This is a genomic window from Geodermatophilus sp. SYSU D00815 (assembly GCF_054050035.1).
On sequence record NZ_JBJGYO010000001.1, the window covers coordinates 450,845 to 505,729 of the forward strand.

At 74.5% G+C, this 54,885-nt stretch carries 60 protein-coding genes (2 of these 60 only partly in view); 21 read left to right on the forward strand and 39 right to left on the reverse strand.

Features of this window, described 5'->3' with window-relative positions; all coding sequences use genetic code 11:
* The 4 genes in view from ACI78S_RS02220 to ACI78S_RS02235 are tightly spaced (at most 59 nt apart) and all read left to right on the forward strand, a layout consistent with a single transcriptional unit that may run on beyond the window.
* A protein-coding gene (locus ACI78S_RS02220) for a thioredoxin domain-containing protein (RefSeq protein WP_456970563.1) crosses the window boundary here: on the forward strand, positions 1-1,288 show its 3' portion. Its footprint begins 707 nt before the window's first position; 1,288 of the gene's 1,995 nt are visible here — the last part of the coding sequence; its start codon lies beyond the left edge, outside the window; it ends in the stop codon at positions 1,286-1,288.
* 59 nt (positions 1,289-1,347) lie between these two features.
* The gene (locus ACI78S_RS02225) at positions 1,348-1,947 is read left to right on the forward strand and encodes a hypothetical protein (RefSeq protein ID WP_456970564.1); all 600 of its coding nucleotides are present in this window, start codon (positions 1,348-1,350) and stop codon (positions 1,945-1,947) included.
* A gap of 19 nt (positions 1,948-1,966) precedes the next feature.
* Positions 1,967-2,626: a maleylpyruvate isomerase N-terminal domain-containing protein gene (locus ACI78S_RS02230; protein ID WP_456970565.1), complete on the forward strand. Its 660-nt coding sequence runs from the start codon at positions 1,967-1,969 to the stop codon at positions 2,624-2,626.
* A 31-nt stretch (positions 2,627-2,657) separates the two neighbouring features.
* Positions 2,658-3,899 carry a geranylgeranyl reductase family protein gene (locus ACI78S_RS02235; protein ID WP_456970566.1) on the forward strand — a complete coding sequence of 414 codons (1,242 nt, stop codon included), beginning with the start codon at positions 2,658-2,660 and terminating at the stop codon, positions 3,897-3,899.
* Between the two features lie 60 nt (positions 3,900-3,959).
* Here the strand turns inward: ACI78S_RS02235 and trhA are convergent, their stop codons facing one another.
* Positions 3,960-4,772, reverse strand: coding sequence for a PAQR family membrane homeostasis protein TrhA (gene trhA / locus ACI78S_RS02240; protein WP_456970567.1), 813 nt, complete (start codon positions 4,770-4,772; stop codon positions 3,960-3,962).
* A gap of 135 nt (positions 4,773-4,907) precedes the next feature.
* Here trhA and ACI78S_RS02245 point away from each other — a divergent pair, with 135 nt between their 5' ends.
* From ACI78S_RS02245 to ACI78S_RS02275, 7 genes are all read left to right on the forward strand, one after another.
* The gene (locus ACI78S_RS02245) at positions 4,908-5,687 is read left to right on the forward strand and encodes an isoprenyl transferase (protein WP_456970568.1); all 780 of its coding nucleotides are present in this window, start codon (positions 4,908-4,910) and stop codon (positions 5,685-5,687) included.
* A 90-nt stretch (positions 5,688-5,777) separates the two neighbouring features.
* Positions 5,778-6,983 carry a DUF885 domain-containing protein gene (locus ACI78S_RS02250; protein WP_456970569.1) on the forward strand — a complete coding sequence of 402 codons (1,206 nt, stop codon included), beginning with the start codon at positions 5,778-5,780 and terminating at the stop codon, positions 6,981-6,983.
* Between the two features lie 6 nt (positions 6,984-6,989).
* Complete coding sequence (locus ACI78S_RS02255) at positions 6,990-7,415, forward strand: hypothetical protein (RefSeq protein ID WP_456970570.1); 426 nt, start codon at positions 6,990-6,992, stop codon at positions 7,413-7,415.
* 42 nt (positions 7,416-7,457) lie between these two features.
* The gene (locus tag ACI78S_RS02260; protein WP_456970571.1) at positions 7,458-8,069 is read left to right on the forward strand and encodes a PadR family transcriptional regulator; all 612 of its coding nucleotides are present in this window, start codon (positions 7,458-7,460) and stop codon (positions 8,067-8,069) included.
* Between the two features lie 33 nt (positions 8,070-8,102).
* On the forward strand, positions 8,103-9,101 hold the full coding sequence (locus tag ACI78S_RS02265; protein ID WP_456970572.1) for an ATP-binding cassette domain-containing protein: 999 nt from the start codon (positions 8,103-8,105) through the stop codon (positions 9,099-9,101).
* On the forward strand, positions 9,098-9,874 hold the full coding sequence (locus tag ACI78S_RS02270; protein WP_456970573.1) for an ABC transporter permease: 777 nt from the start codon (positions 9,098-9,100) through the stop codon (positions 9,872-9,874). Before ACI78S_RS02265 ends, ACI78S_RS02270 begins: the two co-directional genes overlap by 4 nt.
* Positions 9,875-10,107: 233 nt before the next feature.
* A complete protein-coding gene (locus ACI78S_RS02275) occupies positions 10,108-11,403 on the forward strand; it encodes a PhoH family protein (protein ID WP_456970574.1) in 1,296 nt (431 codons plus the stop codon).
* 85 nt (positions 11,404-11,488) lie between these two features.
* On the opposite strand, the gene ACI78S_RS02280 is transcribed toward ACI78S_RS02275, so the two are convergent.
* The 33 genes from ACI78S_RS02280 to ACI78S_RS02440 form a co-directional block, all read right to left on the reverse strand.
* Positions 11,489-12,553, reverse strand: a complete 1,065-nt coding sequence (locus tag ACI78S_RS02280; RefSeq protein ID WP_456970575.1) for a hypothetical protein — start codon at positions 12,551-12,553, stop codon at positions 11,489-11,491.
* Positions 12,554-12,578: 25 nt separating this feature from the next.
* Positions 12,579-12,818, reverse strand: coding sequence for a hypothetical protein (locus ACI78S_RS02285; RefSeq protein ID WP_456970576.1), 240 nt, complete (start codon positions 12,816-12,818; stop codon positions 12,579-12,581).
* Positions 12,815-15,325, reverse strand: a complete 2,511-nt coding sequence (locus tag ACI78S_RS02290; RefSeq protein WP_456970577.1) for a hypothetical protein — start codon at positions 15,323-15,325, stop codon at positions 12,815-12,817. The genes ACI78S_RS02285 and ACI78S_RS02290 overlap by 4 nt, the downstream gene beginning before the upstream one ends.
* Entirely contained in the window at positions 15,312-17,357 is a 2,046-nt protein-coding gene (gene flhA / locus ACI78S_RS02295) for a flagellar biosynthesis protein FlhA (protein ID WP_456970578.1), read from the reverse strand. Before flhA ends, ACI78S_RS02290 begins: the two co-directional genes overlap by 14 nt.
* Positions 17,358-17,414: 57 nt before the next feature.
* Positions 17,415-18,557, reverse strand: coding sequence for an EscU/YscU/HrcU family type III secretion system export apparatus switch protein (locus ACI78S_RS02300; RefSeq protein WP_456970579.1), 1,143 nt, complete (start codon positions 18,555-18,557; stop codon positions 17,415-17,417).
* A 30-nt stretch (positions 18,558-18,587) separates the two neighbouring features.
* A complete protein-coding gene (fliR, locus tag ACI78S_RS02305) occupies positions 18,588-19,355 on the reverse strand; it encodes a flagellar biosynthetic protein FliR (protein ID WP_456970580.1) in 768 nt (255 codons plus the stop codon).
* A gap of 8 nt (positions 19,356-19,363) precedes the next feature.
* A complete protein-coding gene (gene fliQ / locus ACI78S_RS02310; protein WP_456970581.1) occupies positions 19,364-19,639 on the reverse strand; it encodes a flagellar biosynthesis protein FliQ in 276 nt (91 codons plus the stop codon).
* A gap of 2 nt (positions 19,640-19,641) precedes the next feature.
* A complete protein-coding gene (gene fliP / locus ACI78S_RS02315) occupies positions 19,642-20,490 on the reverse strand; it encodes a flagellar type III secretion system pore protein FliP (protein WP_456970582.1) in 849 nt (282 codons plus the stop codon).
* The gene (locus ACI78S_RS02320) at positions 20,487-20,927 is read right to left on the reverse strand and encodes a FliO/MopB family protein (protein ID WP_456970583.1); all 441 of its coding nucleotides are present in this window, start codon (positions 20,925-20,927) and stop codon (positions 20,487-20,489) included. Before ACI78S_RS02320 ends, fliP begins: the two co-directional genes overlap by 4 nt.
* A 15-nt stretch (positions 20,928-20,942) precedes the next feature.
* Positions 20,943-21,683, reverse strand: a complete 741-nt coding sequence (gene fliN / locus ACI78S_RS02325) for a flagellar motor switch protein FliN (RefSeq protein WP_456970584.1) — start codon at positions 21,681-21,683, stop codon at positions 20,943-20,945.
* A complete protein-coding gene (locus ACI78S_RS02330; protein WP_456970585.1) occupies positions 21,680-22,627 on the reverse strand; it encodes a flagellar motor switch protein FliM in 948 nt (315 codons plus the stop codon). The genes fliN and ACI78S_RS02330 overlap by 4 nt, the downstream gene beginning before the upstream one ends.
* 196 nt (positions 22,628-22,823) lie before the next feature.
* On the reverse strand, positions 22,824-23,300 hold the full coding sequence (locus ACI78S_RS02335; protein WP_456970586.1) for a flagellar basal body-associated FliL family protein: 477 nt from the start codon (positions 23,298-23,300) through the stop codon (positions 22,824-22,826).
* Positions 23,301-23,309: 9 nt separating this feature from the next.
* The gene (locus ACI78S_RS02340) at positions 23,310-24,203 is read right to left on the reverse strand and encodes a flagellar motor protein MotB (RefSeq protein WP_456970587.1); all 894 of its coding nucleotides are present in this window, start codon (positions 24,201-24,203) and stop codon (positions 23,310-23,312) included.
* 28 nt (positions 24,204-24,231) lie between these two features.
* Complete coding sequence (locus ACI78S_RS02345) at positions 24,232-25,002, reverse strand: motility protein A (RefSeq protein WP_456970588.1); 771 nt, start codon at positions 25,000-25,002, stop codon at positions 24,232-24,234.
* A 3-nt stretch (positions 25,003-25,005) separates the two neighbouring features.
* On the reverse strand, positions 25,006-25,284 hold the full coding sequence (locus ACI78S_RS02350) for a flagellar FlbD family protein (protein ID WP_456970589.1): 279 nt from the start codon (positions 25,282-25,284) through the stop codon (positions 25,006-25,008).
* 382 nt (positions 25,285-25,666) lie between these two features.
* Entirely contained in the window at positions 25,667-26,881 is a 1,215-nt protein-coding gene (locus ACI78S_RS02355; protein WP_456970590.1) for a flagellar hook protein FlgE, read from the reverse strand.
* Positions 26,882-26,923: 42 nt separating this feature from the next.
* Positions 26,924-27,355 carry a flagellar hook assembly protein FlgD gene (locus tag ACI78S_RS02360; RefSeq protein WP_456970591.1) on the reverse strand — a complete coding sequence of 144 codons (432 nt, stop codon included), beginning with the start codon at positions 27,353-27,355 and terminating at the stop codon, positions 26,924-26,926.
* 12 nt (positions 27,356-27,367) lie between these two features.
* Positions 27,368-28,798, reverse strand: coding sequence for a flagellar hook-length control protein FliK (locus ACI78S_RS02365; RefSeq protein WP_456970592.1), 1,431 nt, complete (start codon positions 28,796-28,798; stop codon positions 27,368-27,370).
* Positions 28,795-29,730, reverse strand: a complete 936-nt coding sequence (locus ACI78S_RS02370) for a transglycosylase SLT domain-containing protein (protein ID WP_456970593.1) — start codon at positions 29,728-29,730, stop codon at positions 28,795-28,797. Before ACI78S_RS02370 ends, ACI78S_RS02365 begins: the two co-directional genes overlap by 4 nt.
* Positions 29,718-30,170: a flagellar export protein FliJ gene (locus ACI78S_RS02375; protein ID WP_456970594.1), complete on the reverse strand. Its 453-nt coding sequence runs from the start codon at positions 30,168-30,170 to the stop codon at positions 29,718-29,720. Before ACI78S_RS02375 ends, ACI78S_RS02370 begins: the two co-directional genes overlap by 13 nt.
* A gap of 52 nt (positions 30,171-30,222) precedes the next feature.
* Positions 30,223-31,542 (reverse strand): FliI/YscN family ATPase, encoded by a 1,320-nt coding sequence (locus ACI78S_RS02380; RefSeq protein ID WP_456970595.1) that lies wholly within the window; start codon positions 31,540-31,542, stop codon positions 30,223-30,225.
* The gene (locus ACI78S_RS02385; RefSeq protein WP_456970596.1) at positions 31,539-32,351 is read right to left on the reverse strand and encodes a FliH/SctL family protein; all 813 of its coding nucleotides are present in this window, start codon (positions 32,349-32,351) and stop codon (positions 31,539-31,541) included. The genes ACI78S_RS02380 and ACI78S_RS02385 overlap by 4 nt, the downstream gene beginning before the upstream one ends.
* The gene (fliG, locus tag ACI78S_RS02390) at positions 32,335-33,423 is read right to left on the reverse strand and encodes a flagellar motor switch protein FliG (RefSeq protein WP_456970597.1); all 1,089 of its coding nucleotides are present in this window, start codon (positions 33,421-33,423) and stop codon (positions 32,335-32,337) included. Before fliG ends, ACI78S_RS02385 begins: the two co-directional genes overlap by 17 nt.
* A gap of 28 nt (positions 33,424-33,451) precedes the next feature.
* On the reverse strand, positions 33,452-35,038 hold the full coding sequence (gene fliF, locus ACI78S_RS02395; protein WP_456970598.1) for a flagellar basal-body MS-ring/collar protein FliF: 1,587 nt from the start codon (positions 35,036-35,038) through the stop codon (positions 33,452-33,454).
* On the reverse strand, positions 35,038-35,355 hold the full coding sequence (fliE, locus tag ACI78S_RS02400) for a flagellar hook-basal body complex protein FliE (RefSeq protein ID WP_456970599.1): 318 nt from the start codon (positions 35,353-35,355) through the stop codon (positions 35,038-35,040). Before fliE ends, fliF begins: the two co-directional genes overlap by 1 nt.
* Before the next feature lie 2 nt (positions 35,356-35,357).
* Positions 35,358-35,756, reverse strand: a complete 399-nt coding sequence (gene flgC / locus ACI78S_RS02405; protein WP_456970600.1) for a flagellar basal body rod protein FlgC — start codon at positions 35,754-35,756, stop codon at positions 35,358-35,360.
* A gap of 7 nt (positions 35,757-35,763) precedes the next feature.
* Entirely contained in the window at positions 35,764-36,114 is a 351-nt protein-coding gene (gene flgB / locus ACI78S_RS02410) for a flagellar basal body rod protein FlgB (protein ID WP_456970601.1), read from the reverse strand.
* Positions 36,115-36,423: 309 nt separating this feature from the next.
* Positions 36,424-37,515: a hypothetical protein gene (locus ACI78S_RS02415; protein WP_456970602.1), complete on the reverse strand. Its 1,092-nt coding sequence runs from the start codon at positions 37,513-37,515 to the stop codon at positions 36,424-36,426.
* A 139-nt stretch (positions 37,516-37,654) separates the two neighbouring features.
* The gene (locus ACI78S_RS02420; protein WP_456970603.1) at positions 37,655-37,993 is read right to left on the reverse strand and encodes a hypothetical protein; all 339 of its coding nucleotides are present in this window, start codon (positions 37,991-37,993) and stop codon (positions 37,655-37,657) included.
* Complete coding sequence (fliS, locus tag ACI78S_RS02425) at positions 37,990-38,376, reverse strand: flagellar export chaperone FliS (protein ID WP_456970604.1); 387 nt, start codon at positions 38,374-38,376, stop codon at positions 37,990-37,992. The genes ACI78S_RS02420 and fliS overlap by 4 nt, the downstream gene beginning before the upstream one ends.
* Positions 38,377-38,401: 25 nt before the next feature.
* On the reverse strand, positions 38,402-39,781 hold the full coding sequence (gene fliD, locus ACI78S_RS02430) for a flagellar filament capping protein FliD (protein WP_456970605.1): 1,380 nt from the start codon (positions 39,779-39,781) through the stop codon (positions 38,402-38,404).
* Positions 39,782-39,887: 106 nt separating this feature from the next.
* Positions 39,888-40,718, reverse strand: coding sequence for a flagellin N-terminal helical domain-containing protein (locus ACI78S_RS02435; RefSeq protein ID WP_456970606.1), 831 nt, complete (start codon positions 40,716-40,718; stop codon positions 39,888-39,890).
* Between the two features lie 148 nt (positions 40,719-40,866).
* Entirely contained in the window at positions 40,867-41,691 is an 825-nt protein-coding gene (locus ACI78S_RS02440) for a sigma-70 family RNA polymerase sigma factor (protein WP_456970607.1), read from the reverse strand.
* 273 nt (positions 41,692-41,964) lie between these two features.
* On the opposite strand from ACI78S_RS02440, the gene ACI78S_RS02445 reads away from it, so the two are divergent.
* The 9 genes from ACI78S_RS02445 to ACI78S_RS02485 all read left to right on the forward strand — a co-directional run bounded on the left by ACI78S_RS02445 (position 41,965) and on the right by ACI78S_RS02485 (position 48,718).
* Positions 41,965-42,459, forward strand: a complete 495-nt coding sequence (locus tag ACI78S_RS02445; RefSeq protein WP_456970608.1) for a flagellar protein FlgN — start codon at positions 41,965-41,967, stop codon at positions 42,457-42,459.
* Positions 42,456-43,880, forward strand: a complete 1,425-nt coding sequence (gene flgK / locus ACI78S_RS02450) for a flagellar hook-associated protein FlgK (protein WP_456970609.1) — start codon at positions 42,456-42,458, stop codon at positions 43,878-43,880. Before ACI78S_RS02445 ends, flgK begins: the two co-directional genes overlap by 4 nt.
* 7 nt (positions 43,881-43,887) lie before the next feature.
* Positions 43,888-44,796, forward strand: coding sequence for a flagellar hook-associated protein FlgL (gene flgL, locus ACI78S_RS02455; protein ID WP_456970610.1), 909 nt, complete (start codon positions 43,888-43,890; stop codon positions 44,794-44,796).
* Between the two features lie 17 nt (positions 44,797-44,813).
* Positions 44,814-45,230: a flagellar assembly protein FliW gene (fliW, locus tag ACI78S_RS02460; RefSeq protein WP_456970611.1), complete on the forward strand. Its 417-nt coding sequence runs from the start codon at positions 44,814-44,816 to the stop codon at positions 45,228-45,230.
* A gap of 76 nt (positions 45,231-45,306) precedes the next feature.
* The gene (csrA, locus tag ACI78S_RS02465) at positions 45,307-45,594 is read left to right on the forward strand and encodes a carbon storage regulator CsrA (protein WP_456970612.1); all 288 of its coding nucleotides are present in this window, start codon (positions 45,307-45,309) and stop codon (positions 45,592-45,594) included.
* 199 nt (positions 45,595-45,793) lie between these two features.
* On the forward strand, positions 45,794-46,228 hold the full coding sequence (locus ACI78S_RS02470) for a hypothetical protein (protein WP_456970614.1): 435 nt from the start codon (positions 45,794-45,796) through the stop codon (positions 46,226-46,228).
* A 41-nt stretch (positions 46,229-46,269) separates the two neighbouring features.
* Positions 46,270-47,343 (forward strand): flagellar biosynthesis protein FliA, encoded by a 1,074-nt coding sequence (locus ACI78S_RS02475; RefSeq protein ID WP_456970615.1) that lies wholly within the window; start codon positions 46,270-46,272, stop codon positions 47,341-47,343.
* A 284-nt stretch (positions 47,344-47,627) separates the two neighbouring features.
* Positions 47,628-47,969, forward strand: a complete 342-nt coding sequence (locus ACI78S_RS02480) for a hypothetical protein (protein ID WP_456970616.1) — start codon at positions 47,628-47,630, stop codon at positions 47,967-47,969.
* Positions 47,969-48,718, forward strand: coding sequence for a hypothetical protein (locus tag ACI78S_RS02485; protein WP_456970617.1), 750 nt, complete (start codon positions 47,969-47,971; stop codon positions 48,716-48,718). Before ACI78S_RS02480 ends, ACI78S_RS02485 begins: the two co-directional genes overlap by 1 nt.
* 30 nt (positions 48,719-48,748) lie before the next feature.
* Here the strand turns inward: ACI78S_RS02485 and ACI78S_RS02490 are convergent, their stop codons facing one another.
* The 5 genes from ACI78S_RS02490 to ACI78S_RS02510 form a co-directional block, all read right to left on the reverse strand.
* Positions 48,749-50,668, reverse strand: a complete 1,920-nt coding sequence (locus tag ACI78S_RS02490) for an NlpC/P60 family protein (protein ID WP_456970618.1) — start codon at positions 50,666-50,668, stop codon at positions 48,749-48,751.
* A gap of 174 nt (positions 50,669-50,842) precedes the next feature.
* Positions 50,843-51,034 carry a hypothetical protein gene (locus ACI78S_RS02495; RefSeq protein ID WP_456970619.1) on the reverse strand — a complete coding sequence of 64 codons (192 nt, stop codon included), beginning with the start codon at positions 51,032-51,034 and terminating at the stop codon, positions 50,843-50,845.
* A gap of 120 nt (positions 51,035-51,154) precedes the next feature.
* Positions 51,155-52,444, reverse strand: coding sequence for a citrate synthase (locus ACI78S_RS02500; protein WP_456970620.1), 1,290 nt, complete (start codon positions 52,442-52,444; stop codon positions 51,155-51,157).
* A 71-nt stretch (positions 52,445-52,515) separates the two neighbouring features.
* On the reverse strand, positions 52,516-53,040 hold the full coding sequence (locus tag ACI78S_RS02505) for a sugar 3,4-ketoisomerase (protein ID WP_456970621.1): 525 nt from the start codon (positions 53,038-53,040) through the stop codon (positions 52,516-52,518).
* A gap of 108 nt (positions 53,041-53,148) precedes the next feature.
* Positions 53,149-54,237: a DegT/DnrJ/EryC1/StrS family aminotransferase gene (locus ACI78S_RS02510; RefSeq protein WP_456970622.1), complete on the reverse strand. Its 1,089-nt coding sequence runs from the start codon at positions 54,235-54,237 to the stop codon at positions 53,149-53,151.
* 291 nt (positions 54,238-54,528) lie between these two features.
* On the opposite strand from ACI78S_RS02510, the gene ACI78S_RS02515 reads away from it, so the two are divergent.
* Positions 54,529-54,885, forward strand: partial view of a hypothetical protein gene (locus ACI78S_RS02515; protein ID WP_456970623.1) — the 5' end (the start) only. Its footprint extends 1,515 nt past the window's final position; only the first 357 of its 1,872 coding nucleotides appear in the window; its start codon is at positions 54,529-54,531; its stop codon lies off the right edge, out of view.

Here is a 54,885-nt window from a genome sequence, read left to right on the forward strand (position 1 = left end):
CCGCGGCGGCATCCACGACCAGCTCGCCGGCGGGTTCGCCCGCTACTCGGTCGACGCCCGGTGGGTGGTGCCGCACTTCGAGAAGATGCTGTACGACAACGCGCTCCTGCTGCGCGTCTACCTGCACCTGTGGCGGGCGACGGGGGAGGAGTGGGCGCGGCGCGTCGCCGACGACACCGCGGGCTTCCTGCTCCGCGACCTGGCCACGACCGAGGGCGGGTTCGCCTCGGCGCTGGACGCCGACACCGACGGGGTGGAGGGGCTCACCTACGTCTGGACGCCGGCCCAGCTGGTCGAGGTGCTCGGCGAGGACGACGGCCGGTGGGCCGCCGAGGTCTTCGCGGTGACCGCGGCCGGCACCTTCGAGCACGGCGCGTCGACCCTGCAGCTGCTCCGCGACCCCGACGACGCGGCCCGGCTGGCCGACGTCCGGCGCCGGCTGACCGGGGCGCGGGCCCGGCGGCCGCAACCCGCTCGCGACGACAAGGTGGTGACCGCCTGGAACGGCCTGGCGATCGCCGCGCTCGCCGAGCACGGCGTGCTCACCGGTGCGGGCGCGTCGGTCGAGGCCGCCCGCCGCGCGGCCGAGCTGCTGGCCGGCGTGCACTGGGTCGACGGCCGGCTGCGCAGGGTGTCCCGGGGCGGCGTCGCGGGCGCCCCCGCCGGCGTGCTGGAGGACTACGGCGATCTCGCCGAGGGGCTGCTCGCCCTGCACCAGGCGACGGCCGAGGGCCGCTGGCTCGAGCTCGCCGGGGACCTGCTCGACGTCGTCGCCGGGCAGTTCGTGGACGCCGACGGCTGGCACGACACCGCCGCCGACGCCGAGGCGCTGGTGCACCGGCCGTTCGACCCCGCCGACGGACCCACCCCCGCGGGCGTCGCGGCCGCCGCGGGCGCGGCCGTGACCTACGGCGCCCTGGCCGGTTCGCCGCGGCACCGCGAGCTGGGCGAGGCGGCGCTCGCCCTGCTCGCCCGGCTGGTCGAGCGGGCGCCCCGGGCGGCCGGCTGGGCGGCGGCGGTCGGCGAGGCCCTGCTCGCCGGACCGCTCGAGGTGGCGGTGAGCGGTCCGGCGGGCCCGGAGCGCGACGCCCTCGCGTCGGCCGCCCGCGCGTCGACCAGCCCGGGCGCGGTCGTGGTGGTGGGGGAGCCCGACGCCCCCGGTGTCCCGCTGCTCGCCGGCCGGCCGCTCGTGGCCGGCCGGCCGGCGGCCTACGTCTGCCGGGGCTTCGTGTGCTCGGCGCCGGTCACCGACGTGTCCGCTCTCGGCGCAGCGATGGCACCTTCCTGAGGCCTCCGATCCGGCTTACGGTGCAACGGTGTAATCACCACGGACGCCGGGAGGGTGTCATGCACGCACATCGATTCGGCGGCGACCGCTTCGCCCGCGAGTTCGCCCGCGCCTGGGCCGGCAAGGGGCGGGGCCGCGCCGCCGAGGCGGGGCCGCCGGTGGACCGCGCCGAGGTGGCCGGCTGGTTCGCCGGGCGGCTGCCCGACGGCTGGTTCACCGCGCCGGTGGAGCTGGTGGTCGACCGCGACGAGATCACCGTCATCGGCACGCTGGCCGAGCCGGAACCCGGCGAGGGCGATCCGGGGGCGGCGCGGGCCGGGCGCATCGCGCGGTTCCGCGAGGAGACCCGCGAGCAGCGGATGGCGATCGCCGACGCGGCCCAGGAGCGGTACGGGCGGTCGGTCGCCTGGGGCGCGGTGTGCGGCGACGTGCGCGAGGTCTTCACCAACCTGTCGGTGCCGGTGATGACGCGTCTCCGGCAGCCCGAGCGGCTGGTCCTCGACACCCTCGTCGACGCCGGCGTCGCCCGGTCCCGGTCCGAGGCGCTCGCCTGGGCCGTCCGGCTGGTGGGCCGGCACACCGACGAGTGGCTCACCGAGCTGCGGGAGGCCATGGCGACGGTCGAGGAGGTCCGGGCCCGCGGGCCGGAGGTCGGCTGAGCGTGCCACGCTCAGGGGCATGGCCGAGCTCTGGGTGCTGCGGGCGGCCTACGGCGAGCTCGCCGGCGTCCTGGCCTCGCTGACCGCCGAGGAGCAGTGGCGGCCGACCGGGTGCACCGGCTGGTCGGTGCTCGACCTGGCGCTGCACCTGGTCGACGACGCGCACCGCGCGCTGGTCGCGCTCGCGACGCCGGCGGAGGGGCCGCCCGTGGTCGACGCGGTGGACTACTGGCGGCCCGACGCGCCGCCCTCCGGGGAGGACGCCGACGGACTGGTCGCCGTCCGCGTCGCCGCCGCGGTGCAGGGCGGGGTCGAGGTGCTGGCCCGGCGGTTCACCGCCGCCTCGGCGGCCGTGCTCGTGGCGGCCGGCCGGGTGCCGGCCGGCGAGCTGGTCGGCAACCAGGGGGCGCCGATGACCCTGCCCGACCTGGTCTCGACCCTCGTGGTCGAGGCGACCGTGCACCACCTGGACCTTGTCCGGCACCTCGACCGGCCGGGTCCGGTGGCCGGCCCGCTCGCCGAGGTGCGCCGGGTCTTCGAGGCGTTGTTCGGCGGGGCGTTCCCCGCCGGGTGGGACGACGCCACCGCCGCTCTGCGGGGGGCCGGCCGGGAGCCGCTGACCGAGGCCGACCGCGCGGCGCTCGGCGCCGCCGCCGAGCGCCTGCCGGTCCTCGGCTGATCCGCGCCGCCGAGCAGGGACACTGGTGGGCGTGACCGCCGCCGAGCCGACCTCGACCGACGTCCTCGTGGTCGGCGCGGGCCCGGCCGGGTCCGCCGCCGCGGCGTGGGCGGCCCGCGCGGGACGCGACGTCGTCCTGGCCGACGCGGCGGTGTTCCCGCGGGACAAGGCGTGCGGTGACGGGCTGACCCCGCGGGCGGTCGCCGAGCTCGAGCTGCTCGGCCTCGGGGAGTGGGTGCGCAAGCACGGGCGCAACCGCGGCCTGCGCGCCGCCGGCTTCGGCCAGGAGCTGCTGCTGCCCTGGCCGGGGGGCTCGCTGCCCGACCACGGCGGAGCCGTGCCGCGGACGGTGCTCGACGCGCGGATCCGCGAGGTCGCCCTCGCCGACGGCGCGCTGCCGGTCGAGCGGGCGCGGGCGGTCGACGTCGAGCGGGACGGGGACCGGGTCACCGGCGTCGTGTTCGACCGCGGCGACGGCGTGCGGACGACGATCCGCTGCTCCCACCTGGTGGTGGCCGACGGCGCCCGCTCCCCGCTGGGGCGGCTGCTCGGCCGCGAGTGGCACCGCGACACCGCCTACGGGGTCGCGGCGCGCGCCTACGTGCGCTCCGGCCGCAGCGACGACGAGTGGATCTCCTCGCACCTGGAGCTGCGCGGCGGCGACGGGGAGCTGCTGTCGGGCTACGGCTGGGTGTTCCCGCTCGGCGACGGCGAGGTCAACATCGGCGTCGGAACCCTCGCGACGGCGAAGCGGCCCGCCGGCGTGCAGCTGAAGGCGCTGCTGGACCTCTACGCCGACCGCCGGCGCGAGGACTGGCAGCTCGACGGGGACCTGCGCGCGCCGGCGTCGGCCCTGCTGCCGATGGGCGGGGCGGTCTCGGGGGTCGCGGGGCGCAACTGGGCGCTGGTCGGCGACGCCGCCGGCTGCGTCAACCCGCTCAACGGCGAGGGCATCGACTACGGCCTGGAGACCGGCCGCGACCTCGCCGGGCTGCTCGACGAGCCCGACTGGTCGGCCGCGTGGCCGGCGACGCTGCGCCGCAACTACGGCACCGCGTTCTCCATCGCCCGGCGGCTGGCCGGGCTGCTCACCGTGCCGCGGTTGCTCCCGGCGGCGGGCCCGGTCGGCATGCGCTCGCGGGCCCTGATGACCCTGGCGCTGCGCGTCATGGGCAACCTGGTCACCGACGAGGACACCGACGCCGTTGCCCGCCTCTGGCGCACCGCCGGCCGCTGGTCGCAGCGCCGCGACCCGCGCCCGCCCTGGACCTGACGGCCCTCCTGCAGGGGCCCGCCGCGAGCGCGCGAGCGGGAGGGGCAGGAGGGCGCTCCCTCAGATGAACGGGGAGTTGTACATCGCGAAGTAGACGGCGATGTAGTGGCAGATCGCCGCCACGACGGTCATCGCGTGGAAGACCTCGTGGTAGCCGAACACGCCGGGCCACGGGTTCGGCTTCTTGATCGCGTAGGCGATCCCGCCCAGCGTGTACAGCACCCCGCCCACGGCCAGCAGCACCAGCGAGGTCACCCCGGCGATGTGCAGGATGTCGGTGAGCACGAAGACGGCGACCCAGCCCAGCGCGACGTACAGCGGTACGCCGACCCAGCGCGGCGCCGTCGGCCAGGTGAGCTTGAGCGTGACGCCGGCCAGCGCACCGGCCCACACGACACCGAGCACCCAGTACCCGGTGGGGTCGTCGACGGCGAGCAGCGAGAACGGCGTGTAGGTGCCGGCGATGAACAGGAAGATCATCGAGTGGTCGAGCCGCTTCATGATCTTCCAGCCGCGCGGTGACCAGCGACGACGGTGGTAGAGGGCGCTGATGCCGAACAGCCCGCAGATGGTCAGCGAGTAGACGGCCACCGAGAACCCCGCCCGCGCCCCGAGGACCGAGGCCAGCGGGACGAGGACGGCGCCGGCGACGATCGCGCCGAAGAACGAGAACAGGTGCAGCCAGCCGCGCATCCGGGGGCGGGTGTCGGGGTGGTCCCAGTCGTCGTCGGCGAAGTCGGCGGCGGTCCACGCCTGCTCGACCCGCGCGCCCTCCTCGAGGACGGCGGTGACGGCCTGGTCGCGCGGGGCCTCGAGTTCCGCCCCGTCGGCCTCCACCCGGACGGGCTCGCGGTGATCGGGGAGAGCGCTCATGACCCGAGGTTACGGTCCCGTAGGTAGCGCGGCACCCGGAGGCCGCTGTGACCTTGCCGCCAGCGGCCGGGACGTGTCGCCGCAGGTGCGGGACGGGATGCGTGCGTAGCCGGACGGGGGCTTAGGGTGACCCCCGTGGGGGCGCGCCGGAGGGTCCGCGAGGTACTGACCCGGGTGTACGAACGGCGGCTGGCGCGAGCCCTGGAGGGCGCCGACGTCCCCCGCCACGTCGGCGTGATCATCGACGGCAACCGGCGGTGGGCCCGCGAGATGGGGCTCGAGGACGTCAGCGAGGGGCACCGCCGCGGCGCGGACACGATCGCCGACTTCCTCGACTGGTGCGACGAGGCCGGCGTCGAGGTCGTCACGATCTTCATGCTGTCCACCGACAACCTCTCCCGCCCGGAGCCCGAGCTGCTCCCCCTGCTGCGGATCATCGAGGGCGTCGTCACCGACCTCTCCGCCGTCCACCGGCGCTGGCACCTGCGCGCGGTGGGGGCGCTGGAGCTGCTGCCGGCCGAGACGGTCGCCGTCCTCAAGGAGGCCGAGGAGCTCACCTGCGACCGGCCCGGCGCCACGGTCAACCTCGCCGTCGGCTACGGGGGACGGCGCGAGATCGCCGACGCCGTCCGCTCCCTGCTGGCCGAGCACAGCGAGCGCGGCACGTCCCTCGACGAGCTGGTCGAGGTCCTCGACGTCGAGCACATCGCCGAACACCTCTACACCCGCGGTCAGCCCGACCCCGACCTGATCATCCGCACCAGCGGGGAGCAGCGCCTGTCGGGCTTCCTGCTCTGGCAGACCGCGCACTCGGAGTTCTACTTCACCGACGTGTACTGGCCCGACTTCCGCCGGGTCGACTTCCTGCGTGCGCTGCGCGACTACTCCGCACGGCATCGTCGTTTCGGCGGCTGACGGCGCCCGGGCGGAGCCTCGGGCGGACGCGCGCGGGACGCGAGGGCACCGCGAGGCGCCGTCGCTCCTGCTCCTGACAGACTCCCCGGCATGGTCGACGTCCCCCTGGAGTACGTGCGTCTGGGCCTGCGCTTCGACCGGCTCGAGTCCGGCTTCGTCGACGCCTACACCGGCGACCCCCGCATCCGCGCGGAGGTGCTGGACGAGCCGGCGCCCACCCCGCAGCAGCTCCGCGACCAGGCCCGCGGCCTGATGCGCGAGCTCGACTCCACCGGCCTGACCGCCGAGCGGACGGCGTTCCTGCGCGGCCAGCTGACCGGCCTGGAGTGCACCGCCCGCAAGATGAGCGGCGAGCCGGTCGGCTTCGTCGACGAGGTGGCGGCCTACTTCCAGGTCGACGTCGAGCTCGGCGATCCCGCGGTGTACGCGGCCGCGCACGCCGAGCTGGACACGCTGCTGCCCGGCTCGGGCCCGCTGGCCGAGCGCTACGCCGTCCACCGCCGGCGGGAGGAGTGCCCGCCGGCCCGGCTGGAGGAGGCGGTGCTCGCGCTGTCCAGCGCGCTGCGCGACCGGGTCCGCCGCGACTACGGCCTGCCCGAGGCCGAGACGGTCACCTACGAGGTCGTCACCGACCAGCCGTGGTCGGGCTTCAACTACTACGAGGGCGACTTCCGCTCCCGCGTGGCCATCAACGCCGACCTGCCGCACCGGCTCGGCCAGCTGCCGCGCCTGGTCGCGCACGAGTCCTACCCCGGCCACCACACCGAGCACTGCCGCAAGGAGCAGGGCCTGGTCGAGAAGGCCGGCCGGGTCGAGCACACCGTCTTCCTGGTCAACACCCCGGAGTGCCTCATGGCCGAGGGCCTGGCCGACCTCGGCGTCGAGGCGTCGATCGGCGACGGGTGGGGCCCGTGGGCGGCGGAGATCCTGGGGGACCTCGGCCTGCGGCTGGACGGCGAGCTCGCCGAGCGGGTCGCCATCGCGGCGGCGCCGCTGAACCGGGTCCGCCAGGACGCCGCGATCCTGCTGCACGACCGCGGGGCCGACGCCGCCGAGGTGACCGCGTACCTGCAGCGCTGGTCGCTGGTCAGCGCCGAGCGGGCCGCCCAGCAGCTGCGGTTCCTCACCCACCCGCTGTGGCGCGCCTACATCTCCACCTACGTCGAGGGCTTCGACCTGCTCTCGCGCTGGCTGGCCGACCGGCCGGACGGGCAGCCCGTCGCCGACCGCTTCCTCCGGCTGCTCGACGAGCCGCTCACCCCGGCCGGGATCGCCGGCGAGCTGCGGACCGTTTGAACCGGCATGGCACGGCGCACCCCGCGGCAGTCCCGCGCCCTGGGTCTGTGGACGGCGGCGTGGCTGTTCGGGCTGCTGCTGGTGCTGCTGCTGTGGCTGGGCGATCCGGCGCTGCAGTGGCCGGTCCTGCTCGTGCCCGCGCTGTGGGCCGTCGTCGCCGCCCGTCCCCGGCGGGGGAGCGCCGCCGTCCGGCGCCGTCCGGCCGAGCGGTGGGACGACGACCCCGACGACTGGCCGCCCGTCGACGACGACTGGCCGCCGGCCGCGGACGACCGCCCACGGGCCCGCGACGCGTGGCCGCGGGCCGACGACCGGGCGCGGCCGCCGTCGCCGCGCGAGCCGCGGCGGCAGCCGCGCGAGCCGCGGCGGCAGCCGCCCACCCGTGAGCTGCCGTGGCTGCCCGAGGTGCCCCGGGATCGCCGGGAGGAGTGAGCCCGCTGTCCGCGACGGCCGCCCGCGCGGCACAGTGAGCGCATGTCCACCACGCGGCTGCTGCTGCTCGGGGCGGTCCGGATCTTCCAGCCGGTCCACGGCTACCTGCTGCGCCGGGAGCTGCTGAGCTGGCAGGTGGAGGACTGGGCGCACGTCAAGCCGGGCTCGATCTACTCCGGGCTGCGCACCCTGGCCGGGCGCGGCCTCGTCGAGGAGCTGCCCGGCGACCCGGTCTCCTACCGGCTCACCGCCGACGGCGAGGTCGAGTACCGCCGGCTCCTCGACGCCGCACTGCGCCGGCCCGAGCCGGGAGACCCGAGCCGGCTGCTGGCCGGCCTCTGCTTCTTCACGACGCTGCCGCGCGCCGAGGTGCGGGAGGCGCTGCGCGCTCGCGACCTGGTGCTGGAGGCGACGGCCTCGCGGATGGGGGCCGCCGTGCGCGACGTCGAGGCCTCGCGGCTGGCCCCGGCGAGCACGGTCGAGCTGTTCCACGTCACCCGCGCGTGGGTCGACGGCGAGCGGGCCTGGGTGCGCGAGGTCTGCGCGCGCCTGGACGCCGGGCACTACCGCTTCGCCGGCGAGGAGCCCGGCCCGGACCTCCCGGTCGAGGGGGTCTGGCCGCCCGCCGTCCTCGCCCCGCCGAAAAGCGCTTGACCGCCGGGTAGTCAAACTTGAATACTCCGCGGCGTGATCCACGCCCGCGGGCTCGCCCGCACGTTCCGGAGGAAGAAGCAGGAGATCCACGCCGTCGCCGGGGTGGACCTCGACGTCGAGGCCGGCGAGATCGTCGGCTTCCTCGGCCCCAACGGGGCCGGGAAGACCACCACCCTGCGCATGCTCACCACGCTGCTGGTGCCCACGGCGGGCACCGCCACCGTCGCCGGCTGCGACCTGCTCGCCGACCCGGTGGGCGTCCGCCGCCGGATCGGCTACGTGTCGCAGAGCGGCTCGACCCAGCCCGAGGCCCTCGCCGGGGAGGAGGTCGTCGACCACGCCCGGCTGTACGGCATGAGCACCGCCGACGCCACCGCCCGCGGCCAGCGGCTGTTCCGCGAGCTCGACCTCGACGGGCTGTGGGACCGCAAGCCCAAGGCGATGTCCGGCGGCCAGCGACGCCGCCTCGACATCGCGATGGGGCTGGTGCACGAGCCCGGCCTCGTGTTCCTCGACGAGCCGACCACCGGCCTGGACCCGCAGGCGCGGGCCAACCTGTGGCAGCACATCCGCGGCCTGCGGGAGGAGCGGGGGACGACGGTCTTCCTCACCACCCACTACCTCGACGAGGCCGACGCGCTCTGCGACCGCATCCTCGTCATCGACCACGGCGCGATCGTCGCCTCCGGGACGCCGGACGCGCTGAAGTCCGGGGTCGGCGGGGACGTCGTCACCGTGACCGCCGCCCGCGCCGAGCAGGCCGGCGAGGTGGCCCGGCTGGTCGCCGGCCTGCCCGGCGCCGAGCCGCCGCAGGTGCACGACGACCGGGTGGTCGGCCGGGTGCCCAATGGCGGCGCCGCGCTGGTGCGCCTGGTCCGCGAGCTGGACGCCGCCGGCATCGAGGTGGCCGGGATCGAGAGCCGCCGGCCGAGCCTGGACGACGTCTTCCTCGGCCTGACCGGCCGGTCCCTGCGCGAGGAGGGCGCCGCGCCCGGCGCCGACGTCCCCGAACCGGAAGGAGCCCTGCGATGACCGCGCCCGCCGCGACCAGCAGCATCGCCCGGGACACCTGGACGATCTTCGCCCGGGCCATGCGGCTGTCGCTGCGCAACCCGGCGTGGGTGGTCATCGGCCTCACCCAGCCGGTGCTCTACATCCTGCTGTTCGGGCCGCTGCTCGAGCCGCTGTCCGGGCAGCTCGGCTCGGGCAACGCCTACCAGATCTTCGTGCCGGGGATCCTGGTCCAGCTGGGCATCTTCGGCGCGCTGTTCGTCGGCTTCGGGCTGATCGCCGAGTGGCGGGCCGGCGTCGTCGAGAGCCAGCGGGTCACCCCGGCCAGCCGGACGGCGCTGCTGCTCGGCCGCGTGCTGCGCGACGTCGTCGTCCTGCTGGTGCAGGGCACCCTGCTCGTGGTGGTGTCGATCCCGCTGGGCCTGCGGGCCCCGCTCGTGGGCGTCCTGCTGACGCTGCTGGTGATCGCGCTGCTCGGCGCGGCCTTCTCGGCCGTGTCCTACGCGCTGGCGCTGACGCTCAAGAGCGAGGACGCGTTCGCCCCGCTGCTCAACGCGGTCGTGCTCCCGGTGCTGCTGCTGTCGGGGATCCTGCTCCCCATGAGCCTCGCCCCCGGGTGGCTGCAGGGCATCAGCGACGTCGTCCCGCTCAAGCACGTCGTCGAGGGCGCGCGGTCGCTGTTCCTCGGCGACTACACCAGCGGCACGGTGTGGTGGGGGCTCGGGCTCACCGCGGCGATGGCGGCGCTCGGCTGGTGGTTCGGCGTCCGGAGGTTCCGCCGCGAGTCCAGTTGATGCGACTGGGGCGGGTGGTTCCCTCGCAGGGGGGACACGCCGCCTGCTCGTCACGCAGTTGTCACCGGGCAGTCCTACCGTCCCCCGTGGAGGGCGAGCTCACCTCGTCCTCCACGGGAGGCCCGGTTGGTGCTGACGAGTTCGTCGACCAGGGGGGCCGGTGCCCGGCCCCTGCGCCGGGGCCCGGTTCCCTTCGAGCCGGGGCGCAGCACGCGCCCCTCGGGAGTCGACTCGTGAGTACTCGCCGCACGTACGTCCTCGACACCTCCGTCCTCCTCTCCGACCCGGGCGCCCTCACGCGCTTCGGCGACTCCGACGTGGTGCTCCCGCTCGTCGTGATCGGGGAGCTGGAGGACAAGCGCAACCACCCCGAGCTGGGCTGGTTCGCCCGTCAGGCGCTGCGGATCCTCGACGACCTGCGGGTCGCCCACGGCCGGCTCGACGCCCCGGTGCCGGTCGGCGACGCCGGCGGCACCCTGCACGTCGAGCTCAACCACAGCGACGCCTCGGCGCTGCCGGCCGGGTTCCGCAACGACAGCAACGACTCGCGGATCATGGTCGTGGCGCTCAACCTGCGGGCCGAGGGCCGCGACGTCTGCCTGATCACCAAGGACGTGCCGCTGCGGGTCAAGGCCGCCGCCGTCGGCCTGGACACCGACGAGTACCGGGCGCTGGACGCCGTCGACGCCGGCTGGACCGGCATGGCCGAGCTGTCGCTCGACGACGCCGAGCTCGACACCCTCTACGACGACGGCGAGGTCTTCGTGGCCGGCGCCGCCGAGCTGCCCACGCACACCGGCCTGGTGCTGCTGTCCTCCCGCGGCTCGGCGCTGGGGCGGGTCACCCCCGACAAGCAGGTGCGGCTGGTGCGCGGCGACCGCGAGGCGTTCGGGCTGCACGGGCGCTCGGCCGAGCAGCGGGTGGCGCTGGACCTGCTGCTCGACCCCGAGATCGGCATCGTCTCCCTGGGCGGGCGGGCCGGCACCGGCAAGTCCGCGCTGGCGCTGTGCGCCGGCCTGGAGTCGGTGATGGAGCGGCGGGCGCACAAGAAGGTGGTCATCTTCCGGCCGCTGTACGCCGTGGGCGGTCAGGAGCTGGGCTACCTGCCCGGCAGCGAGGGCGAGAAGATGTCGCCCTGGGCGCAGGCGGTCTACGACACCCTCGGCGCGCTGGTCTCCACGGACGTGCTCGACGAGATCGCCGCGCGCGACCTCATCGAGGTGCTGCCGCTGACCCACATCCGCGGCCGCTCGCTGCACGACTCCTTCGTGATCGTCGACGAGGCGCAGTCGCTCGAGCGCGGCGTGCTGCTCACCGTGCTCTCCCGGCTCGGCAGCGGCTCGCGCGTGGTGCTCACCCACGACGTGGCGCAGCGCGACAACCTCCGCGTCGGCCGGCACGACGGCGTCACCGCCGTGGTCGAGAGCCTCAAGGGCCACCCGCTGTTCGCCCACGTGACCCTGACCCGCTCCGAGCGCTCCGCGATCGCCGCGCTGGTCACCGAGATGCTGGAGGACCTCCCCCTGTAGGGCGCTGCGGCCCGCTCCTGGGGTCGATCTCGCGCTCCTGGGGTCCTGCAGGACCCCGCCGGCGCGAGTCCGACCCCAGGAGCGCTCACCGTGCGGCACGTCGCAGCGCGCGCTCCACGCGTGCACCGAGCACCTGCGGGCGTTGCAGCTCGCCCCAGGTCCACCGCACGACGGGGTGGCCCTCCGCGCGGATCGCGTCCTCGCGCCGCTTCTCCTCGAAGACGGCGTCGCCGGGTTCCTGGCCCGGGCGCAGGGCGCGGCCGTACTTGACCCGGCCGTCGAACTCGCCGACCAGCCCGTGCTCCTCCCACACGAAGTCGGTCCGGGCCACGAACCGGCCCTCCGGCGTGTGGATGCGGAACTGGAGGCCGGAGGGCGCCAGCCCGAGGCGGGCGAGCAGGACCCGGCTGCGGCTCTCGCCGACGCTCTCGCTGCGGCCGTCGGCGAACCGCACCGCGCGGGCGGCGGCCCGGCTACCGGGCGCACCCACGGCGTCCAGCAACCGTGTCCGCAGCTCTTCGGCGGCGAGCCGCTGCGCGTGCAGCGCGGCGTCCAGGACGACGACGGCGGCCTCGTGGGGCAGGCTGCGCGCAAGGTCGAGGGCGGTCCGGACCACGCTCGTCACCGCCACGCCGTCGACCTCCCGCACCTCGTCGTCGCGCAGGCGGGCGACGTGGGCGACGAGGACCGGGCTGGTGTCGTTCCACGCCGGAGGCCGGCGCGTGACGTGGACGCGGTCCAGCCGCACGCCCCACAGCGGCAGCCCGTGCAGGACCGCGGCGGACTGGTGGCTGACGACGGCCGGACGGCGCAGCTGGCTCAGCGTGGCGTGGACGAGCAGCCGGTGCCGGCCGGCGACGTCGCCGGGGAGGAGGCCGTCGACGTAGGCGCCGCGACGCAGCTTCGCCAGGGACGAGTTGCGGACCAGCCGGGCCAGCTCGTCGTCGGAGTAGCCGGCGGACAGCGCGGTCCGGCGCAGGACCAGGGGTGGAGGTCGGCCATGGCGCGACCGTGCCGGTCCCGCGGGCCTCCCGGCGCCGCGGGCACGAGGTCGTGGACGAGCGCTGCGCCTGTGGACGAGCCACGTGAGCCGCGGTCGGTCCTGGAGTCGACCTCGTGCCGGTGGGGTCCTGCAGCGCCCCGGCAGCACGAGTGGGACCCCCGGAGGGGGCCGACTACGCGCCGGGCGAGGTCTCGACGACGGCGTCGGGCTCGCCCTCGGCCCGGGCGGTCGGCGTGGCGCGGGGCCTGCTCGCCCAGCGCAGCAGGGCGACGACGACGTAGCCGGCCAGCAGGCACCAGGGGAGGCGGGCGGTCATCTCCTCGACGGTGAGGTCGCCGCGCAGGTACATCGCCAGCAGCGGCAGGGCCAGCAGGCCGCCGACCCCGAGGACGTCCCAGCGCAGCGGGCTCATGCCTCGAGCGTCTCCAGCCGCTCGCAGAGCAGGGACGCCCAGCGGTGCGGCGTCGCCGGGACGCCGTCGAGGAGGGCCACGGGGGTGTCGATGCGGGCCAGCACGGCCGCCGGGTCGGCGGACAGGTCGCTGTCCTGCACCACGAGCGCGTCGACCCGCGGCAGCCCGTCGAGCCACTGCTCGAGGTCCTCGGGCTTGCGGGTGGCCTCGACGACCGCCCAGACCGCCGAGGGCGCCCAGATCGCCAGCATCTGCGACATCCAGTAGGTGTCGCTGCGCAGCGGCGCGTCGACCGCGACGATCGTCATGGTGCCGGCGCGGGCGGCGTCCGAGCGGCGGTCGATGGCGGCGTCGATGGTGGTCATCCGGCTGCTCTTGGGCGCCAGCGCGGCCAGGTCGCCGCGGGTCGCCCACTGCACGCGCTCGGGGTCCAGCCGCAGCGTGGCCGCGAGCGACCGCGCCGCGCGCAGCGTCTCCACCCCGGGACCGACCAGGAACAGCACCTCGCCGGGGCCGGTCGGCATCGCCGGCGCCACCGGCAGCCCACCGGCCAGCGCCTGCGTCAGCGCGGCGTAGGTGCCGGTCGTGGCGGCCGCCGCGGCGAACCGGTCGCCGAGCAGCTCGGCGGGGACGCCCAGGGCGGTGAGGCGCGCCGTCACGTCGTCGGCCGGGACGGCGGGAGCGGCCACCGGGGCCGCCGGGGCCGGGGCGGGCGCGGCGGTCCGGACCGGCGCGGGCGCCTCCTCCTCGACGCGGACGGCGGCGGTGGACTCGCGCACGGGGGTCTCCTCGACGGTGGGCTCGGCCGGCTCGACGTACTCGGCGTCGTGGAGCGGCGCGAAGGGCAGGCGCACCACCGTGGCCAGGGGAGCGGCCTTGGCGGCGGCCGGCATCGGCGCCGTCGTCGGCCCGGCCGGGCGCGCCGACGCCGAGGCGGCAGCCGGCGACGGCGCGGGGCGCGCCGGCGGCGGGACCGGGGGGAGTCCGCCGCGCCGGCCGGACAGCGGCGGCAGCAGCGACAGCGGCGACATGACGGTGGTGGCGTCCAGCGGCAGCGGGGCCGGGTCGCTGGCCGTGCGGGCGAGCGGGGGCATCGGCAGCTCCGCCGGCGCCTCCACGACCGGCGCCTCGACGACCGGCGCCTCCACGACCGGTGCCTCCACGACCGGCGCCTGGACGACGGGCTCCTCGACGACCGGAGCGGCCGCGGCGACGGGGGACGCGGCGGCCGGGCGGGCCGGCTCGTGCAGCACGACCTCGGCGAAGACGGGCTCCTCCGCGACGACGTCCGCGACGTCCTCCACGGCGTCCTCCGGCACGTCGACGGCGACGGTCGGCTCGTCGGCCGGATCGGTGGCCGGGTCGGTGGTCACGTCCTCGGCGATCGGGCCGAGGCCGGCGACGGCGGCGACCTCGGCGAAGAGCGGCTCGGCCGGCGTCGGCTCGCTCCGGACGGGGCGCTCGACGGCCGGGGCCGCGGGCTCGGCGGCCAGCGCGGCGGTGGGGGAGGAGCCAGCGAGCACGGTGCGCAGGAGGTCGGCCAGCGCCTCGTCGGACTGCCCCTGGGCCAGGGCCGCCCGCAGGACGTCGGCGATCGCCTCCTCGCGCGGCGACGTCGACGCAGGGGCCACCTCGACCGCGGGCTCCGGCGCGGGCGCGGGCTCGGCGGCCTCGGCCGCCCACGCCGGGAAGACCATCGGGCGCACCCCGGGGGACTGCTCCTCGTGCTGGTCCACCGGTTCCTCCTCCTGGTGCTGCGCACCCGGCTCCGGGTGCTCGGCACCCGACTGTGCTGTCTTCTCGGCCGCGCGGACGATCGCCGCCCAGTTCGGCCGGGCTGGTTCTCCGGCCCGCTCCTCGGCCGGCTCGGCGAGGGCGTCCTGCACCGCCTGGCGGACCTCGCGGTCCCCTGACACCATGCGCGCCAGCGCGGCCGTGAAGGGGGAGGGCGCCGGTGACTCGCCGGACGCGGGGACCACCGGTCCCTCACCGTCCGTCTCCACCCCGGGCCACTCCCGAACCTTGGACACCGGCTGGGGCGTGAACGTGCGGGTGGCCTTCGCGCCGGCCCGGGCCGCCGGCTCCACGGCGGCCTTCCTCGCGCTGTCGGCGGCCGCCCGCTGGAAGGTGCTGCGGGTGTACACGGGCACCGGCTCGGCCGGGGTGTCGCCGCCCAGCAGGCCGGCGAGCTCGTCGACCCGGTCGTCGTCGGTGGCGCCGCCGTCCTCGGTGGCCAGGCCCATCCGGGCGATGGAAGCCGCGGCGGCACGGGCCCGCTCCTCGAGCGAGGCGGCGGTCGCCGACGGCGCCGGACGGGTCGCCGGCCGGTCGGCGCGCGCCGGGGCCGACTCCGGGTCCACCTCGGCGATGTAGCGCTCGGTCGCGAAGAAGCCGAGCACGCCCCCCGAGCGCACCCGGCGCACGCCGACGACCCGCGCCGTCGGCCCGAACTGCTCCCGGGCAGCGGCGATGGCGTCGTCCCGCGACGCGGCCTCAACGGATCGCAACGGCACCGCTCACAACCCCCAGCGACTCGATCTGCGCTGTCCGGGACACCTCGGTGTAGGAGATCACCGGCAGCCTGGGCAGGACCTGGCGGATCAGCCGGGCCAGCGCGGCCCGGACCTGCGGGGAGCACACCAGGACGGGGGAGAGGCCCGACCGCTCGGCCTCCTCCAGCATCCCGGAGCAGCCGTGGACGAGGGCGTCCACGGTCCCGGCGTCGAGGGCGAGCACCTGGCCGCCGTCGGTCTGCCGGATCGACTCCAGCAGGCGCTGCTCGAAGGCCGGCTCGAGGGTCATCACGTGCAGCCGCTCGTCGGCGGTGACGTAGGGCTGGCTGATCGCCGAGCCGAGGGCCGCGCGCGCGGACTCGACCAGGCCGTCGAGGTCGGTGGAGGTCTTGGCCCGCAGGGAGAGCGCCTCGAAGATGCGCACCAGGTCGCGGATCGAGACGTTCTCCTCGAGCAGCGCGTGCAGCACCCGCTGGATCTCGCCCAGCGTGAGCAGGGTCGGGGTGAGCTCCTCGACGACGATCGGGTGTGACCGGCGGATCATCTCCACCAGCAGCTTGACGTCCTCGCGGCCGAGCAGGTCGGCGGCGTTCTGGCGGACCACCTCGGCCAGGTGGGTGGTGATGACCGAGGAGCGGTCGACGACGGTGGCGCCGGCCATCTCCGCCTGCCGCTGCAGCTCGATGGGCACCCACTTGGCCGGCAGCCCGAACACCGGCTCGCGGGTGGCCTTGCCGGGCAGCCCGTCGAGGTTGTCGCCGATCGCCAGCACGGTGCCGGCCGGGGAGATGCCCTTGGCCGCCGGCACGCCGTTGAGCCAGATGACGTACTGCGAGGCCGGCAGGTCGAGGTTGTCGCGGGTGCGCACCAGTGGGATGACCAGGCCGGTGTCCATGGCGACCTTCCGGCGCAGCGCCTTGACCCGGTCGAGCAGGTCGCCGCCGCGGGCGGAGTCGACCAGGTCGACCAGGTCGAAGGCCACCTCGAGCTCGAGCGGGTCGACCCGCATCTTCTCGGCGATGGCCTCGGGGGAGTCGGGCTTGGGCTCGTCCTCGATCGCGCGCGCCCGCGCCTCCTCCTCCGGGTCGACGACCGGGGCCTCCTTGATCCGCGCGGCCAGCACGAGGAAGACCGCGCCGATGACGAGGAACGGCAACTTCGGCAGGCCGGGGATCAGGCACAGCGCGACGGCGGCGCCGCCGGCGATGCGCAGCGGCTGCTTGGACCGGCCGAGCTGGCCGAGCAGGTCGGTGCCCATGTCGGCCTCGGAGGCCGAGCGGGTGACGATGATGCCGGTCGCGGTGGAGATGAGCAGGGCCGGGATCTGCGAGACCAGGCCGTCGCCCACGGTCAGCAGCGAGTAGGTGGTGACGGCGTCGCCCGGCGCCATGCCCAGCTGCATGACGCCGATCGCGAAGCCGCCGAGCAGGTTGATCAGCGTGATGATGATCGCCGCGATCGCGTCGCCCTTGACGAACTTCGACGCGCCGTCCATCGAGCCGTAGAAGTCGGCCTCGGAGGTGATCTCCTTCCGCCGCTTGCGGGCGGTCGCCTCGTCGATGAGGCCGGCGTTGAGGTCGGCGTCGATCGCCATCTGCTTGCCGGGCATGGCGTCGAGGGTGAAGCGGGCGCCCACCTCGGCGACGCGGCCGGCACCGTTGGTGATCACGATGAACTGGATGATCGTCAGGATCACGAAGATCACGAGGCCGACGATCAGCGAGCCGCCGATGACGAAGTGGCCGAACGCCTCGATCACCTGACCGGCGTAGCCGTCGGTGAGGACGAGGCGGGTGGAGGAGACGTTCAGCGCCAGCCGGAAGAGCGTGGCGATGAGGATCAGCGACGGGAAGACCGCGAAGTCCAGCGGCCGCTTGATCTGCATCGCGACGAGCAGGATCAGCAGCGACGCGGTGATGTTCAGCCCGATGAGCAGGTCGATCACCATCGCGGGCAGCGGGACGACCAGCATGAGCACGATCGCCACGACGCCGATCGGGACGGCGGCCTTGGACACCTTGCTCACGCCGTCCTACATCGGCAGGTCGGCGGGGGAGTGGTACCGGCCCCGGTGGGGCCGATCTCAGGCGGCGGTGCGGCGGCGGCCGGCCTTGGGCAGCCCCTCGACGTCCGGCGCCTCGAAGCCGGGCCGGTGGAAGCCGCCGACGACGCCGCGCGCGGACAGGTGCATGACGAAGGCGAGCACCCGGGCCACCGCGGTGAACAGCTGGGCCGGCACCTCCTGCCCGATGTCGCACGAGGCGTGCAGCGCCCGGGCCAGCGGGACGTCCTGGACCAGCGGCACCCGCGCGTCGGCGGCGATCTCGCGCAGCTTCGCGGCGATCACGTCGGCGCCCTTGGCGACCACCCGGGGCGCGCCCTTGTCGGGCTCGTACTTCAGCGCGACGGCGACGTGGGTGGGGTTGACCAGCAGGACGTCGGCCTCGCGGACGTCGCTCATCATGCGGTTGCGCGAGATCGCCATCTGCACCGAGCGGCGGTGCGCCTTCACGTGCGGGTCACCCTCGGACTGCTTGTGCTCCTGCTCGATCTCGTACCGGCTCATCCTGAGCTGCTTCATCGTGCGCATCCGCACGATGGCGTAGTCGGCCGCCGCGATGACCAGGCCGGTGACGGCGACGGCGCGCATCAGCAGGACGGCGGCGTCGGCGAACGTGGCCACGACCGTGGACAGCGGCATGGCGCCCGAGGCCGCGACCAGCCCCTCGACCCGGTCGCTGAGGGCGTAGACGACCGCACCGAGGACCCCGGTCTTGATCAGCGCCTTCGCCGACTCCCACAGGCCCTGCGCGCCGAACATCCGCTTGATGCCCTGGAGCGGGTTCATCTTCTTGAAGCTGGGCTTGAGCGCCTTGGTTGCGAAGAAGATGCCGCCCTGCGCGGCCGAGGAGGCGACGCCGACCAGCAGCAGGCTCAGGGCCAGCGGCAGCACCGTGGTGAGGAAGACGCCCAGCGCCTCGCCGAGCAGCGCGTCGACCGCCTCCACCCGCGGGCTGTCGGCCACCGACCGCACGTGGACGAACAGCGCCCGCACCTCGGTGAAGCCGTTCTCCACCAGCATGGGCAGCAGCACGCTGGCGGCCGCGACGCCCGCCCACGTCCCCAGCTCCGGGGTGCGCGCGACCTGCCCCTCCTTGCGCGACTCCTTGAGCCGCTTGGGAGTGGGCTTCTCGGTCTTCTCACCACCCGGTCCGTCCTTGGCCATCAGACGCTCCGCTCACGAAGGGGCACGTGATCACCCGCTCCGCAGCGAGACGATCGCGCGGGTGGCGTGCTCGAGGAGGGAGTCCACGGCCGCGGGCAGCAGCGGGAAGGCCAGGGCCAGCATCAGCAGGGTCAGGAAGATCTTCAGCGGGAAGTTGAGCGCGAAGATGTTCAGCGCGGGCGCGGCGCGGTTGAGCAGGGCGAGGGCGACGTCGGCGAGGAGCAGGACGGCCACCATGGGCCCGGCGATCTGCAGCGCGGCCAGGAACATCATCGAGAAGGCGGTGATCAGCACCTGACCCAGCTGCTCGGTGGGCACGTCGCCCCCGACCGGCAGGCCCTCGTACGAGGTGGCGAAGCCGCGGACCAGCAGCAGGTGGCCGCCGCTGGTGAACAGCAGGGCGGTGGCCAGCATGTGGTGCAGCCGGCCGATCGTGCTGTTCATCGACAGCGAGAGCGGGTCGTAGGCCGGCTGCAGCGAGAAGCCGCCGGTCATGTCGATGACGTTGCCGGCCAGCTGCACCGCGGAGAACAGCAGCTGCACGACGAAGCCGAGGCCCGCGCCGATGGCCACCTCCGTGACGGCGGCGACGACCAGGAACCCCGGGGTGATCGTGGCCGGCAGGCCCGGCGTGACCAGGTGCAGCAGGGCGACCGACAGGGCGAGCGCGAGCGCGCCCTTGACCGCCGCCGGCACGCCGCTGGAGTTGAACGGCGGGGCGAGCAGCACGAAGCCTGCCGCGCGGGCCGTGGCCAGCAGCAGGCCGGCCAGGGTGACCGCGGGGACCGTCAGGTCCATCGCCGTCCTCAGGTCTGCCCGAGCAGGCTCGGGAGCATGTCGAAGAGGTGCTCGGTGAACGAGACCATCTCCGAGAGCACCCAGTTCCCCGTGACCAGCAGGGCGATGGACACCGCGAGGACCTTGGGCACGAACGACAGCGTCTGCTCCTGGATCTGCGTCGCGGCCTGGAACAGCGAGATCGCGAAGCCGACCAGCAGCGCGGTCAGCAGCACGGGAGCGGAGACCTTGGCCGCCATCGTCATCGTCGCGACGGCGATCTCGGTCACCTGGGCGTCGCTCATCGCTACCCCGATCCGTAGGAGTGGACGAGGGCGGTGGTGATCAGCGCCCAGCCGTCGACGACGACGAACAGCAGGAGCTTGAACGGCAGCGACACGATCGACGGCGGGACCATCATCATGCCCATCGACATGAGCGCGGCGCTGACCAGCATGTCCAGCACCAGGAACGGGATGAAGACGACCAGCCCGATGATGAACGCGCTCTTGAGCTCCGAGAGGACGAACGCGGGGATCAGCGTGGTCATGCTGACCGCCTCCGGGGAGGCCGGGGCCTCCTCGCCGGAGAGCCCGACCATCAGCTGCAGCTCGTCCTCGCGGGTGTTGGCGAGCAGGAACTCCCGCAGGGGGACGACGCCGGCGTCGTAGGCCTGGCCGACGGTCATCTGCCCGTCCAGGTAGGGCTGCACGGCCACCTCGTTGATGTCCGAGAAGACCGGGCCCATCACGAACAGCGTGAGGAACAGCGCGATCCCGGTCATCACCTGGTTGGGCGGCGACTGGGCGAGGCCCAGCGCGTTGCGCACCAGCGACAGGACGATGACGATCTTGGTGAACGAGGTGCACAGCAGCAGCACCGACGGCGCCACCGACAGCACCGTGATCGCGAGGATCAGCGTGATCGAGGTGCTCGGGCTGCCGCCGCCGACGGAGATGTCGACGCCGCCGTCGACCGCCGGCGCCGTGGGGTCGACCGGCGCGGTGGGCGCGGTCGGTGCGGCCGGCGCCGCGTGCGCCGGGCCGGCCACCAGCAGCGCGATCCCGACGGCGACCAGCGTCAGCAGGAGGACCAGCGCCAGCCGGCGCCGCGCGGACAGCGGGCGCCGGGCAGCGAGCGTGCCCGGGGTGCTCACGAGCGCCGGACCGTCTTCTCGCGGAGCTCGTGGACGAACGACCCCCAGCCGTTGCGGTCGAACACCGTGCCGGCCAGCGCGCCGGAGGAGGCCCGTGCCGCCGGGACCGGGGCGGGCGCGAGCTCCTCGCCGCCGTCCTCGGTCGCCGGGGCGGCGTGCCGCGGCGCCTGCCGGGCGCGCACGGCGGCGTCCACGGTCTCGGGGTCGACCTCGGCGAGCAGGGTGACCTGCTCCTCCGTCGCCCCCACCACCAGGCAGGTGTCGCCGATGCGGACGACGTTGACCGTGCTGGCGCGGCCCATCCGCTGGCGGGCGACGACCTCGATGATGCCGTTGCTCGAGCCCAGGCCGCGCTTGCGGGCCAGGCGGGCGGCGAACCACAGGACGAGGCCGACGAAGGCCAGCGACAGGACCAGCCGCAGGACCATCCACGTCATGTCAGCGGGCCCTTCTCAGAGCGCTTCGGCCGCGTCGGTGACGATCTCGCTGATGCGCAGGCCGAAGTCCTCGTCGACGACGACGACCTCGCCGCGGGCGATGAGCGTCCCGTTGACCAGCAGGTCGGCCGGCGCGCTGGCGGCGCGGTCGAGCTCGACCACCTCGCCGGGGTGCAGCGAGAGCAGCTCCTGCACGGTCATGCGGGTGCGGCCGATCTCGACGGTGACCTCCATGGCCACGTGGCGCAGCAGGTCGAGGCTGCGCGAGCCGCCCGGCGCGGCGGCCGGCCGGGGCAGGTCGACCTGCAGCGCGAAGGTGGCCTGGTGCTCGCCGTCGGCGAGCAGCGGGACGGCGACGAACATGCCCTTGTCGCGCAGCCCGTCGAGGGCGGCGACCGGCTCCTCCACCCGCTCGGAGGCGATGCGGACGCGGCCGAGCGTCGCGGCCGCGGCCTCCAGCGCCGGGCGCAGCGCGGCGGCGACGTCCATCCTGCCCACGGGGGAGTTGGACAGCGCCTCGACGACGTCGGCGGAGACGACCAGGACGACGTCGCCGCTGACCTCGCCGGAGAGCCCGGCGGCGACCGCCGACGCGGCGGCCGCGGGGAGCGGGACGGTGTCGGGGTCGCTGACCGGGGAGCCGGGGACCAGCTCGCTGGTCGCGGGCACCAGCGCGGCCGCGGCACGCGCGGCCGCCGAGACCACCGCGGTGACGGTCTCGGTGTCGGAGTGCTCGGCGGTGCGGGGCGCGCTCATGCGGAGTCCTTCACGGATGCAGCGGGGGTGGGGACGATCGCGGCGGCCAGCCGGCGGCGGTGGTTGCTGGCGATCGCGTAGGCGAAGACGGCGTCGTTGGTGGTGACCTCGAGGGGGCTGTCGCGGGGGTGCCGCAGCAGCAGCACGTCCCCGACGGCCAGCGACAGCAGGTCCTCGGAGGAGACGCTCAGCGGCGCGAAGCGGACGCTGACGTCGACGGGGACGAGGTTCAGCCGGGCGGCGAGGGCCTCGGTGGCGCGCCGGCGCTTGCGCAGCGCCGACTCCGACAGCTGCGGCGAGGCGGCGTTGTTGAGCGCAGGCGCGAACGAGGAGAACGGCAGCACCAGGGTGGCCGTGCCCTCGCGCTGGCCGATGGCCATGGAGAACGAGGCCACCATGACGGTGTCCGAGCCCGCCGCGGCCTGCGCCAGCTGCGGGTTGTACTCGATGCTGTCGACCTCGGGGTGCACGGGGCTGATCGGCGCGAACGCGGCGGCGAACTCGTGCAGCAGCCGGCCGAGCAGGTGGCCGTGGATCGCGCTCTCCATGCCGGTCATCGGCCGGTTCGGCTGCTCCGCCGTCCCGGAGCCGCCGAGCATGTGGTCGACGGTGGCCATGGCCATGTCGAGGGGGTAGGCGAGCATCCCCTTGCCGGCCAGCGGCTCGATGGTGAAGGTCGCGATGAAGGTCGGCTCGGGCAGCGTCGCGACGTAGTCGTCGTACGAGAACTGCTCGATGCCGGCGAGCTCCATGCGGGCGCCGGCGCGCAGCATCGACGTGAGGTGGGTCGTCGCCTGGCGGGCGAACGCCTCCTGCGCGATCTGCAGGACCCGGACGTGCTCGCGGGAGAGCTTCGTCGGCCGGCGGAAGTCGTACGTGCGGGGCTCGTGCCGCTTGGTGCGTGAGCCCAGGGCCTGCGACGTGGGGCCCGTCCCGGGGGTCACGGCCCCGGGGGCGGCTCCGGTCTCGGGTGGGGTCACGTCCCCCGTCATCGGCGGGGGTGCCGGGCACCCTGACGGCTGGCGGGAGTTGCCGTCGACCCGCGTGAGTGCTGTGACGAGTGGGGTCACGATGTGCGCGAAGTGCCAGTCCCGGCGTCCGGAACTGGCACTTCGCGCACGAGGGGGAGCGGGGGCGTCGTTACTGGGTGACGTACTCCGTGAAGTAGATGCCCATGACCATCTCGACGCCGTCCTCGGTGTAGGCCTCGACGATCTTCTGCTCGAGGGCCTCCTTGAGCGCGTCCCGGGCCCCGGTCACGTCCGCCGGGTCGGCCTGGCTGTAGGTGGAGATGATCAGGTCGTAGGCCTTGGAGCCGTCGACGCCGCCGCTGCCGTGACCGCCGCTGGCGGCGTCCGCGGTGTACTCCAGCGTGATCCCGATCTTGAGGTAGCCGCCGCCGGCCAGGTTGACGGCGATCGGCTCCAGCGCCGTGTACCCGCCGTGCACCGGCTCGGCGGCCTCGGCCTCGCCGCTGCCCGAGAACAGGAAGAAGTACGCCGCGGCACCGGCGGCCACGAGCGCGGCCACCGCGACGAGCAGCAGCTTCTTGCCGCCGCCCTTCTCCTCGGTCTCCTTGTCGCCGGCGGCGCCGTCGGTCTTCGGCTTGTCTGCCATGTCTTGCTCCTAGTTGCCGTTCGCGGCGTCGAGTGGGGCCAGCTGCGCGTTGGCCTCGGCCGAGGCGGTGGACACCACGACGATGTCCACGCGGCGGTTGACGGTGACCGCCGTCGGGTCGGTGTCCGGCACCAGCGGGCGGGTGTCGGCGTACCCGGTGGCCGAGACCTTGCCGGCGGGCAGCCCGCGGCTGAGCAGGTGGCGCACCACGGCGGTCGCCCGGTCGGTGGAGAGCTCCCAGTTCGACGGGTACGGCCCGCCGGGGGTGACCGGGATCGAGTTGGTGTGCCCCTCGACGCGGACCTGGTTGGGCAGACCGGTCAGCGTGGGGGCGAGGGCGTTGAGCACCCGGATGCCGTCGGCCCGCAGGGCCGCCGACTCCGCGTCGTACAGGACGCCGTCGGAGATCACGTGCACGACCAGCCCGCGCTCGTCGATCTCGTACTGGGCGGCACCGGCGTAGCCGGCCGCGGTCAGCGCCGCGTCGATCGCGTCGCGGGCGGCGGCGAGCTCGTCGTAGGCGGCGGCCGCCTCGGCCTGGACCTGCTCGGAGCGCTCGAGGGCGGCCTGGGCGGCCGCGGCGTCCACCTCGGCGTCGGAGACCGTCGGGTCGGGCGGGATGGCGGAGGCGATGTCGATCGCCCCGGGCAGCCCGTCGAGCACCGAGCCCTCCGGCGTGGGACCGGGCTGCACGGTGATCGGCCCGCCGAACGCATCGGCCATGCCCTTGGCCAGCGCGGCGAACTTCTGCTCGTCCACCTTGCTCATCGCGAAGAGCACCACGAAGAGCACGAACAGCAGCGTCATCATGTCGAAGCCGGACACCAGCCACCGCTCGTGGTTCTCGTGCTCCTCGTGCTCCTCGTGCTTCTTGCCTCGGCGGCGGCCGTGACCGCTGCTCACGAGGCGCCGCGGACGGTCATGGACGGGGTCATGCCGCCTCCTTGGCGACGGCGCTCGGCGGCACGAGCGAGGTCAGCTTGAGCCGGACGGCCCGGGGGCTGGTGCCCGCCTGGATCTCGGTGATGCCCTCGACGAGCAGCTCCATCTGCGCGGCCTGCAGCTCGCTGACCCGGAGGATCTTGGCGCCCATCGGCAGGAACCAGAAGTTGGCCGCCATGACACCCCACAGCGTGGCGATGAACGCCGCGGAGACCATCGGGCCGAGCGTCTCCGGGTCGTTCAGGTTGCCCATGACGTTCATCAGGCCGACGATGCAGCCCAGGATGCCGATGGTCGGCGCGTAGCCGCCCATGCTGTTCATGAACTTGGCGGCGACCTTGTCCTCGGCCTTCTTGGCAGCGATCTCGCTTTCCAGGACCGTTCGGAGCTCCTCCGGATCGGTGCCGTCGATGCCCATCTGCAGGCCCTTGCGCAGGAACTCGTCATCGATCTGCTTGACCTGGGCCTCCAGCGCGAGCAGGCCCTCCTTGCGGGCCTTCTCGGCGAGGGTGACCAGCGTCTGGATCTGCTCGGTCGGCGGCGGCACCTTCGCCGGCAGCACGGCCATCTTGAACCAGCTGCCGACCTTCTTCAGATCGTCCAACGTCTGGCTGGCCGCCGCCGCACCGAAGGTCGCGATGATGACCAGGACGATCGCCGGCAGGAAGATCAGCGCTGTCGGGGAGACGCCCTCGAGGATCATGAAGACGATCAGCGCGACGACGGAGATGCCGAACCCGATCAAGGTGGCGGGATCCATGGGTCAGCGCTCCTCTCGGTTCGGGAAGGGCACGACCGAGCCGGCGTCCCCGGCCTCGGGAGCGGGCGCGCGGTAGACGCCGCGGTCCATCTCGTACGAGGTGGCGAGGATGCTCGCCCGGTACTCGCGGATCTCCTGCAGCACTTCGTCCACGCTCTCCCGCACGACGTACTTGGTGCCGTCGACCAGGAACGCCACCGTGTCGGGGTGTGCCTCGACCCGCTCGATCAGGTCGGGGTTGAGCGCGAAACCCTCGCCGTTGAGGCGCGTCACACGGATCACGGTGGGTCCTCTGCTCTCCGGACAGCCCCTCTCCGGGGCACGAATGGCACTCTCCGTATCGGCTCGCGAACGCTCAGTCTTGAGCCGAACGGGCTGCTCACCCCGTCGGGGTGGCCCCGGCGGGGGGCGCCCGCCGGACGCCGGACGGCCCGGTCGCCGTGGGGACGACCGGGCCGTCGGGTCACGCGCGGCCGGGGGGTGCCGCGCCTGAGGGACGGCGCCGACGGGGGGATCGGCGCCGGTGGCTCCGCTGCCGCGAGCCGGGTGTCGTGCTCGAGCGGCCCCGCTGGAGGAGCCCGCGCCGAGCCGGCGACGTGCTGGAGCGGCCCCGCTGCAGGGTCCCCCCGCGAGCCTGCGAGCGGCGGGGGGCAGCGGGGTCCTCCTACTTCATGTTGACCAGCGTCTGGAGGATCTCGTCCGAGGTCGTGATCACCTTGCTGTTCGCCTGGAAGCCGCGCTGGGCGACGATCAGCCCGGTGAACTCCTCGGAGAGGTCGACGTTCGACATCTCCAGCGCGCCGGCGGAGAGCGTGCCGCGGCCGCCCGTCCCGGCGGTGCCGACCAGCGGGTTGCCGGAGTTGTCGCCGACCCGGTAGGAGCTGTTGCCGGCCTTGGTCAGGCCGCTCGGGTTCGCGAAGGTCGCCAGGGCGAGCTGCCCGATGGGCTTGCGCAGGCCGTTGGAGAAGATGCCGGTGATCGTGCCGTCGTTGCCGAGGGCGAACGACTCCAGCGTGCCCAGGGCCGAGCCGCTGTTCACCGTGGTGGTCGCGGTCACCGTCGCCTTGCCGCCGAACTGGGTCACCTTGGACAGGTCGATGTTCAGCGGGCCCCAGCCCGCCGTGGCCGGGAGGACCTGGTCGGCGACCGGGGTGATGTAGCCGGTGCTGCCGAAGGTGACGGTGGGCAGCGGCGCGGACACCAGCGACGTCGCGCCGTCGAGCACGTCGACGCTCCACTCGTTGGCCACGGCGGTCTTGGTGAAGACGTAGCTGACCTCGTGGGCGTTGCCCAGGGCGTCGTACATGGTGATCTGGGTCTGGAAGGCGTCGCCGTCGACCGCGTCGGCGGGGAGGTTGCCGGCGGCCGCGCCCCCGGTCGTCGCGACGGGGGCGACCACCTGCCCGTACGGGATGGACAGGTTGCCGATCGGGCCGTTGGGGTTGATCGTGCCGTCGGCCTCGGCCATCCAGCCCTGCAGGATGCCGCCGTCGGGGGTGACGAGGTTGCCCACGCCGTCGAAGTCGAACGACCCCGCCCGGGTGTAGAGCGTCTCGTTGCCCACGGCGGTCATGAAGAAGCCGTCGCCGCTGATCATGAAGTCGGTCGAGCGGCCGGTGTTCTGGGTGGAGCCCTGGCCGAAGTTGGTGGTGATGCCGGCGACCTTGACGCCGAGCCCGACCTGGGCGGGGTTGGTGCCGGCGGTGTCCTGGGTCGGCGCCGACCCGTTGCGCAGGACCTGCGAGAGCGTGTCCTCGAAGACGGTCGAGCTGCTCTTGAAGCCGACGGTGTTGACGTTGGCGATGTTGTTGCCGACGACGTCCATCTTCGTCTGGTGGGCGCGCAGGCCGGAGATGGCGGAGAACATCGAACGGAGCATGGGGAGGAACTCCTCGCTGGGGGTCGGTGCTGGGGGGAGGGGTCAGGAGGTGGCGGGCTGCTTGATCTCGGTGATGCGGCCGACCGGGACGGCCACGCCGCCCACTACGACCTGCGCCTCGCTGTCGTCGCCGGACAGGCGGACGGACGTCACCACGCCGGTCTTGGTCGTGCCGTCGGCGTCGGTGTAGCCGACCGTGCGCCCGACCATCGCGCCGGCGCTGAGCGTGCGCTGCATGGCCAGCGCCGACGCGTTCTGGGTGGTCAGCTCCTCGAGCTTCTCCACCTGGGTGAACGCGGCGGTCTGGGACATGAACTGGGTCGGGTCCGTGGGGTTGCTCGGGTCCTGGTAGCGCATCTGGGCGACCAGGAGCTTGAGGAACGTGTCCTTGTCCATCTGGTCGCCGCGGTCGACCGAGGTCGTGGCGGTGTAGGTCGCCTGCGTGCCGGTCGTCCCGCTCACCGGGGTGGTCATCGTGCCTCCGTCTCAGACGCGCACGTCCACGCCCTGCAGCGCGGACGACGAGGTGGGGGCCGGGCCGGGGCGGTCCGGGCCGAGGTCGGGGGAGCGCAGCCACGAGGCCGTGCGGGGCTCGCCGCGGTGCTGCGGCTGCTGCTGGGAACCCTGCTGGCCCTGCTGCTGCGCGGTCCACGCCCCGCCGGTGTCGCGGGAGACGTCGAGCCGCGCCGGGGTGACGCCGGCGCCCTGCAGGTCGCGGCGCAGGTCGGGCAGCGCCTCGAGCAGCGCCGCGCGGCCGTGCTCGTGCGCACCGGTCAGGGTCAGGTCGACGGCGTCGCCGCGCACGGTCACCTGCACCTGCACCGGGCCGAGGTTCTCCGGCGTCAGCACCACGGTCATGGTGTGCACGCCGTCCGGCCGGCTGGCCAGGACGGCGACCGGCTGGCTGAGCTGGGCGCTCACCGGGGGCTGGCCGCCCGGGGCCGGGGCGGTGGAGGGGGCCGCGGGGGCGGCCGACGCCGTCGGCTGCGCGGCGGCCGGGCCGGTCACGACCGGCGACGGCTGCGGGACCCCCGCGTCGCCGGGGGTGGGCCGGCCGGAGCCGCCGGTGCCCGCGGCGAGCGAGCCGCCGTCGGTGGTCGCCGCGGGGAGCTCGGCGCCCGGGACCGCCCCGGCCGTCGGGGCGGCGGCCGCGTCCGTGGTGGCGGTGCCCGGGACGTCGACGGGCGGGAGCCCGGTGGGCGGTGCGGCCGGTGCGGGTGCGGCGCCCGCCGGAGCAGTCACCACGGTCAGCGCGTCGAGCACCGCGGCGGTCGCCGGCGGCAGCGCGGTCCCCGCCGGCACCGGTGCGCCGGCGGGAGCCGTCGGCGGGGTCGGCGCGGGGGGTGCCGGTGCGGGCGTCGCCGCGGGGGCGGCGAGGTCGGGGAGGGCCGCGGGGTCGGCGGGGGCGCTCGCCGGGAGCGACTGGCCGGCGGTGGGCGCCGGGGGGACGGGGAGCGAGGGCCCGGCCGCGGCGGGGCCGTCGCCGAGCGCCGGCACGGCGGTCGGGGTGCCGGTCGCCGGCGCCGCGGTGCCGACGGCCCCCTGGAGGAGCAGCGCCCACGCGGCGGCCGCGGGGACGGTCGCGGCGGCCTGGTCGGCGGCGCCCGCCTCCGCCGCGGCGACGGCGGCGTCGTCGGCCGGCTCGCGGGGGCCGTCGGCGCGACCGGGCCCGTCGGCGCGGCCGGGCTCGCCGGCGTCGTCCGGCTCGGGGGCGGGACGGGCGTCGGCCCGGTCCTGGCCGCGCCCGCCGTCGCGCTCCACGCCGCGGTCGGCGGCCGGCGCGCGCTCCGGGCGCCCGGCGGAGAGCGCGCCGTCCAGCGCCGAGGCGAAGGCGGCGCCGTCGCCGGACGAGCGGTCGCCGCCCGCGGAGGGCGTGGACCGGGGCGCCGGCGCGGTCGGCATCACCGGGGTGGTCATCGGTAGGCCTCCGCCTTGGTCATGACGGCGCGGACGTAGTTCTGGGTCTCGCTGAACGGCGGGATGCCGCCGTACCTGCGCACGTTGCCGGGGCCGGCGTTGTACGCGGCCAGCGCGAGCTCGGTGGAGCCGAACTGCGCGGTGAGGCTCGACAGGTAACGGGCCGCGCCGTCGACCGCGGACGCCGGGTCGAAGGCGTCGACGCCGAGGCCCTTGGCGGTGGCGGGCATGAACTGCATGAGGCCCTGTGCGCCGGCGGGCGAGACCGCGCGCGGGTCGAAGCCCGACTCCTGCGACGCCACGGCGGCCAGCAGGGAGGCGTCGACCCCGTGGCGGGCGGCGGCGCTGGTGAAGAGGTTGGCGTAGGGCACCCCGGCCAGCGACGCGCCCGACGCGGCGGCCGCGGCCTGCTCGGGCAGGACGCGGCGGATCACGGTCGGGTTGCCGACGGCCTGGACCTTGACCACCTCGCCCTCCTGGGGCGCGGCGATCATCTGGCCGTTGCCGATGTAGATGCCGACGTGGTCGACACCCGGCCGCGACGAGCTATTGTCGAAGAACACCAGGTCGCCGGGGCGGGCGTCGGCGAGCGAGGCGACCGCCCGGCCGGTGGTCGCCTGCTGCGAGGAGGTGCGCGGCAGGTCGATGCCCAGGTTGCCGAACACGAGCTGGGTGAAGCCGGAGCAGTCCAGGCCCTGCGACGGGTCGGTGCCGCCCCACAGGTAGGGCACGCCCAGGTACTTCATGGCCTCGCCGACCACGCCCCGCTCCGACGCGGTGCCGGCGCTGCCGGTCGCGGAGGCGGAGCCGGTGCCCGTCAGCCCGGCCGCCGCGGCGGCCGACGCCCAGCCGGTGCTGCCCGTCCGGGTGCCGACGACGAACCGCGTCTGGATCTCCGCGATGCGGGTCTGCACCGCGCTCAGCCCCTCCACGGCACCTCCTCGGTGCGCGGGCGGGCGGCGCGGCCGGTGACGAGGTCGTCCACGGCTCTCTCCTCGGCAGCCTGCTCGGCCAACCGGATCGCGGCGGCGTGCCGATCCCGGAGCCGCTCGAGCGCCTTGGTGCGCTGGGCGGCCGCCGTCCACCTCCGGCGCACCAGTTCGGCCTGCTCGGCGGTGGCGGTGGCCAGCGCGCGCTGCGCGGCGGCGTCCTCGGCGGCCAGCCGCTGCAGGGCGAGCGCGGCCAGGAAGGCGCCGGCGGCCGACGAGGCGGGCAGGCGGGCCGCAGCGACGGCGGTCTCGCGCTCGGTGGCCCGCAGGTCGGCGTCGGCGGCGGCCTGCGCGGCCTCGGCGGCGGCGAGGGCGGCGGCGCGCTCCTGGGTGCGGCGCAGCTCCAGGACCGGCTGCAGCCGGAAGGCGGCGCGCTTGGCCATCAGCCCGCCGTCCCGGTCGTGCGGCGCACGGGCACCCGCTCGGTCACGCGGCTCACGCGCCGACCTGGGCCGTGACGATGCGGTGCAGCATCGACCAGGCGTCCTCGGCCGCCGTCAGCTCACCGGTCGGCTGCTGCAGGAAGGCGTCGATGACCGGCGCCAGCTGCCGTGCCCGGTCGACCAGCGGGTCGCTGCCGGCCTGGTACGCGCCGATCTCGATGAGCTCCTTGGCGTCGCGCAGCGCACCCATGAGCCGGCGCACCTCGCGCGCGTCGGCCATGCGGTCGGGCGGGACGACGGCGCCGGCGACCCGGGAGATCGACTCCAGGACGTCGATGGCGGGGAAGTGGCCCGTGGTGGCCAGCTTGCGGGTCAGCACGATGTGCCCGTCGAGGATCGACCGCGCGGTGTCGGCGATGGGCTCGTTGTGGTCGTCGCCCTCGACCAGCACGGTGTAGAGCCCGGTGATCGAGCCGGTGGCGCCGGTGCCGGCCTTCTCCAGCAGCTTCGGCATCATCGCGAAGACGCTCGGCGGGTACCCGCGGGTGGCCGGCGGCTCGCCCGCCGACAGGCCGACCTCCCGCTGCGCCATGGCGGTGCGGGTGATCGAGTCCATGAGCAGCAGCACGTCGCGGCCCTGGTCGCGGAACGCCTCGGCGATCCGGGTGGCCACGAAGGCGGCCTTGAGCCGCACCAGCGGCGGTTCGTCGGAGGTGGCGACGACGACGACGGTGCGCGCCATCCCCTCCTCCCCAAGGTTCTCCTCGAGGAACTCGCGCACCTCGCGGCCGCGCTCGCCGATCAGGCCGATCACGCGCACGTCGGCGTCGGTGCCGCGGGTGATCTGCGACAGCAGCGTGGACTTGCCGACGCCGGAGCCGGCGAAGATGCCCAGCCGCTGGCCCTTGCCGCACGGCACGAGGGTGTCGAGGGCGCGCACGCCGAAGGCCAGCGGCTGGTCGACCCGCGTCCGCGACAGCGCGTGCGGCGTCTCGCTGGACAGGTCGACGTAGGAGACGCCGGTCCCCAGCGGCCGGCCGCCGTCGACCGGCCGGCCGAGCCCGTCGAGCACGCGGCCGAGCAGGCCGGGGCCGACCGGCACCTGCAGCGGCATCCCGGTGGCCCGCACCGGCGCGCCGGCGTGCACGCCGGACAGGTCGCCCAGCGGCATGCAGGTGAGCCGGTCGCGGGCGACGGCGACCACCTCGGCCAGCAGCGCCCGGCCGGTGCCGGGGTCGACCTCGACCAGGTCGCCCACCGCGGCGACGACGCCGTCGACCGACAGGGTCAGGCCCATGGCGCCGACCACGCGGCCGGTGACCTGCGGCCGGGCCGCGGCCCGCGCCCGGGGGAGCAGCGCGGCGAGCGTCACAGGGCGAGCACCGCCTGGACCCGCTCCACCGCGGCGGAGAGCTGGGCGTCGATGCGCTGCAGGCCGGTCTCGGCGACCGCGCCGGCCCGCTCGACCGACGGGTCGCCGGTCACCGTGACCGTCGCGGGCAGCGCGGCGAGCGCCTCATCGGGGATCTCGGCGAGGTCGTCGGGGTGCACGCGGACGACGACGGGGGCGTCCGCCGGCGCGAGGGTGAGCGCGCGCCGGACGGCGTCGAGGCCGGGTGACTCGGCCAGCGCCAGCTCCCGGCCGAGCAGGTCCTCCACCAGCGTGACGACGGCGGTGAGGACGGAGTCGCGGATGTCCTCGGCGACCGGCACGGCCGCCTGGTCCAGCCGGGTCACCGCGGCGCCCAGCGCGGCGGTGGCCGACACCAGCCGGCGCTCCCAGCGGGCCTGCACCTCGGCCAGCCGCTCGGCGGCCGCCCGCTCGGTCTGCGCCACGACCTCCTCGGCCGCCGCGAGGCCCTCGGCGTGCCCGACGGCGAAGCCCTCGGCCCGCGCCTGCTGGCGCAGCCGCTCGAGCTCCTCGGCGTAGACGTCGCCGAGCCGCAGGGTGGGCCGGCCGGCCGGCGGCCCGTCCGGCACGGGCTGGTCGGCCGCCCGCCGGATCGTCGTCCGCCGGTCGGTGGGGGACGGGCCGACCTCCGCGTAGGCGACCGGGCCGTCGGACGGGGCGGGCGCCGGCGCGCTGCGCGGGGAGGGGACGGCGTCGCGGTAGGACACCGCCCGGGCCGCCGACGCCCCGCGCAGCAGCGTCCCCGTGCGGGCCTCAGGAGACGAAGTCATCCTCGCCTCCCCGGCTGATCGTCAGCACGCCCTGCTCCTCGAGGGTGCGGATGACGCCGACGACCTTGCCCTGGGCCTCCTCGACCGTGCGGGTGCGGACCGGCCCGAGCAGCTCGATCTCCTCGAGCAGGTTCTCGGCGGCGCGCTCGGAGAGGTTGCGCACCACCTTGTCCCGGACGTCGGGGCGCACGCCCTTGAGGGCGGTGGCCAGGTCGTTGGCCTCCACCTCGCGCAGCACCAGCTGCAGGGAGCGGTCGTCGATCGTGACGATGTCCTCGAAGACGAACATCTGCGCCCGGACCTGCTCGGCGAGCTCGGGGTCGGTGCTGTCCAGCCACTCGAGGATGGAGCGCTCGGTGGGCCGCGGGGAGCGGTTGATGATCTCCACCAGGGTCTCCACGCCACCGACGGTGGTCATGTCCTGGTGCGCCAGCAGCGAGCCCATCCGGCGGCCGAGCTCCTCCTCGACCAGGCGGACCATCTCCGGGCTGGTGCGGTCCATGGTGGCGATGCGGTGGGCGACCTCGGCCTGCTGCTCGGGCAGGAACCCGGAGAGCACCTCGGCCGACTGGGCCGCGGTCAGGTGGGCGAGCACCAGCGCGATCACCTGCGGGTGCTCGTCCTTGAGGAAGGTGACCAGCTGCCGCACGTCGGCGTTGCGCAGCGAGGCGAACGGCACCTCGGTGTAGACGACGTTGAGCCGCTGCAGGATGCCGTCGGCCTTCTCCTCGCCCAGGCCGGCGGCCAGGATCTCGCGCGCGAAGTCGACGCCGCCGCGGCCGATGAAGCGCTGCGCGGTCATCATCTGGTGGAACTCGCTGAGCACGCCGTCGACGTCCGCGGGCTCCACGGTGTTGAGCCGCATGAGCTCGCGGGTGATCGACTCGACCTCGCGCGGGCGGAGCTTGGACAGCAGGACGCCGGCCTCCTCCTTCGACATCTGCGCGAGGAAGACGGCCGCCTTGCGCAACCCGGGCAGCTCCGGGCGCGCGGGTGCGGCCGGGGTGGTCGGCGCGGGCAGGTTGCTGCCCGCGCCGAGCCCGACGAGCTGCTCGACCGACGCGATGCTCATGCCTGGCCCTCCCGGTCGTGTGCTGCGGTCATGACTTGCTCTCGCTCAGCCAGCCGCGCAGCATCGCCGCGACCTCGTCGGGCTTCTCGGCGACCATCGACGAGATCTCGGTGCGCACCCGCTGGCGCTCGGCGGCCTCGAGCTCGAGCGCGGCGTTGTCCACGATCGGCTCCTCGCGGGTGCTGGCCACCCGCAGGCGCTCCAGCTCGGCGAGCATGTCGTCGTCGAGCTCGAGGGGCTCGTAGTCCTCCTCGACCTCGCCGCGGCGGCGCGAGCGCAGCCACACCAGCACGATGACGAGCAGGATGCCCAGGCCGATGCCGCCGGTCTTGACCAGCGACCACATCTGGGCCTGCCGCTCCGCCTCCTCGGCGGCCTCGAGCTCGGCGGCGGCCTGGTCGGCGGCCGTGGTGTCGAACGGCATGGCCGCGACGGTGATCGCGTCGCCGCGCGCGGTGTCGAGGCCGACGGCGTTGCCGACCAGCGCCTGCACCTGCTGCTGGTTCAGGTTGCCGGCGACGGTGCCGTCCATGACCACCGAGACCGTGAGCCGGTTGATGGTGCCGGGCGCCCCGACGACGGTCTCCGTGGTCGTGTCGACGGAGTTGTTGACCGTCGACTCCTCCCGCTCGTAGCTGGAGGTGCCGCCCCCGCCCGTGGCGTCGGCGGTGTTCTCCGGGCCCAGCACGCCGCCGACCGCCGTCCCGTCGCCGGTGTAGGTCTCCGAGGAGGTGCTCTCCGACAGCGGCGGCGTCCCCTCGTTGTAGGTGTGCGTCTCCGACGTCGACTGCCGCTGCGACAGGTCCAGGTCGGCGCGCACGGAGACCACGGCGCGGTTGGGGCCGAGGACCCGGTCGAGGATCTGCTGGGCGTTGGTCGCGAGCCGGTCCTCGTACTCCTGCTCCATCTGCGAGCGCTGGTCGCCGGCGGCGGCGGTCAGCCCGGTGCCGGCCGCGGAGAGCACCCGGCCGGTGGAGTCGGCGACCGTGACGTCGGTCGGGTCCATGCCCTCGATGCTGGAGCTGACCAGGTTGGTGACGGCGTTGATCTGCTCACCGGTCAGCTCGGTGCCGGGGGACAGGTCGAGCAGCACCGACGCGGTCGGCTTGCCCTCGTCGGTCACGAAGACCTCGTCCTTGGGCAGCGCGATGTGGACGACGGCGGTGTTGACCCCGTCGATGGCCTCCAGGGTGCTGGCCAGCTCGCCCTCGATGGCGCGCTGGTAGGTCACCTGCTGCTGGAACTCGCTGGTGGTGATGCCCTGCTCGTCGAGCAGCGCGTACCCCGTGTCCTGCCCGGCGGGCAGCCCCAGGCCGCTCATGGCCAGCCGCAGGTCGTAGACCTGCTCGTTGGCGACCATGATCGTGCCGCCGCCGTCGGCCAGCTCGTACGCGACGCCCTGGGCGTTGAGCTCGTCGACGATCGCCGAGGCGTCGGCCGACGACAGGTTGGAGAACAGCGGGGACAGCGTGGGCTTGGTGATCCAGCTGTAGAAGAAGAACCCGCCGAGGACCAGCCCCAGGGCGAGCAGGCCGATGACGACCTTCTGCCCGAGGCTGATCGTCGAGAGCACGGACCGGATCCGCGCCAACGGCCCGGCGAGCGCAGCAGGCATCAGATCGGCATCCTCATGATCTCGTTGAAGGCGCTGACCGCCTGGTTCTTGATGGTCACGACCATCTGCGTGGCGAGCGCCGCCTGGTTGCTCGCGATCATGTAGTCGTGCACGTCCTTCAGGTCACCGGTGGCGGCCTGGGTGGCCAGCTCGTCGGCGGTGGACTGGGTGCTCTGCAGCTGATCCAGCGACGAGGCGAGCACCGAGGCGAAGTCGGCGCCGCCGGCGGGCTCCGCGGCCTGCGTGCGCTGCACGCCGGTGGGCGCGGCGACGCCGGCGAACCCGGCGATCGAGATGCCGGGGACGGGGGAGGTCACGGTCAGCCCTTCCCGAGCTGCAGGGCAGCCTGGTAGGCGTCGCGGGCCCGCTCGATCACCGTGGCGTTGGCCTGGTAGCCGCGCTGGGCGATCATCAGCTCGGTCATCTGGTCACCGAGGTCGATGTCGGGGTACTTGACGTACCCGTTCGCGTCGGCGAGCGGGTTGTCCGGCTCGTACACCATGCGGCCCTCGCCGCTGCCGAACTCCACCCCGGCCACCCGCACGCCGCCCTCGCCCGAGCCGTACTCGACGGCCTGGACGTCGACGAAGCGCTGCTTGAACGCCTCCTCGTTGGTGGCGGACACCGTGTTGATGTTCGAGATGTTGTCGGAGACGGCGTCGAGCCACTTGCGGTGGGCGAGCATGCCGGAGCCGGCGATGCTCATCGCGTCGAACATCGCCGCCTCAGCTCGTCGCCAGCGCGCTGCGCAGCAGCGAGTACTTGCCGCCGAGAGCGTTGAGGGCCAGCTGGTAGCGCAGGCCCGTCTCCGTCGCGATGACCGTCTCGCTGTCGAGGTTGACGTTGTTGCCGTTGGTGTTGGTCGGCTCGAGCGACCGGCGGACCGTGCCCCCGGAGATCGTCGGCGCCTCCCCGTCGGAGACGGCGCCCTTCAGCGCGGTCTCGAAGTCGGTGCGGCCGGCGAGGAAGCCCGGGGTGTTGACGTTGGCGATGTTGTCGGCGGTGACCCGCTGACGCTGGGCCAGGCCCGAGAGGGCGCTGTGCAGCGTCGTCATGGTGCGGTCCTCGATCAGCATGGACCGGACCGCCGGCGGGGTGCGCAGGACACGAAGGACCTCCGGATGTGCGGCAGGAGCGCTCGCGCGCAGGCGAGAGCGCGGGGTCCGCCGATCCGTGGCGTGACGTGTGCTGTCCGTGCCTCTCCTACATCGGCACCGCGGCGTCCCGGGCTGACCGGCGCGGTGTCACACGATGGGTGGAAGTGCCCGTGGAGGCCCGCGGTGCAGCTGTGACCACGGGCCGCGGTCGGGTCGGCACGCGCCGGAAGCACGACGCCCCGCCGGCCTCGGGAGGCCGGCGGGGCGTCGGAGCGGTGGGGGGCTCGGTCAGGCGAGCTTGCGCTGGTCGCGGGTGCGGTGCTCCCGGGCCTTGCGCCAGGCGGTGGCCCACAGCTCGGCGGTGTGCTCGGTCAGGTGGCCGGCGAGCACCTTCTGGTGCGCGGCGGCGGCCTGCTCGCGCCGGCGGTCGGCGTCCTCGACCAGCGCCCTGATGCCCTTGGCCCAGTCCTTGGGGGCACGGGCCGCCCAGCCGAGCCCGAGCCGCTGGTACTCCTCGGTGGTGGCCCGGACGCAGGCGACGCCGCGCGCGGAGAACTCCAGCGGCTTGAGCCAGCTCTTGGCGGTGTTGAAGGCGTCGATCCGCAGCGGCGCGATGCCGACGTCGAAGACCTCGCCGACGGTGGCGACGTACTGGTCGACGCCGTTGATCCAGCCGATCTCGTCCGGCTCCTCGGGCAGGCGCAGCCGCTCGCGGAGGTCGTGCTTCTGCCCCAGGACGAGGAACCTGGAGCGGCCGCGGGTCCGGTCCAGCGCCTGCTGCAGCCCCGACCCCATCTCCTGCAGGTCGTAGGGGTGCACGCCGACGTTGCCGGTCCAGCCGACCGTCACGACGTCGGGCTCCCGCTCGTACGCCGGCGGCAGCTCGGCGTTGCGACGCGGGATGGCGTTCGGCACGACCATGCCGCGCCCGTGGGGGGCGTACTCCTTGATCAGCGACGGGGTCGACACCGTGACGAAATCGGCCTCGAGGGCGCACTGCCGGGGGATCTTGCCGGTACCGCGGCGCACCAGCTCGTGGTGGCCCTGGTGGCCGTAGGGCACCGCCGAGGCGAGGTCGTCCATCTCCACGACCACGGCGACGCCCCGGGCCTTGAGGATGCGCATCATCTGCAGGCTCTCGAGGGTCTTCGGCAGCTGGAAGACGACCACGTCGGCGTCCCGCGCGTCGACCTCGCCCACGACGAGGCCCTCGCCGTCGGGGGCGGGGTACATCGTGGTGGTGAGCCCGAGGCGGGTCTCGACGGTGAGACCGAGGTCGGCCTCGTTCACCGCCCGCGCGGGCTCGTCCGCCCGGTAGTACTCGGAGCCGTCGTAGCGGGTCTTGGAGATCAGCACCTTCATCGGGCCGTGTCCCTTCATGGAGCCAGGTCCTTCCCGGGTGCTGCGGCAGGCGGCCGGCAGCAGGTCAGGGAGCAGCCCGCGCCGCGGGTGGGGCGAGGCCATGGGTACTCATCGGCAGTCCGGGGCCGGTCCGGCACCGCTCGCGTTCCCCGAGGGGTCAGAGGGCCTTGTCGATGAAGGCGGGAACCGGCCGGCTGGGGCCGTACGACATGCGTGCGGCGACGTCCCGCTGGCGCTGGCTCTGGGTGATGCGCTCGACCAGGCGCTCTGCGACGGCGAGCTGGTGCTGCAGGAGGCGGGCGGCGCGCTCGCGCAGCTCGTCGGGCAGCGGCCCCACGGACGACGGGGGCACCCAGTCCTGCGACCGCCGTCCCCAGGCGGCGATCTCGTCGGCCCGGTCGCGGGCCAGGGTGGCCTCGGCCTCGAGCACCTGCCCCTCGAGGTCGTCGAGGACGGTGTGCCAGGTGACCGGCCGCGCCGTCCCGTCGTCGGTCATGCCGGGCACGACGCCAGGGAGGCGGCCGCTTCCCTCCAGGCGTCGCGGAGCGGCTCGACGACCTTGCGGCAGTCGGCCACCCGGCGCACGTCGCCCTTCACGTTGGCCTTGATCAGCTCGGTGAGCAGCCAGGTGTAGAGGGCCGCCAGGCGGGGGCCGCCCTCCCAGGCGTCCACGTCCAGGCTGGACTGCAGCTCCAGCAGGATGTCCTGGGCATGCTGCAGCTGGGCGTTGGCCTCCGCGCGGTTGCCGTCGGTGAGGGCGACGTGGGCGCGCTCGAGGTCGAGGGCCAGCCGGTCGTAGAGCATCACCAGCAGCTGCTGGGGGGAGGCGGTGGTGATGGAGTCACCGAGGTAGCGGGCACGCAGGGCGGCCGTGCTCATGGGGATTTCCTCCTGGTGCGGTGGATCAGGACTTCGACGACCGGGTGGGCAGCGACGAGAGCTGCGCCGAGAGCCACGACGACTGGCTCTGCAGCGTGCTGAGCACCGTCTCCATCGCGGTGAACTGGGCGGTGAGCGTCGCCTGGCGCTTCTCCAGCCGGAGGTTCCAGGCCTCGATCTGGTCCTGGATGTCCTCGGCCAGCGAGTCCTCGCTCTTGGCGAGCAGGGTGAGGGTGCCGGTGGTCGAGTCGGTCGCCGCCTTGGCGACGGCGAGCAGCCGCTGCGCGACACCCGGGACGGCGGTCACGTCGTCGGAGTTGCCGGCGACCCCGTCGGGATCGGCCGCCGCCCGGCCGTCGACCAGGCGCTGCACGAGCGCCGGGTCGGACTTCAGCTTCGCCACGAACGCGGTCTTGTCGAAGGCGATCTGGCCGTCCTTGGTCAGCTGCAGCCCGGCCGTGGCGGCCGAGCCGTCGGCGCCGACCGCGTAGGCGACGGCGTCGAGCACCTTGCCGGTCAGGGACTGCAGCACGGTGTCGCCCTTGAGGACCGCGGTGCTGCCGGAGCTGCTGTCGGTGTGCTCGGCGACGGTCGACAGCGCGTTGTTGGCCGCGGTGACCAGGTTCTGGACGGCGGCGGCGACGGCGTCCGGGTCGCTGGTCACGGTCACGGTCGCGGTCCCGGTCTGGTTCACGGTGACCGACGTGCCGGGCATGAGCTCGCCGAAGGTGTTGGTGGACGAGACGGCGTCGTAGCCGCCGGTGGCCGGGCCGACGTGGATGCGCGCGTCCGCGCCCTGCGTGAGCACGGGGAAGGCGGAGGTGGTGCCGCCGCTGGGCGCCACGGTGAAGGTGCTGCCGGCGCCGGAGGTCGTGGAGGTGAGCTGCAGGCGGTAGCCGGTGGTGGTCTTGACCGCGGCGGCGCTCACCCCGGCGTTGGCCGCGTTGATGGCGGTGACCGCGTCGTTCAGCGTGGCGCCGTCCTTGAGCGCGATCGACGTCGTGGTCCCGTTCTTGGTCAGGGTCAGCGGCGAGCCCAGCCCGGCGGCGTCCGTGGCGTTGGCCCAGGTGGCGGTGCTCAGCACGGAGTGGCTGGCCGCGAGCTCCTTGACGTCGAACAGGAGGGAGCCGGACGTGGCCGTCGCCGACGCGGTCGCCACGACGCCGGCGGAGGAGCTGCTCGCCTTCGCCGCGGACCAGGTCGCGGCCTTGCCCAGTGCCTCGGCGGCGGTGCGGAGGGCGTCGAACTTGGTGTTGATGTCCCGGTACGCGGCGGCGTCGTCCTGCGTGTCCGCGAGCTTGCTCTTGAGCAGCGTCTGCGGCTGGGCCTCGAGCTGCATGAGCTGGCTGACCAGGGTGGCCGTGTCCAGGCCCGAGATGAGGCCGCTGATGCTCGCCGTCGCCATCGCTGCTCCGATCGGTCACGGGCCGGGTGCCCGGCGGATGTGGGTGAGGGGGGAGGCCGGGGCCTCCCCCCTCACCAGGGTGGTGCTAGGTCCTGCTACCGGGGGATCAGCCCAGCAGCTGCAGGATGCCCTGCGAGGACTGGTTGGCCTGGGCCAACATCGCGGTACCGGCCTGGCTCAGGATCTGGGTCCGGGAGAAGTTGGTCATCTCCTGGGCCATGTCGGTGTCGCGGATCCGGCTCTCCGACGCGGTGAGGTTCTCGATCGTCGCGTTCAGGTTGTTGATCTTGTGCTCGAGCCGGTTCTGGATGGCACCCAGGCTGGCCCGCTGGTCGGAGACCGTGCCGATCGCCGTGTTGACGGCGTTCAGCGCACCGGAGGCGGCGGAGGCGCTGCCGATCCCGGAGGCGGCGGCACCCGAGATGCCCAGGGCGTTGGCCCGCATGTCGCCGATGGTGACGGTGAGGGTCTCACCGGCGTTGGCGCCGACCTGGAAGTTCTTGCCGGAGTAGCCGCCGCTCAGCAGGCTCGTGCCGTTGAACGTCGTCTTGCTGGCGATGTCGTTGAGCTCCTTGACGAGCTCCTGGAACTCCTTGTCCGCCTTCGCCTTGTCGGTGTCGCTCAGGGCACCGTCGTTGGACGCCTGCACCGCGAGGTCGCGCATGCGCTGCAGGATGGAGTGCGTCTCGGTGAGCGCACCCTCAGCGGTCTGGACCACCGAGATGCCGTCCTGCGCGTTGCGGACGGCGACCTTCAGGCCACCGATCTGCGACCGCAGGCCCTCCGAGATCGCCAGGCCGGCGGCGTCGTCGGCGGCCCGGTTGATCCGGAAGCCGCTGGACAGCTTCTCCAGCGACTTGTTCATCGCACCCTGCGTGACCGACAGGTTCCGGTACGCGTTGAGGGCAGCGACGTTGGTGTTGACGCTCAGACCCACGGTTTTCCTCCTTGGAATCGGGTCTCGGGGGTTGTCCGCTGCATCCGTGCTGCGGATTCCTTGCAGGGGTAGTTACGGCGCGGGGGCGTCCCGACTTGAGGCGAACGGGGCGAAAGTTTTTCCTCCCGCGCGCCCGTGCCGGAGGAGCTCAGGCCGGCTGCGCGGCCGCCCCGAGGCCCGGCACCTGCCAGGGCGTCCGGGGGCGGGGGAGCGTGGGCGCCGCCGCCCGCCCGGCGACCCGGTCGACGTAGAGGCGCTGCTGGTTGCGGGCCCGCACCCCGCCCTCGGCGGGGACCTGCTTGCCCTCCCAGACCTCGCTCATCGCGGCGTGCAGGAGGGTCAGCGCCCGCGCACGCATCTGCGAGACCCGCGACAGGGTCACGCCGAGGTCGTCCGCGATCTCGGTCAGCGATTCATCACCGAAGAAATTCCGCTCGATGACCTCGTCCAGGCGGTCGGGCAGGGCACGGATGGCGTCGTGCAGGTGCCGGGTGCGCTCGCTGCGCAGCAGGGCGCGCTCGGGGGACTCGCCGGTGTCCGGCAGGTCGAGGGATCCGCCCTCGCCGGCGTTGGCGTCGATGCTCACCATCACCGCGCGGTGGACGTCGACCTGCAGCGCGTCGATCTCACCGGGGGCGACGCCGAGGCGCGCGGCCAGCTCTGCCTTCGTCGGCGGCCGCCCGAGCTCGATGGCGAGGGCGTCGGTGGCCGCCTCCGTGCGCCGGGCGGCGGCGCGCACCGAGCGGCTGGCCCAGTCCCCGCTGCGCAGCTCGTCGAGGACGGCGCCCTGGAGCCGGGCGAGGGCGTAGGTGGCGAAGGAGGCGCCGGCCGACGGGTCGAACCGGCGGGCGACCTCGACCAGCGCCACCTGCGCGCAGGAGACCAGGTCCTCGCGGCTGACGTGGCCGGGCAGCGAGATCCGCGAGGCGACGGCGTTGACCGCGAAGTGCGCGAGGGGGAGGTGCTCGGTCACCAGCGCTTCGATGTCGGCCGCCGACCGCCGGTCCGCCGGCGGCCGGGAACCGGGGCGATCGGGCGCGAGGGCTCGGGCAGGTCTCACGCCGTCTCTTCTCGGCTGGTTCAGCCGCCCATCGCACCGTCGTCGGCACATTTCCTCGCCGGCTGGAGCGCTTCCCCCGTTCGGGTCCGCGTTTCGGCTTGAGGCCCCGGCGCGGGGTGCCGAAGCCACACCCGACGAGATCCGCACGGCGTGGGGCGACCCCGCGCGGCGAGACGAGGGAAGGCGGTGGAGGACGTGGACTTCCAGCACCTGTCGACGTTGCTCTGGCGCGAGCAGGAGCTGCTGGACCTGCTGCTGTTCAAGGCCGAGGAGAAGCAGTACCTGATCCTCACCGGCAAGACGCGCTGGCTCGCCCGCATCGCGCACGAGATCGAGGTCGTCCTCGACCAGCTGCGGACCATCGAGGTCGAGCGCGCCGCCGCCTCCGAGGCGATCGCGGTGCACCTGGGCCTCGGCGCGAACCCGTCGCTGCGCCAGCTGGCCGAGAAGGCGCCCACCCCCTGGAACGACCTGTTCGCCAAGCACCACGAGGCCCTGCTCGTGCTGGTCACCGACCTGCGCAGCCTGTCGGACGCCAACCGGGAGCTCATCGAGGGCGGCATGGCCGTCATCGGCGACGCCCTGCTGTCGGTGCGGACGCCGACCGCCGGCACCTACGGCGCCAGCGGCCGCACCCAGAACGGCGACTCCCGGGCGGTCACGCTGGACGGTGCCCTGTGACGGGGACGTTCGGCGGCCTCAACACCGCCCGGACGGCGCTGTGGGCCAACCAGCGCGGCATGGACGTGACCGGCCAGAACCTGGCCAACATGAACACGGTCGGCTACTCGCGCCAGCGCGCCGAGCTGCAGTCGCTGGGCGGCACCGCCGTCCCGGCCGTCCACGCCGTCAACAACAACGTGGGTGAGGGCGTCAGCGCCGAGAAGGTCGCCCGCATCCGCGACAGCTTCCTGGAGTCCCGCGCCCAGCTCGAGCACGCCAGCGCCGCCAGCCTGACCGTCGCCGAGGACACGCTCGCCCAGATCGAGGACGCGTTCCGCGAGCCGGGCACCACCGGCATCCAGGCCCAGCTGGCCGACATGTGGTCGGCCTGGGGCGACGTCCACAGCAACTCCACCGAGCCGGGAGCGCGCACCCAGGTCCTGCAGCGCACCGAGACGCTCGTCTCCGGCATGCGCACCACGCGTGCCGCCCTCGACCAGCAGTGGGCGGGGACGCACGCCGGCCTGTCGACCCTGGTCGACGACGTGAACGCCACCGCGCGGTCGATCGCGGACCTCAACGCGCAGATCCGGCGCAGCACCCAGGTCGGCCTGCCCAGCAACGAGCTGGCCGACAAGCGCGACGTGCTGGTCATGGAGCTGGCCGACAAGGTCGGGGCCACGTCCAGCGCCGCCGCCGACGGCACGCTCACCGTGTCCGTCGGGGGCGTCACGCTCGTCTCCGGGGACAAGACCATCTCGCTGGCCATGCGGGGCAGCAACGACCCCGACCTGGTGGGCAGCGACCCGCCGCGGATCGTGACCTCGCCGGCCGGCGTCCTCGTCCGGCCGGGGGGCACCGCCGAGGGGCAGCTCACCGCGCTCACGGCGACGATCCCGAGCTACCGCGCGGCGATCGACGGCATCGCCCGCACGCTGGCCACCGACCTGAACGCCGCCCACATGGCCGGCTACGACCAGAACGGTGACCCGGGCGCGGAGCTGCTGGGCAACGCCGCCCCGCCCGCCGCGGTCGACTACTCGCAGATCACCGCCGCGAACCTGACCCTGCGGATCTCCGACCCGAAGGAGCTCGCGGCCGCCGAGCTCTCCCCGACGGCCGCCGGTGGCTCGCCCTCCGCCGACAACACCAACGCCGACCGCATCTACCAGGTCGGCCTGAAGACCGGGGGAGCGGACGACGGTTACCGCCAGATGATCGTCGGCCTGGGGGTGGAGGCGCAGACGGCGACCAACCGGCTGACCACGCAGACCGTGATCGGCGCGCAGGTGGACGCCTCGCGCGAGTCGGTCTCGGGGGTGAACCTCGACGAGGAGGTCACCAACCTGCTGCAGTTCCAGCACGGGTACGCCGCCGCCGGCCAGCTCGTCTCGGCGATCAACTCCATGCTCGACACGCTGATCAACATGGTGCGGTGACCTGACGATGGCCATTCGGATCACCCAGCGCGCGATGGCGCTCACCAGCCTCCAGGGGCTGATGAACAACAAGACCGCCATCGACAGGCTCCAGCAGCAGCTGACGTCCGGCAAGACGATCAGCCGCCCGTCGGACTCGCCGACGGGGACGAACACGTCGCTGCTCACCCGGCAGGCGATGAGCGCCAACGACCAGTACGCGCGCAACATCTCCGACGGCAAGACGTTCCTCGACGCCACCGACTCGGCGATGCAGAACATGCTCACCCAGCTCCGCCGCGTCCGGGACCTCGCGGTCCAGGCGCTCAACGAGGGCGGCGGCACCGACCAGTCGCTGGCCGCGATCTCGACCGAGGTCGGCGGCATCCGCGAGAGCATGCTGCAGCAGGCGAACCTGGTCGTGCAGGGACGGCCCCTCTTCGGCGGGGTGACGAGCGGGGACAAGGCCTACGACGCCGACGGCGGCTACGTCGGCGTCGGGGGTGCGGCGGGGATCGCCGTGCAGCCGCTCGAGCGGCGGGTCTCCGCCGTCGAGACGATCCGGGTCGACATCACCGGGGTGGAGGCCTTCGGCGACCCCGCGACCGGCAAGGACCTCTTCTCCGTGGTCGAGAACATCGCCGCGCACGTCGGGGACCAGACGTCCCTGTCCACCGACCTGGCCGACCTCGACGCGGCGCTCGACCACCTGCTCGAGGCCGCCGCCGACGTGGGCACGCGGTCGACGCGGATGGAGACGGCGGCCGCGGTGAACGCCGACACCGCGCTCAACCTGAAGAGCCGGCTGGCCGACACGGAGGACGTCGACCTGCCGAAGACGCTCATGGAGCTGCAGATGCAGCAGAACAACTACGAGGCCGCGCTGCAGGTCACCGCACAGTCGCTCCAGCCCACCCTGCTCGACTACCTGCGCTGAGCGGACGGACGACCCCGATGACGCTGTCGCCCGCCGCGACCCGGCCCGCCTCCGTGGCGGTGCTGGCGCTGGCCGAGCCGCTGCCCGGCTTCCCCCGCCACAGGGACTACGTCCTCGTCGCGGCCGACACCGACGGGCTGCTGTTCTGGCTGCAGTCCGTGGCGCTCGACGGGCCCCGGTTCCTGGCCGCCCCGGCGGCCCGCTTCTTCCCCGACTACGCCCCGGTCCTGCCCCGGACCGTCTGCGCCGAGCTGGACCTGGAGGACCCGGCCGAGGCGCTGCTGTACTGCCTGCTGACGGTGCCCCGCGGGGACGTCGGCGCCGCCACGGCGAACCTGCGTGCTCCCGTCGTGGTCAACCCCGTCGCCGGCCGCGCCCGCCAGGTCGTGCTCGCCGACGGAACGCATCCGATCCGGCGTCCCCTGCGCCGATAAGGATGCTGGGCGGCCGGGATCCACCTGCCGAGCCGCCCGTGCCAGGAGGCCACCACAACCCATGGAGGGGTAACAGATGCTCACTCTCACGCGCAGCGTCGGCGAGACCATCCGCATCGGCGACGACATCGAGGTGCACGTCGTCGAGGTCCGCGGCGGCACGGTCCGGCTGGGGTTCAAGGCCCCCCGCGAGGTGCCGATCCACCGCGAGGAGGTCTACCGGCAGATCGCCGAGGCCAACCTCCTCGCCGCGCAGGTGACCGCCGACAGCCTCGGCGCCCTGGCCGCCTTCGTGCCGGCCGCCGCGGCGGCCGAGCCGGCGGGGGACGCGACCCCGGTGACGCACCAGGAGCCGTCCGCCTGACAGATGTCGCGGCCGGGGCCCGGCAGATTTGTCAGGCCTCGCCCGCGCGTCCGCGATCACGGTCCAGCGCAGCCACGACACGGGCAAGACCTGCCGAACCGTGCCCTCCACAACTGGGAGGGACACGGCAGGTGTTGTGCCGTGTCGTGGGCGGCGATGCGGCAGATTTCCCCCAGGCACGCAACAGGGGGCGATCACCATGTCACGCACTGCATCGAACAACGCAGCCACGCTCGACACCGAGACCGTGGTGGTGCACGTGCAGCTGCGCCCGCGGCGCGGTGCGACCCGCAAGTGCCTGGCGGCGCTGGCGGCCCTGGCCGCGGAGCACGAGTCGGTGTCCTTCGCGGTCACCGGCGTGAGCAAGGACGACCGGGTCGTCCGGCTGACCGTCGGCGTGGAGCTGGGCCCGCGCACCGCGATCGCGAAGTTCTCGCCGCAGGCCCAGGCGGCCTACGCCTTCGTCACCGGCATCTTCACGTCGCTGTACGACCACATGCCGGTCTACACCGCGGAGCCCGCCGCCGAGGAGCGCGCCGCCGCCGCGGCGCTGCTCGAGACGGCCGCCCGCGGCGCCGGCGCCGCCGTGCCGGCCCCGCGCGAGGCCGCGCTCGTCGAGCGCATCCCGGCCTGACCTCCCCCTCTCCTGTCTTCCCCGCAGTCCGAGGAGTTCCGGTGTCCGACCGTGTGCTGTCCCAGTCCCGCGCGCCGCTCGTCTTCGGCGGCATCCCCGAGGCCGAGGGGTGGCGGCTGGCGCCGATCGCCGTCCTCGACCGGGTGCACTTCCGGGTCGACCGCGAGCTGCCGCTGGAGGAGTTCCGCGCCGACGCACCGGACGGCGTCACGGTCAGCTACGACCAGGGCGACGGCCTCTACCGGGTGGACGGCGCCCCCGGCTCGGCGTCGGTGCTGGCCGACTGGGTGAAGGCCTGGTGCGCGCGGCACGGCTGCACCACCGTGGGCCTGCGGGCCGAGACCGACGTCCGCCGCCGCGCGCCGCGTGACCTGCCGCCGGCGTTCCTGGCCGACCTGTGCCGCCACTACGGGCCGGTCAGCCTCAAGCGGCTGCAGCGCAACATGAGCACGATCCGGCTGCACCTGCCCGACCCGGACGACCTCGGCCAGCAGGTCTACGAGTGGGTGCTCAAGGCGGTCAGCCAGTACGACGAGACCAAGGGAGTCCCCTTCGGGGCGTTCCTGGCCACGCAGCTGTCCAAGTGGGTGCACGACCTGGGCCGCAACGCCCACGGCCGGACCGCCGCCGACACCGAGCACAAGCAGCAGAAGGCGATCGCGGCGTTCATCGCCGAGCACCAGCGCCGGCCCAGCGAGCGGGAGCTCGCCGCGTACATGGGCCAGAGCGTCGAGACCCTGCGCCGCAACTCGCAGACGGTGGCCACCCTCAACGGGCTGCGCAACCTGCAGTCGCTCGACGGCGGACCGGACGCCACCGAGGTGCTGCTGCCCGACTCCTCCGAGGCGCCCGACGAGATCATGGGCGAGGCCGAGCAGACGCTGCTGTCGCACGCGCTCACCGCGGCCTGCGCGCCCGACCCGGACGCGCGCCGCGACCAGCGGGCGGGGCAGCCGAACGTGCTGGGCTGGGCGACGTGGTACCTCACGACCTGGGGCGGGCGCACCAAGACCCAGCTGTCGAACGAGCTCAACACCTCGGTGCGCAACATGAACGTCTACGCCGACCGCGTGGAGAAGGCGCTCAAGCAGCGCCTCGCGGAGCTGGACGACTGAAAGGACCCCGCTGCCCCCCGCCCCTCGCACGCCCGGGGCGGGCCCGCAGCGAGGCCGGCTCCGCGCGTCCTCCGCGGGGCCGCTCCGGCATGCTGCGAGGGGCCCGGTTCCGGTTGCGGAACCGGGCCCCTGCCACATCGGGGGGCGGAAGTTCTGTGCATTTTCGCCCGTGACTGGGGTCCATCCAGGTCCCGCAGTGCCGATATCCAACCCGTGACACCGCGCCCGACCCCCCGCCGCCGCACAGCGGCCGGGGCGCCGGGCCGACACGGGGAGGGACGGCGGTGACCGCGATCCACGGGGACCCGCTGCCGCAGGTCCTGGTTCCGCACTGGCTCACGGCGCGGCACCGGGAGCAGCTGGCTGCCGCGCTGCGGGAGGAGCTCGCCGGCGCGCGGCTCCACCCGGTGGCCGCGATCCGGCTGCAGGACGTGCTCACCGAGCTGCACGTCGCCGCGGCCCGGGACGCGGTCTGGCCCGCGACCGCCGACCGCGTGCGCCGGGCGACCGGCTGGGACGCCGACGTGCTGCCTGTGCGGCTGTCGGCCGAGGAGCTGGCCGGCGTGCTCGCCGTGCCCACGCTCTCGGACGAGCTGCGGGCGGTGCTGTCGGGAGTCCCCGCCTGATGGGGGAGAGCCCGTTCGGACGTTCGCCGCTGGGCCTGCTGCACCGCCTGCGGCCGGAGCCGGTGCAGGTCGCGGACCTGCGCGACGTCGCCGAGACGGTGCTGCCCCGCCTCGCGACCTCCCGGCTGCGGCTGGCGGTCCAGCGCTCCGCGCTCCTCCTCGAGGAAGACGAGCGCCGCGTGCACGTGCACCTCGCCGACCTGGCCGCGGACATGACCGACGCCGGCGTGCGCGCCACCCCTGACGCACTCGGGGCCGCGCTGGTGACCTGGGTGGCGCACCGGCCGGTGACCGACTCCGCCGCCACCGCGGCCGGCGTCGCCGTCCTCGACTGGACCGACCGCGCCGAGACCGCCGTCGCCTGGCGGGTCGTCGTCCGCCGCGGGGACCTGCTCGTGCCCTGGACGCCGTCGGACCCGGCCGACGCCCGCCTGGTGCGCCGCACCCGCGCGGCCGCCGCGGGCCGGGCCGGCGACGTGGACCTGGAGGTGCGCATCGAGGGGCCGGTCGGGCTCTGGTCGCACCCGTCGGCGCCGCTGCTGGCCACCGCCGGTCTGGTGGACCCCGAGCGGCTGCGGGCGCGCACCGCCGCGGCCGGACTCGAACTGGCCGAGATGACGGTGGTGGTGACCCCGCGGCGGCCGGTGGCCTGCGCCGGGCCCGGGGTCGCCGCCCGCCTCGCGGGCGAGACCGGCGAGGCCTGCGTCATCCTGCCCTCGCGCCGCCTGCCCGACCTCCCCTGGACCTGAGCGCCCGTCACCGAGATGGCCATCTCGGTGCTAGTCGAAGACGCCGTACTCCCAGTGCCAGGGCTCGGGCTTCTCGCCGCCCGGCCGGGCCCACGGCGGGTTGACGAAGCCGAACCGGCCGGCGTTGGCCTGCATCCACGCCCACTGCGGGCTGCCGGCGACGTTGATGCCGCCGCAGAGGTCGACCGCCAGCGCCCACCCGTGGTTCGACGTCCCCGGCCAGGCGGCCAGCCGCGGCTTGGCCCGGTAGGCCGCCACCTGCGACGCGTAGGACCGGTAGGAGTCGGTGATGCACAGCGGGCTGCCGAAGGCGGCCAGGAACGCGTCGCCCAGGGCCGCGTACGACGCCGCGGCGTCGCAGCGCAGCGCGTGCCCGCCCACGCCCAGCCGGCACAGCGCCGACGCCGGGATGCGGCCGTTGCCGTAGCCGCCCCAGGCGGGGTCCACCTTCCCCGGCGGGGGCAGCGGGGCACCGCAGGCGCCCATGCCGGCGGCCGGGGTCAGCGCGGGGTTGGCCGCGTCGGGCGCCGGTAGCGTCACGCGGACGGCGGAGACGGCGGTGCCGAGCGGGCGGACGGTGACGGTGCGGTCGACCGCGGAGGCGCCGACGACCTCGCCGGCCCCGAGGTAGATGCCGACGTCCTGGCCACCGTCGCCGATGACGAGGTCGCCGACCTGCAGGTCGCCCACCGGCACCGCGGCGCCGGTCGACCACTGGCCGGCCGGGGTCAGGGGCAGGGCGTAGCCGGCCAGCAGCCACGTGGCCGCGGTGAAGCCGCCGCAGTCGAAGGCGTCGGGGCCGGTGCCGCCGGGGACGTACGGCTTGCCGAGCTGGGCCAGCGCGGAGCTGACCGCGGCCACGGTCTCGGCCGGCAGCACGGTGACCGGGCTGCTGCCGATGACCGCCCACGCCACGCCGGGGATCGGCTCGCCCGCCGCGTCGAGCGCGGGGGACATGCCCGCCGGGAGGGAGTCGGCGGAGGCCAGCTCGCGGGCCTTCGGCGGGTCGATGCCGGCGGCGGCGAGGCGGGCCAGGTACTCCTGCCAGCGGTGCAGCGCCGCGGTGCCGCGGTCCTGCTGGGCGGTGCCGGTGGTGAGCCCGGCCAGGGTGAGCGCGACCTCCGGGGCGATCCCGTCGGTGGCCTCGCGGACCTCGGTGAGCGCGGCCGCGGCCTCCCGCCGGGCCGACCGCAGCGCGGACCGGGCGTCGGCGACGACCACCCCGGCCGCCGCGGCCGCGGCGGCGGCGCGCTCGGCGCGCACGACGGCGCCCTGCAGCCGCTCGTCGGCCCGGTCGGCCAGTGCCTGCCGGTAGAGGACGTCGGCGGTGGCGTCGGGGTGCGCGGCGTCCAGGCCGAGCAGCGGGAAGCGGCCGGCGGCGGGGGCGCGGTAGAGGCCGGCGGCGGCGTCCCCGACGACGGCCTGCTCGGCCGCCGCGGCGGCGCGGGCGTCGGCCGCGGCCGACTCGGCGGCGGCCAGCTCGGCACGGCGCTGGGTGGCCTGCTGCTCCAGCTGCCGGTAGCGGCCGGCGGCGTCGACCAGGGTGGCCTGGGCGGCGAGGGCCAGCGAGGTGGCGTCGGAGGCCGTGCCGGCGGCGCCGGGCGTCGGCGTCGTCGGCAGGAGGACGGCGAGGACGGCGGGCACGGTGAGCGCGCCGACGGTGAACGAGATCCGCCGCGACCACCGGCGGCGGGCCAGCCGGCGCCGTTCCGCGCGGGCCTCCCGGGCGGCGCGGGCTCGGGCCCCGGTCGTGCGGGCGGGGACCCGGCCGGACGGCTGCCGGCGCACGACCGGCTGCCCCGCGGCGGCGCGCTCGGCGAGCAGCTGCCGCAGCCGCGCGGCCTCCGCGGCCGACAGCGGCGGCCGGGCGGCGGAGGCAGAGGGGCGGGCGGAGGGGCGGGCGGTGGTGCGGGCCCGGGACGCCGGCGCGGACGTGCGGGTGCCAGGCACTGCGTGGTCCCCCCGCGGTCTCGTCGTCCGGACTGGCCGGCCCCGGCTGCGGATCGCAGCGGAGCGTCAGCCCGTCCATCGACGGCGCGCGAGGGGAGCAGGAGGGCCGCGCGGGGCGGTCTCACCCGCGAGGGGGAGGGTGAATCCCGGTGGTGTCGCCCGATCGGTGGAACGCTACGGCGCCCACCAGGCGCCGTGCCGGTGCACGAGGGGGATGCGCAGCTCGCCGCCGTCCTCGGTGGAGACGACGAACTCGAGCTTGGTGATCCGGACCGGGGAGCCGTCGTCCTCGGGCTCGACGACGCTGCCGGTGGCGAGGGGGATCGGGGGCAGCATGAGGACGTCCTCGGCGGGCTGCTCGGCCATGGTCGGTCCTCCAGGGATGCGCGTGCGACCCCACCGTAGGGCTCCCCACCAGCGGGGACACCCGGACGCGGACGCGCCGCGGGGCCGGCGTCGGCGACGCCGGCCCCGCGAGCGGTCGGTTCAGCGCTTGGCGATGTCCAGGTACTCGCGCTCGGTCGCGCCGGTGTAGACCTGGCGCGGCCGGCCGATCTTCGTCGCCGGGTCGCTGATCATCTCCCGCCACTGGGCGATCCAGCCGGGCAGCCGGCCGAGCGCGAACAGCACGGTGAACATCCGGGTGGGGAAGCCCATCGCCCGGTAGATCAGGCCGGTGTAGAAGTCGACGTTCGGGTAGAGCTTGCGCTGGATGAAGTACTCGTCGTTGAGCGCGACCTCCTCGAGCTGGCGGGCCAGGTCGAGCAGCTCGTTGTTGCCGCCCAGCTTGTCCAGCACCGTGTCGGCGGTGCGCTTCACGATCGCCGCGCGCGGGTCGTAGTTCTTGTAGACCCGGTGGCCGAAGCCCATGAGCTTGACGCCGGGCTCCTTGTTCTTCACCCGCTCGACGAACCGCGGGATGTCGCCGCCGTCCTTCTGGATCGCCTCGAGCATCTCCAGCACCGACTGGTTGGCGCCGCCGTGCAGCGGGCCGAACAGCGCGTTGATGCCGGCCGACACCGACGCGAACAGGTTCGCCTGGGACGAGCCGACGAGCCGCACGGTGGAGGTGGAGCAGTTCTGCTCGTGGTCGGCGTGCAGGACGAAGAGCATGTCCAGCGCCTTGACCAGCTCGGGGTCCTGCTCGTACGGCTCGGCCGGGAAGCCGAACGTCATCCGCAGGAAGTTCTCCACCAGGCCGCAGGAGTTGTCCGGGTACAGGAACGGCTGGCCGACCGACTTCTTGTACGCGTAGGCCGCGATGGTCGGCAGCTTGGCCAGCAGCCGGATGGTCGAGAGCTCGACCTGCGCGTCGTTGAACGGGTCCAGCGAATCCTGGTAGAAGGTCGACAGCGCGCTGACCGCCGAGGAGAGCACCGGCATCGGGTGCGCGTCGCGCGGGAACCCGTTGAAGAACATCTTCAGGTCCTCGTGCAGCAGCGTGTGCCGGCGGATCCGCTGGTCGAACGCCTCCAGCTGGTCGGCCGTGGGCAGCTCGCCGTAGATCAGCAGGTAGCTGACCTCCAGGAAGCTCGACTTCTCGGCCAGCTGGTCGATCGGGTAGCCGCGGTAGCGGAGGACGCCGGCGTCGCCGTCGATGTAGGTGATCGCCGACGTGCACGACGCCGTGTTGACGAAGCCGATGTCCAGCGCGACCTGGCCGGTCGTCGCCAGCAGCTTGCTCGTGTCGATGCCGTCGGAGCCCTCGGTGGAGGGCACGACGGGCAGGGGCAGTTCTCCACCGGGGTAGCGCAGGGCTACATCTGTCTCGCTCATCAAGGGGGGACGCTACTGCGCACGGACCGATCGCGCGGCCCCGCCCTCCCGCTCGCCGGAAGAGGTGCCGGTCACCTCGCCCCGGCCGGGTCCGCCTCCGCGGCCTTGGCCCTCAGGAACTCGTCGTAGTCGCGGTAGTAGTCGGCCTCGTCGTACTCCTGGGAGGCGAGGACCAGGCTGACGCTGCCGCTGGAGAAGTTCTCGAGGTGGGCCCAGATCATGCGCGGGAGGTAGAGCCCGTAGTAGGAGCGGTTGAGCGTGAAGCGCTCGCAGTCGGTCCCGTCGTCGACGACCACGTCGAAGCTGCCGGAGACGGCGATGACGAGCTGCTCGAGCTCCCGGTGGGCGTGGGCGCCGCGCGCCTCACCGCCCGGGACGTCGTAGAGGTAGAAGACCCGGCGCACCTCGAAGGGGACGTGCCGGGAGCCCTCGACGAACGTGAGGTTGCCGCGGGGGTCGGTGATGCGCGGCAGCTCGACGATGCGGCAGCCGAGCGCGGCACCCCCCGGCGGCCAGTTCCGGTCCGCCGCCCGGCGTCCCCACGGGTTGGTCCGCCGCTCGGGACGGGGGTGGACCGGGAGCGCCTCGACCGACATGCCTTCCATGGAACCCGACATCTCCCCGTTCGCCCGGGAGGACGCCGCGCAGGGCTTGCCGACCGGCGCGCGGGTTCTTGTGGAAGGTCTCCAGCCGGGCGCCGGTGGTCAGGCGGCCCGCCGGACGGCCGAGCACACCTGCTCGACCTCGGCGTCGGTGAGGTACGCGAAGCAGGGCAGGCTGATCACCTCGGCGCACGCCCGCTCCGCCTCCGCGGCTCCCGTCGGGCCCACCCGGGCGCCGAGCGCCGGCTGCAGGTGGTCGGCGACGGGGTAGTGGACGGCGGTCGCGACGCCCAGCGCCGCCAGCCGACCGGCGAGGTCGTCGCGGTCCGGGTGCCGCCCGACCGCGAGGTGCCCCACGTCGCCGGGTGCGGGCGCGGGCAGCTCGAGCGCCGTGCCCGCCGCGGCGTCGGCGTAGGCGGCCACGATGGCGCGGCGGCGGGCGTTCCACCGGTCGACGTGCGGCAGCTTGACCCGCAGCAGGGCCGCCTGGAGCTCGTCGAGCCGGGAGTTGCGCCCGCCCGCGGTGCCGACGACGTAGCGCTGCGACCACCCGTACTGGCGCAGCGCCCGGACCCGCTCGGCCGTGCCGGCGTCGCGGCAGGTCACCGCGCCGCCGTCACCGAGGGCCCCGAGGTTCTTGGTGGGGTAGAAGCTGAAGGTGCCGACGTCCCCGAGCGTCCCGCACCGCCCGGCCGGGGTCGCGGCCCCGACGGCCTGCGCGCAGTCCTCGACGAGCGCGACGTGGTCCGGCAGCACCGCGCGCAGCGCCGCGACGTCGGCCGCGCGCCCGTAGAGGTGGGTGACGACCACGGCGGCCGTGCGCTCCGTGCACGCCGCCGCGGCGCTGGCGGCGTCGAGCAGCAGGCTGCCGGGGTCGACGTCGGCGACGACCACGTCGGCGCCGGTGGCGCGGGCGGCCGCCGCGGCGTAGCCGCCGGCGTTGCCGGCGGTCACCACCTCGCGGCCCGCGCCGACGCCCACCGCGCGCAGCGCGATCTCGAGCGCGTCCGTGCCGTTGGCCACGCCGACGGCGTGCGGCGCGCCGAGGAAGCCGGCGAGGTCGCGCTCGAAGGCGGCGTGCTGGGCGCCGTGCACGTAGTGCCCGCCGCGCAGGACGGCCAGCGCCGCCTCCTCGAGCTGCGGCTGGAGGTCGCGGTACTCGCGCGCGGTCTCGTTGAAGGGGACGGGCATGGCTCCTGGGACCTCGCCGGGGGCAGGGGACGGTGGGCGCGACGGCCCGGTCCGACGCTACGTGGGGGACCCGCGTGTGGCTGGTGCGGCTGCTGCGCCGGCCGCTCCGCCGACCCGTGGGACCTGCCCGGTGCGGCGCGGCTGCTCCACTACTGTCGCCGCCGCACCCCTCGTGTCCGGTGGCTTCCCCACGGGGGTCCGACGGGAGGGCACCACCCAGCGCGTACCGCCGCCCTGCCCCGGCTGCGGGGACGACGTGCTGCGCCCGCGACGACGATGGAGCTCGATCTGATGCAGGCAGCGACCGGTTCCGACCACCGCTTGCAGGACAACCGGCAGACCTACGAGCAGATCGTGGCCGCGGTCCGCAGCCACGCGCGCCGCGGGGACGTGGAGCGCGTCCTGCGCACCGCCACCGTGGCGGCCAACTTCGCCTACAACGCGCCGACCGGTGCGCTGGCCGATCCGGAGCTGGAGCGGCTGGTCCGGGACGCGGTGCGGGGGGACGGCGCCGTCCGGGTCGACCGGCAGCGGGAGGACGGCAGGGTCCTGCACGTCCTGACCGAGGGGTACGCCGTCGGCGGCCACACCCGGCTGGCGTGGCGGTGGGTCGAGCGCGACCCGCGCCCGGCCGACGTCGCGCTGACG

Bases quoted from the DNA above. Each gene is read 5' to 3' on its own strand.
- ACI78S_RS02260 (WP_456970571.1), top strand. From the start codon at position 7,458: ATGTCCACCACGCGGCTGCTGCTGCTCGGGGCGGTCCGGATCTTCCAG.
- fliR (WP_456970580.1), bottom strand. From the start codon at position 19,355: ATGGACCTGACGGTCCCCGCGGTCACCCTGGCCGGCCTGCTGCTGGCC.
- ACI78S_RS02500 (WP_456970620.1), bottom strand. From the start codon at position 52,444: ATGAGCGAGACAGATGTAGCCCTGCGCTACCCCGGTGGAGAACTGCCC.
- ACI78S_RS02335 (WP_456970586.1), bottom strand. From the start codon at position 23,300: ATGGCAGACAAGCCGAAGACCGACGGCGCCGCCGGCGACAAGGAGACC.
- ACI78S_RS02485 (WP_456970617.1), top strand. From the start codon at position 47,969: ATGGGGGAGAGCCCGTTCGGACGTTCGCCGCTGGGCCTGCTGCACCGC.
- ACI78S_RS02250 (WP_456970569.1), top strand. From the start codon at position 5,778: ATGGTCGACGTCCCCCTGGAGTACGTGCGTCTGGGCCTGCGCTTCGAC.
- fliW (WP_456970611.1), top strand. From the start codon at position 44,814: ATGACGCTGTCGCCCGCCGCGACCCGGCCCGCCTCCGTGGCGGTGCTG.
- fliG (WP_456970597.1), bottom strand. From the start codon at position 33,423: ATGAGCATCGCGTCGGTCGAGCAGCTCGTCGGGCTCGGCGCGGGCAGC.
- ACI78S_RS02355 (WP_456970590.1), bottom strand. From the start codon at position 26,881: ATGCTCCGTTCGATGTTCTCCGCCATCTCCGGCCTGCGCGCCCACCAG.
- flgB (WP_456970601.1), bottom strand. From the start codon at position 36,114: ATGCTGATCGAGGACCGCACCATGACGACGCTGCACAGCGCCCTCTCG.
- ACI78S_RS02360 (WP_456970591.1), bottom strand. From the start codon at position 27,355: ATGACCACCCCGGTGAGCGGGACGACCGGCACGCAGGCGACCTACACC.
- fliD (WP_456970605.1), bottom strand. From the start codon at position 39,781: ATGGCGACGGCGAGCATCAGCGGCCTCATCTCGGGCCTGGACACGGCC.
- fliQ (WP_456970581.1), bottom strand. From the start codon at position 19,639: ATGAGCGACGCCCAGGTGACCGAGATCGCCGTCGCGACGATGACGATG.
- flgL (WP_456970610.1), top strand. From the start codon at position 43,888: ATGGCCATTCGGATCACCCAGCGCGCGATGGCGCTCACCAGCCTCCAG.
- fliS (WP_456970604.1), bottom strand. From the start codon at position 38,376: ATGAGCACGGCCGCCCTGCGTGCCCGCTACCTCGGTGACTCCATCACC.
- ACI78S_RS02420 (WP_456970603.1), bottom strand. From the start codon at position 37,993: ATGACCGACGACGGGACGGCGCGGCCGGTCACCTGGCACACCGTCCTC.
- ACI78S_RS02495 (WP_456970619.1), bottom strand. From the start codon at position 51,034: ATGGCCGAGCAGCCCGCCGAGGACGTCCTCATGCTGCCCCCGATCCCC.
- ACI78S_RS02385 (WP_456970596.1), bottom strand. From the start codon at position 32,351: ATGACTTCGTCTCCTGAGGCCCGCACGGGGACGCTGCTGCGCGGGGCG.
- trhA (WP_456970567.1), bottom strand. From the start codon at position 4,772: ATGAGCGCTCTCCCCGATCACCGCGAGCCCGTCCGGGTGGAGGCCGAC.
- flgC (WP_456970600.1), bottom strand. From the start codon at position 35,756: ATGTTCGACGCGATGAGCATCGCCGGCTCCGGCATGCTCGCCCACCGC.
- ACI78S_RS02470 (WP_456970614.1), top strand. From the start codon at position 45,794: ATGTCACGCACTGCATCGAACAACGCAGCCACGCTCGACACCGAGACC.
- ACI78S_RS02505 (WP_456970621.1), bottom strand. From the start codon at position 53,040: ATGTCGGTCGAGGCGCTCCCGGTCCACCCCCGTCCCGAGCGGCGGACC.
- ACI78S_RS02365 (WP_456970592.1), bottom strand. From the start codon at position 28,798: ATGACCACCCCGGTGATGCCGACCGCGCCGGCGCCCCGGTCCACGCCC.
- ACI78S_RS02320 (WP_456970583.1), bottom strand. From the start codon at position 20,927: ATGACGTGGATGGTCCTGCGGCTGGTCCTGTCGCTGGCCTTCGTCGGC.
- ACI78S_RS02300 (WP_456970579.1), bottom strand. From the start codon at position 18,557: ATGGCCAAGGACGGACCGGGTGGTGAGAAGACCGAGAAGCCCACTCCC.
- ACI78S_RS02225 (WP_456970564.1), top strand. From the start codon at position 1,348: ATGCACGCACATCGATTCGGCGGCGACCGCTTCGCCCGCGAGTTCGCC.
- ACI78S_RS02270 (WP_456970573.1), top strand. From the start codon at position 9,098: ATGACCGCGCCCGCCGCGACCAGCAGCATCGCCCGGGACACCTGGACG.
- ACI78S_RS02285 (WP_456970576.1), bottom strand. From the start codon at position 12,818: ATGAGCCCGCTGCGCTGGGACGTCCTCGGGGTCGGCGGCCTGCTGGCC.
- ACI78S_RS02255 (WP_456970570.1), top strand. From the start codon at position 6,990: ATGGCACGGCGCACCCCGCGGCAGTCCCGCGCCCTGGGTCTGTGGACG.
- fliN (WP_456970584.1), bottom strand. From the start codon at position 21,683: ATGAGCGCGCCCCGCACCGCCGAGCACTCCGACACCGAGACCGTCACC.
- ACI78S_RS02375 (WP_456970594.1), bottom strand. From the start codon at position 30,170: ATGGCCAAGCGCGCCGCCTTCCGGCTGCAGCCGGTCCTGGAGCTGCGC.
- ACI78S_RS02415 (WP_456970602.1), bottom strand. From the start codon at position 37,515: ATGAAGGGACACGGCCCGATGAAGGTGCTGATCTCCAAGACCCGCTAC.
- ACI78S_RS02510 (WP_456970622.1), bottom strand. From the start codon at position 54,237: ATGCCCGTCCCCTTCAACGAGACCGCGCGCGAGTACCGCGACCTCCAG.
- fliF (WP_456970598.1), bottom strand. From the start codon at position 35,038: ATGCCTGCTGCGCTCGCCGGGCCGTTGGCGCGGATCCGGTCCGTGCTC.
- csrA (WP_456970612.1), top strand. From the start codon at position 45,307: ATGCTCACTCTCACGCGCAGCGTCGGCGAGACCATCCGCATCGGCGAC.
- ACI78S_RS02345 (WP_456970588.1), bottom strand. From the start codon at position 25,002: ATGGATCCCGCCACCTTGATCGGGTTCGGCATCTCCGTCGTCGCGCTG.
- ACI78S_RS02230 (WP_456970565.1), top strand. From the start codon at position 1,967: ATGGCCGAGCTCTGGGTGCTGCGGGCGGCCTACGGCGAGCTCGCCGGC.